This window comes from Acetobacter aceti NBRC 14818 (assembly GCF_000193495.2).
Taxonomy (GTDB): domain Bacteria; phylum Pseudomonadota; class Alphaproteobacteria; order Acetobacterales; family Acetobacteraceae; genus Acetobacter; species Acetobacter aceti.
Window position 1 is genome coordinate 574,217 of the sequence record NZ_AP023410.1, and the last position, 56,476, is coordinate 630,692.

Here is a 56,476-nt window from a genome sequence, read left to right on the forward strand (position 1 = left end):
CAGCAAAGCGCGCGAGCATGTCGAGTGTGTTGGGGGCAAGTGGCGCTTCCTTGAGAGCCGATGATTCCACCAGTTTCTCGTAAATCTTCGCTTCTTCCGTCACGCGCAGGCAGTAAGGCACCTTGATGACGCAGACACGGTCAAGGAAGGCTTCATTCGTGCGATTGTTGCGGAAACTCTGCCATTCAGCCTCGTTCGAGTGCGCCAGAATCACACCGGTGAACGGGATGGAACCAATATTCTCCGTGCCGACATAGTTGCCTTCCTGCGTCGCCGTCAGTAGCGGATGCAGCATTTTGATCGGCGCCTTGAACATCTCGACAAACTCGAGAATGCCCTGATTGGCGCGGTTCAGACCGCCCGAGAAGCTGTAGGCGTCCGGATCGTTCTGGCTGAAATGCTCAAGCTGTCGGATATCGACCTTTCCGACGAGAGCCGAGACATCCTGATTGTTGTCATCCCCCGGCTCTGTCTTGGCGATGGCGATCTGCCGCAGCTTGGACGGGTTTAGTTTGACAACGCTGAAGCGCGAAATATCCCCGTCGAACTCCTCCAGCCGCTTGAGCGCCCACGGGCTGGCGATTCCTGTCAGAACACGTCGCGGGATGCCGTAATCGCGTTCAAGCGCCTCACTCATCGTGAAGGGATCGAACAGACCCAGCGGGCTTTCAAAGACAGGGCTGAGATGTCTTCCCGCCTTGAGCACATAAATCGGCTCATGTTCCATCAAGGTCTTGAGGCGTTCACCAAGTGAGGATTTACCACCACCAACAGGGCCAAGCAGATAGAGAATCTGTTTCCGCTCTTCCAACCCCTGAGCGGCATGACGGAAGAAGCCGACGATCTGCTCGATCGTCTCTTCCATACCGTAAAAATCCTTGAAGGCCGGATAGACACGGAGTGTGCGGTTCATGAAGATGCGCGACTGGCGTGGATCACGGGAGGTATCGACCATCACCGGCTCACCGATCGCCTTCAGCATACGCTCCGCCGCGCTGGCGTAGCAGGATGGATCAGTCCGGCAGGCTTCGAGATATTCCGCAAGGCTCATTTCAGTCTCGCGGTGCCGGTCTCGCATCGCGGTTGCCAGGGAAAAAACGTCAGAGACAGAAGCCATCAGTACCGCTCTCCGGAAATTTCAGAAATCAGATGCAGAATTGTTACGCGATAGAAGAAAACCTTTCGGGCATCGGGCTATTTCCTCTGTGTAATCGCTTGTTCAACCTGCTTGTCCCATTACAGCATCGCAATGAAAAGAGAGTGAACAAACCTGTGAGACACCACAGAATCGGAAATCAGGACTTGTTATTTTGTCTAAAAAAAGGCAGAAGACGCGATCCTGACCGGTTCCCAAGCCCACGCTATCGAACCGACGACGATATTTTCAAGAGAAATCGCTATTCTTTCCATTGCTGATGGCGGCAAGTGCCTCGCTCGCAATGATTTTTTCATTCCAAATCAAGGAATTACAGAAGATCTGACGAATTCATGAGGAACGCGTCACATCCATCTGCAGCACTGATGACCAGTTCTTCCCACAAAGGCAAAAAGGCCATCTGTCGCGGTTTTCCCTGACAGATAGTGTAAATCTCGCGATTCGGATCAGGAGGCAACCAGGCCCGGCGCTGTGAAAGTAAGGCCGTCGAAGGCTGCCTCGATCCCCTCTGGAAGCATCTTCTCAAGAGTCGACCAGTCCATGAACGGCCCGAGATGCGTGAGAATTGTACGGCGCGGCTGAATACGCTCACGCCATTCCAGAACCCGGTCCAGCCACGCATGAGCCGAGTGAGGTTTCAGCTGGAGGCAATCCACCATCCAGGTGTCGACACCTTCCAGCAGAGAGAGGACATCATCGGTCAGGGACACGACGTCCGTGCAATAGGCAAAACCTCCGCAGCGAAAGCCGAGCGAGTTCAGCTTTCCATGATCCTGCTCGAAAACATCAAGAAGCAGCCCGACGATCTCCTGCCGCTCTCCCCCCTTGATGAAACGGGGCTCCACACCGGGACGAAATGCGTCCTTTGGAGTCCACGGACGGAATGCGTAGTCAAAGCGCCCGTGAATCTCTGAAAGAGTCGTCTCAGTGCCAAAAATCTCGATTGGCCGTTCAAGCGCCCAGTTGAAGGGACGCACATCATCCAGACCGGCGATATGATCGGCATGAGCATGCGTGTAGAAAATCGCATCGGCATAGGGAATGCCGTTCGCGATCAGCTGATTGCGCATGTCAGGCCCTGTGTCGACAAGCAGACGGCGCTTGTCCGGAGCCTGAACCACAATGGAAGCCCGTGTCCGACGATTGCGCGGCTCATTCGGATCACATTCGCCCCATGCACCACGCCCGTCCGCTCCACCAATGAGGGGCACGCCTGAGGAGCCTCCACAACCAAGAACGGTGATGGTGAGCGTGGTGTCAGTCACGATTGGTCTTTCCCGTATTGAATGGCTGTTTCAGTGAGCGCGTGTAAACAGGCGGTGGAAATTGGCGGTTGTCGCCTCAATGAAAGCCTGCTCCTCCATCCCTCGCGTCTGTGCGACGACAGCAGCGGTGTAAGCCGTATAGCCTGGCTCGTTCCGCTTGCCGCGACGTGGAACAGGCGCAAGAAAAGGGGAATCAGTTTCGACAAAAATGCGGTCCAGCGGCACACTGGCCGCAATATCACGCAATTCCTGACACTTCGGAAACGTCACGATTCCTGAGAAGCTGAGATAGCCGCCCAGTTCCAGAGCCGTCTTCGCCAGTTCCGGACCTGACGCGAAGCAATGCAGCAGGAACGGAAAGGCTCCACGCGTCTCGGTCTCTTCCCGCAGGATCGACGCCATGTCCTCATCAGCCTGACGGGTGTGGATGGCCAGAGGCAGACCGGTCAGACGCGCCGCATGAACATGTTCGCGAAAGCTCGCCTGCTGCGTGGGACGGACCTCTTCCGCACCGTGGAAATAATCCAGACCGCTCTCACCGATCGCCACCACTTCCGGATCTTCAGCCAGTTTCACGATGGCGTCGGCATCCATCGGAGGCTCTTCCATCACGTGATCCGGATGCGTGCCAATCGCGCACCAGATCGACAGGTCCGGACGGCTGTAACGGGTCAGAGCCTTCTGCTCGGACTGCCGCGACAGTCGCGTGCCGATGGTGACCATGCCTTCCAGACCGAACTCTTTGGCCCGGTCCAGTAGTCCCGGCATTTCCTCTTCCGAGAAATGATCGAGATGGCAGTGGGTGTCGATCAGTCCGGTCATTTTGCCTCACCAACCTCCGGTTCGACGTAACGGGGGAAAATCCCTTCCGGCTTCGGCAACTGACGACCGGCAGGAAGTGGCATTTCCAGCGCATCGAAGTCGCGCTCGCCCGGCTCGACACCAAGCTGCGTGAGCATCTTGTCCATACTCTCCGGAATATAAGGCTGGAGAACCGTGGCGATGGAGCGGAGCGCATCGGCCAGAACACGCAGCACGTCGGCCATCCGCTCGGGGTCGGTCTTTTTGAGCGCCCACGGAGCCTGATGGTCGATATAGGCGTTGCAGGCGCGGATCAGCTTCCACGCTTCTTCCAATGCGTCGGTCAGAGCAACACGAGCGATCTGGGCCTTCATCACGTCGGGCAGAACGGCAGCCTGCCCAAGCAAATGAGCGTCCGCCTCGGTGTGCTTGCCCTGCGCGGGCAGAATGCCGCCGCAGTTACGCGCGATCAGGGACAGCGTGCGCTGGCCGAGATTGCCGAGGTCATTGGCCAGTTCGACATTCAAACGATTGATGAGCGAACGGCGCGACAGATCGCTGTCACCGCCGAACGGCACTTCCCGCATCAGGAAGAAGCGAACCGGATCGACGCCAAATTCCTTCACCAGATCACGCGGATCAATGACGTTGCCGAGCGACTTGCTCATCTTCTCGCCTTCGACCGTCCACCAGCCGTTGGAGAAGACCATGTCAGGCAGTTCGATACCGGCGGCCATCAGGAAGGCTGGCCAGTAAACCGTGTGGAAACGAGCAATATCCTTGCCGACCAGATGCAGGTTGGCAGGCCAGAACTTCATGCGCGGCGCATCAGCGTCGGGATAACCGAGTGCGGTCAGGTAGTTGGTCAGCGCATCGAACCACACATACATGACGTGGTCGGCGTCACCCGGAACCGGCACGCCCCACTTGAAGCTGGTGCGGCTGACGGACAGGTCACGTAACCCCTGCTTTACGAAGCTGACGATCTCATTGCGGCGACTGGCAGGACCGATGAAGTCCGGGTGTTTCTCATAGAGTTCGAGCAGGCGATCTTCATAGGCAGACAGTTTGAAGAAGTAGGATGGCTCGCGCATCCATTCCACCGGCGCGCCAGTCGGCGCGACCTTGGTGCCGTCCGGACGTGTGGTGATCTCGTCCTCGTTGTAGAACGCCTCGTCACGCAGGGCGTACCAGCCTTCATACGCACCGAGATAGATATCGCCATTGGCCGCGACCTTTTCCCACACAGCCTGAGCGCCCACGATATGACGCGGCTCGGTCGTGCGGATGAAGTCGTCGTAAGAGACGTTCATCGCGTCGGCCATGTTGCGGAAATCGGCGGAAATCCGATCCGTGAACGTCTGCGGGGCTTCGCCTGCGGCCTGCGCGGCCTGCTCGACCTTCTGGCCGTGCTCATCGGTGCCGGTCAGGAAAAACACTTCATCACCGCAGAGACGGTGGAAGCGTGCGACAATGTCAGCAGCGATGGAAGTGTAGGCATGGCCAATATGGGGCGCGCCGTTTACATAATAAATCGGGGTCGTGACGTAAAAACGGCCGGTCATGTCCTGCTCTTCGTTAGATCTATCGGTCGGATCGGCGCGGGCGTGAACGCTCCTTCAGGGGCGTAAGGCACCGCGCAATCCTGACTGTGTAGCCCTATCCATATCGGATCGCTGTTCATGAAGCGACCCCCGGCAGAGGCAAATCCGTTCTGTTCAGCTGAGCTGCGTCTGTCCTGCGATCGTCAACGCCTCAATGATCGCTTCCTGCTTGTCCAGATTGAAATGCTCGGTTTTTGCCCGGATTTCCGCGACCTCGCGCCACGCATCCGCCAGCCGCACACCTGTCTGGATCTCATTTTGAGACACCGCACGGGCTTCTTCGGCAATGGCGCTGCCCAACAGGGTGAAGAACAGTCCGAAACCGGCGTCTCCAGATCGGGACAAGGATTCTGCTGCGTCCAGAATACGTCCAGTAGACATTCCTCTGACGGCTTCATGCACCAGAGTGTCGATAGCGCCGCCCTTGTCCGCCAGAAGTGCTATCGCCCGTCCGGGCGATCCTTCGGCCAGCGGTACGACACGCTCGATTTCACCGGGCTCGGTGTCAGGCACAGTCGTTCTCAGCACGGCGCGAACATCGCTTTCCCGGAGTGGCGCGACCGGGAGTTTCCGTACGCGACTACGGATGGTCGGCAACAACGCGCCGGGGGTGGCGCTGGTCAGGATCAGAATGGCGCGAACAGGCGGCTCTTCGAGGATCTTGAGCAGCGCGTTGGCCGCGTTTCGGTTCATGGCCTCGGCGGTATCGACGATGACAACCCGCCAGCCACCTTCCGCCGCTGTACGGTGCATGAAGGCGTTGATCGGCCGAATGTCATCGGCGACGATCTCGCCACGGAATTTCTGGCGCTTCTCGTCAAAGGCCCGGCCGACCGCCAGAAGATCCGGATGAGAGCCCGCACTCACCAGACGTCCAGCGGATGAATGGCCGTCCTCTGCCCCAAGCAGCCTACGGGCCATGCGAAACGCCAGCGGAAGTTTGCCGATTCCCTCTGGACCGGTCAGCAGCCACGCATGGTGCAGTCGTCCGGACGCAAAGGCCTCGTCGAACGCCCGGAAGGCGGCGTCATGCCCCACAACGTGCAGCGACGCTGCACGGGCGGCGTCCATTGGTGAAACAACCGCATCGGGATCAGATTCAGCGGCCGATGTGGCGCGTCGGGCCGCCATGTCTCAGCGCTTTTCGAGAAACGTCTTGAGCAGACCGACCACCTTGTCGGTAATCGCCGGCACATCCTCGCTTTCCGAGGAAACCCGCACGAAACGCTGTGGCTCTTCGTCGGCGATCTGACGGAACCCTGCTGCGAGACGGGCGTGAAAGGCACGATCCGCGCTTTCATACCGATCAAGCGGGGCTCCCTGTCCGGCAATGGCTGCCGCACGCGCCGTAATACGGCGATGACCTGTTTCCAGACCGACCTCAAACAGCACGGTCAGGTCCGGCGTCAGGCCGACAAGATCACGCAGGGAGCGGATCATTGCGATCAGGGCCGGATCGCCCTCTCCTCGCCCGTAGCCCTGATAGGCCATGGTGGAATCGAAGAAACGATCACACAACACGATCTTTCCTGCTTCCATGGCGGGCCGGATGACCTGATCGACATGATCGCAGCGGGCCGCGAAGTGGGTCATGATCTCGGCACGCGCCGAAAGATCGTGCTTTCCGAAGAGCAGCAGTTCCCGCAAGGCTTCCGCACCCGGAGAACCGCCCGGCTCGCGTGTCGCCACAACCTCGTAGCCGAGCGCTTCCAGTCGAGGCGCTACAGCCCGAAGCTGCGTTGACTTGCCGGCCCCCTCTCCGCCTTCAAAGGTGATGAAAGCGCCGGTTTTTTTACCTGCAACGCTCACCTTATCAGTGACGCTTCATGCCAAGACGGGCGGCAATGCGCCCACCGAAACCAAGTTTCGCCACGGCGGAACCCGCTTCAACCGGCACAGTGATGACGGTGCCCTGCGGAGCCGGTGCAGCAGCCGGCATCGGCGCTCCAGCAACGGGAGCCGGAGGCACCAATGCCGTCTGACTGGTCGGAAGTGTGATGGTCAACTGACCAAGAGACTGACCCACTGTGATCGGCGCCGACACCGGCGCGAGATAGTCCACCGAAATATGCACGCGGGACTGCCAGCCATGCGGCAGCAGGAACGTCACGTCACGGGACGCCACAACCGGCACGGTTGCATCCTGTCCCATCCAGACAGGTGCCTGATCAAGCACCTGCCCTTTGTGCGCAATGACGGCCAGCTCAAAATTGGCGAAAGCCCAGCCAAGCAGGCGTTCGCCTTCATGCGCACGAATGTTGGAGCTTGCCATGCCGTTGATGCCCATCACCACGCGGCGGCCTTCCCGCTTGGAGGAAGCACAAAGCCCGAAACCGCCGGCATCGGTGTGACCGGTCTTCAGGCCGTCCGCGAGTCCCTTGTCGACCAGAACGTTGCGATTGCCCTGATTGATCTTGTTGAAGGCGAACGAGGTCTCGGAGAAGAAGTGATAGTATTGCGGGAAGTCGCGGATGAGATGGGTCGCGATGGTGCAGACATCCCGCGCCGACATGTAATGGCCTTCCGCAGGCCAACCGGTCGTGTTCATGAAGTGGGAATTGGCCATGCCCAGCTTCGCGGCCGTGTCGTTCATCAGGGCGACAAACTGCTCTTCGGAGCCGGAAACGCCTTCCGCCAGCACAATACAGGCGTCGTTGCCGGACTGGATCAGCATGCCCTGGATCAGGTCCTGCACAGGTACGCTCTCGCCCAGCGGCACGAACATCTTCGAGCCCTGCATGCGCCATGCCTTTTCACTGACCGGCAACGTCTGGTCCAGCTTGAGGCGTCCGGCATTGAGCATGCCGAAAACGATATAGGCAGTCATCATCTTGGTGAGCGACGACGGCGGCATATGCTCGTCGGCAGCTTTTTCCAGCAGCACCTGTCCGCTGTCGAAATCGGTGATGCAGGCCCAGCGTGCGACCGTGTCCACAGGACCGATCGGCGTCATGGCAGGCGTCGAATCAACAGCTGGTGCCGGGGTCTGGGCAGAATCGGCTGCCTTTCCACCATGCCGGGGAGCATGACGGGGCTTTGCCGCGAGTGCCGTGCCTGACAGGCCGACACCATTCAAAAGGCCGGCGCCACCGGTGATGGCGGCCGCGCCGCTGGCGAGAAGTATCCGACGGGTCTGCACGTTCCCAATCCTATTCGACGACAATGTGGGCCCCCGTTAACCCGAGGGCCAAGGCGTGGTCCAGCGCTGCATCTGCGTCAGCAACGCCAGAAAAAGGTCCGACACGCACGACCCAGCCGGGACCGTTATTGTCAGAAGCGTAATTCACCGTTCCTCCGGCGCGAGACGCTTCTATCGCCGCATAGGACCGCTGTGTAAATCGTCCAACTTCAATCCAGAGGCTTCCCGGGGTCGCCCATCCTTGCGTGTAGACAACAGGAAGTGACGGCAGGGAAGCGGGCTGCACCTGCTGTGAACCGGCTTGCGGCTGGTCGACCGAGGCGGTTTGCGGCATGGCGGCCGTATCCAGCGCTTCGGTCTGGACGGTTCCGACAGGCGCGGCCTTCATATCCAGCAAAGGACCGCCCGGCAGCGTTTCAGCGAAGATTCGGCTTGGTAATTCGTTCTCGATCACCTCGACACGAGCCGGGTCACGTCCCATCCCGATCGCCGCCGCCGCCTGTGGCGTGAGAGAAATCAGCCTGCCGCGTTGTTTCGGTCCCCTGTCGTTCAGGCGGACTTCAATCTGTCGACCATTATCCAGATTGCGAACCGTCACCTGCACCGGCAACTGAAGGGTCGGATGGGACCCTGTCATCGCTTTCGGGTCATAGATCTCGCCATCCGCCGTGATGTGAGGAGATGTATCTCCATCTACCACAGCCAGACCACTCTCCCGCCACGCGAATTCCTGCCTCGGATATCGCCAGACACCGTCCTGATTATAGGCTGGCCCAACTTCGTAATGAATATGGGCGGACGGCAGAGGTGGAGCGGGCTTGTGGCACGCCGATAGAAGAATCGCTGTTCCGGGAATGAGCCACCGGGCGGCAGACCGACTTACCGACTGACTTCTGGCGCGGCAGACCGGAAGTTTCATGTTGTCAGATCACCCATCAGTCCAACGCCCAGAGCGTAATAATCTGATGGGTTATAACGGCGGATCACGTTGAAATTGTGATAGACCATGAAGGCCTCGCCACCCGGTCCGTCAGGACGGACGATGGCTCCCTCCACTTCCGGTCGTCCAAAGGCCGATCCGTCCTTGCGACGGACACCGGCCGCCATCCAGGCCTGAAGCGTACGCGTATGGTCACGCCCTACCGACGATTGCGGCAGAGACTCCGGGACGGTGATCTCCTGCCCCCACGGTTCGCCCGTCTTCCAGCCGGATTTGGACAGATAATTTCCGATGGACATCACCACATCGGGAACGCTTTTCCATATATCGGCGCGGGACGAACCGTCGAAGGCGCGGGCATATTTCAGATAGGCGCTCGGCATGAACTGGGGCTGTCCCATCGCTCCGGCATAGCTGCCCGTCATGGAGGCTGGTGGAATCCGCCCCTCGCCCAGAATCTGCAGGGCTTTCAGCAGCTCGGAGCGGAAAAAGGAGGCGCGACGACCATCGAAAGCCAGAGTCGCCAGCGCATCGATCACGTTGAAACCACCGGTGATGCGACCGTAATAGGACTCAAGTCCCCAGATTCCCATGACCGGCTGACGGTCCACCCCGGTTGCGGCTTCGACTCGTACGAGTGAACCGTGCTGCTTTGCATAGGCGGCACGGCCTGCGTCGATCTTGGCCTGTGTCAGCACCTTTTCCCGATACTGCGCCCAGGTCAGTGTGAATTCCGGCTGATGACGATCAAGCTGCAATACCCGTGCGTTGGGCTGGTGCGTAAGGGCGAGCGCCTCGCTGACCAGCGAACTCGACAGTCCCATCCCGGTCGCCTGACTGCGAACCCCCTCCAGAAACTGCGCATATGAACCGGTCGCGTGACCTGTTGCCGCCTGAAGCAGTGCGGGGCGCAGGGAAACGGCGGTTCCCAGTCCACCGAGAAGAAGGCCACGCACTGTGGAACGACGGTTGATCATACAAGTCATACCGGCACACTCTCCAAAATCTGCGCAGCCTGTCGGATGGCAGGAAGATTCCCCTCCCCATCCATTTCAAGCTTTCCCTTACTGCGATCGCAGGGGCTTCTCCAGAGGGGGGATGAACCTATTTTGTAGCAGGCGTCAGACGACGGCGCTCTGCGATGCCAAAAAAGATGAAATGTTCGAATGGGTTCATGGTCGGGTCCACATCCGGATTGGCCGCCAGATAAGCACGACCGTCGAAATGTGGATTAGGATTTCTCCCCTCCCGCCAGCCTTTCTCCATATAATGACGGCTGGGATCGATTCCGGCCTGACCGACATCCGGATGCTGCTTCAGATACCATTCCCGATCAAAAAAACGCACTCCGACAGGGAGCGCCTTCATTTCCTGTTCGGTCATCCGGGTGATTGGAGGCCGGGGGGCTGGCCTAGGCGATGACATGATAGGGAAAACAGGATTTCTGGACGACTTCGCAATGGAACGGCGCCTTACCCCAAGAGCGGCGGGGGCTGGCCGATCTCCTACCGCGGCTCGTAAGGCTGCCAGCCGCGCGGGTCCCGATAAAGGCAAATTCGGGATTTCACGGGCAAGATCAACGAGTGAGTACAGTTTTTCTGACAAAATAGTACCGTCCTGCTCCATGAAACGAAGTAAGACACACTAAACACAAACGCTCTGAAGTTAAGTCTTTTTTAACCAGATTTTACTGTTGAAATCAGATTGCCTGCCCGCTGTGCATTTTTGGAAACTGGAGTTCAGTTCCGGCTCGTGTAAAGAACGCGCGATGTCCTTCGATCTGTCCAGCATGCTGACAACCGGCCTTACAACGGCTGCGCACACCCCGTTATGGCAGGCCGTCACGATCATTATCGGCACATTCATTCTGGAAGACGGCGCGACCATTCTGACCGCGATTGCTGTCGGCGATGGGGCTGTCGCCCTGCCTCTCGCCCTCCTCTCTCTCTATGTCGGGATCGTCACGGGAGATGCCGGATTATATGGACTGGGACGTCTGGCCGCTTTCTGGCCGCCCGCTCGACGCTGGGCACCTTCCGCGATCGGAGAAGGGAATACACCCGGAGCAAAATGGTGGCATGGAGCGACTCTGTTTCGGGTCATTTTCATATCCCGCTTCATTCCGGGAACCCGTCTCCCCATCTATACGGCGACAGGGTTTTTTCATGCCGGTTTCAGGGTTTTCATTCTTGCGACGGCTCTGGCCACGCTTCTCTGGACAACCGCACTATTTGCACTGTCGCTGAAAATGGGTCAGATCCTGCTGGACGAGCTTGGTGCGTGGCGCTGGGTTGGGGTGGCAGGGTTTATTCTGGCTATCGTTCTTGTCGGACGTCATGTCGCCCGCATGCAATCGCCATCTGCACGAGGTTAGGGCGAAATGGATCACTTGGATGGAATGGGTCTTTCGGACCTTGTCATGGACGCATCGACGGACTCAGGCAGCGCGCCGGAACCGGCTTTACGCGCCACTCCTTCCCCTCTCCGTGGTCCTTCCGGTTCGGGCGTGAATCATCAAACTGCATCTTTCGTCTCGACCGGCACTGAAAAGAAGAAACGTTCCTTTGTCGGCACTGTGCTGGCGCATCTGCGTGGGCGGCATATCGAGAACGCAGAGCCGGTCAGTTTTTTCGAATTCTGGCCCGGCTGGCTGTTCTACACGCCGATCGTCGCCTACTGGCTCGCTCTGGGTGTGCGTTACCGTGACATGGGCATGCCCACGGCGGCCAATCCATTGATTTCAACCGGTGGCCTCTGTGGCGAGAGCAAAAGCTCGATCCTCGATATGGCCGGTCCCTTTGCAAAAGGGTTCATTGCCCCCTACGCGATTCTGGACACGGATCGAGATGATCTGAGACGCGCTGAAGCAGCCATGAAAGCCATCGGCATCGCCTGCCCTGTCGTCGTCAAGCCGGATGTCGGCTGTAACGGCACAGGCGTGAAACTCGCCCGCACACAGGCTGATCTGGAACAGATTCTTCAGGAATATCCTCGTGGCGTCAGACTGGTACTACAGCGTCTGATTCCCTGGGAACATGAAGCGGGACTTTTCTACATCCGCCACGCCGGTGAAAAGCAGGGACGAATTACATCCATCACCTACAAGGATGTGCCTGTTCTGCTGGGTGATGGAGAATCGACCGTTGCCGAATTGCTGGACCGTGATCCCCGGACGAAGCTGCTACCGCACATCTATCGCCCTCGCCTGGCAGACCGCCTGAACGATGTCCCGGCCCTGGGTGAAGGTCTGCCGCTGGTGTTTACGGGCAATCACTGCAAAGGCTCGGTTTTCCGCAATGGCGCGGCTGACATAACGCCTGAGCTGACTGCGGTTCTTGATCGGATCATGCAGGACATCCCGGAGTTCCATTTCGGCCGCGTGGACGTCAAGTTCCGTTCGCCGGATGCCTTCCGACGCGGTGAAGATTTCGAGATCATCGAAATCAACGGTGTGGGATCAGAAGCGACTCACATCTGGGATGCCCGCACAACCCTGCGGGAAGCCTATGCAGCGCAATTCCATCATTATGGTGAAGCGTTCCGAATCGGTGCTGAAAACCGCAAACGCGGATGGAAATCCACACCCCTGCCTGCCGGATTCCGCCTCTGGTTCGAACAGCGCCGTCTGCTCCGTTCCTATCCGCTGAATGACTGACGGTCGGATAATCTGCCCATATCAGTTTACGGGCAGACCGCCATTTCCGAAAATATAGTTACTCACCTGCTGCTCAAGGCTTAAAGGCTCACGGGTATTGGTGAGAACATCTCCAGCCTTTGTAAGTTGACTGGATTTTCCCGGCTCAATCATCAGGGCATTATCCCCTGACATGGTCGTCGAGCCGACGCTCAGCACGCTGTCTACGGGGAAATGCAGCGTATCGTTGACTTCAAATCTGACGACGGCCATCTGCGTCTGAAGATCAAGGCGCACGTCGGAAACGCGCCCGACAGACACCCCGCCAATATCGACAGCCGCGCCGGCATTCAGCCCGTTAGCGGAAACAAAGTTAGCCGATAGCGGGTAACGGGAGACACCAAAACTGGTCTGTGTTCCGTGCGCATACACAGCAAACCCTATTGCGGCAGCCAGAACGCCAAAGCTGAAAACGGTGGTTCCTGTCTGTCGGTTACGAGCCATTCCTGCGTCCTTTTATCGAGCATTTCTGAACGCTCATCATGCCCCAATAAGGCTTGGCACCCCCACACGGTCAAGCTGAAGCGAAAAAAGAATAACGCATTGATACCAAAACGATCATAAACGCAGTATCCCTGCCCGATAAGGCGCGGTAATTTTACCGTAAATACACAGACGATTCAGCCGCACTTCATATTGGGGTCGTCAGGTCTTACAGGAACGGGTTCGATCCATGTCATTGCTGCAGGCCCTTATTATTGCAATTCTTCAGGGCGCAACCGAGCTCTTTCCAGTCAGCAGTCTGGGGCACGCGGTGCTGCTCCCTGCCCTGCTGCACTGGCCCTTCGATGAAAGTGATCCGACCTTTCTTCCTTTTCTCGTGATGCTCCATCTCGGGACGTCCGTTGCTCTGTTCGTATTTTTCTGGCGTGACTGGGCGGCCATTATTGGTGGTGCGCTCGGGCTGCACGGCAGAAGGTATCGACTGGAAAGTTTCCGAATTCTCTTCCTGCTGGCTATTGCCACTATCCCTGCCGTGATCTGTGGCGGGCTGTTCGAACATCTTTTCCGTCACCTGTTCGGCTCTCCGCTGCCTGTCGCAGGACTGCTGGTTGCGAACGGTGTGATGCTTCTGATCGTGGAGAAATTACGCTCACGCGTCTCTTTCGGGCGCGGAGAAGAACCTGAGGTCGGGCGACCGATCGCCAGTCTGACAGCGCGGGACGCTCTGGTTATTGGCCTGTTCCAGTGTCTTGCCCTCTTTCCGGGTATGTCCCGTTCCGGCGCGACCATCGCTGGCGGTCTGATGCGCGGACTGCACCATGACGTCGCCGCCCGCTTTTCATTTCTGATGGCCGAACCGATCATTCTGGCGGCAACGGCTCATCAGATTATGAAAATGCGCCACGTCCCGGTCACACATGAGCAGATCCATCAGGGTGCGATTGCGGCCTGTGTCGCTGGTGTGACTGCCCTTATCTGCACCGGCATCCTGATGCGGTACTTCAGTCAGCATGAGAAATGGGCGCTGGCTCCTTTTGCCTATTACTGCATCCTGCTCGGCTTGGGATCGCTCGTCTATCTGGGCGGCATTCTGTAACCAACAGTTCGGATTTTACGGACTCTGCACTCCCATGACCGACTTTCTGTCGTGGGAGTTTGCAGACCCATAACGACTGCTGCCCATAAGCAGTCTTTTTCAGGTAGAGCAGCAGGTCGTCCGGAACATGACAGAAGCACGACGCAAGACGGTCGAACAGGCCGTGCAGGCCAGTGAAACATCTGGTCTGCGTCGCACTATGGGTCCTTTCCATCTGACCATGCTGGGCGTTGGCTCCACTGTTGGTGCGGGCATTTATGTAATGGCAGGCACGGCAGCCGCCAATTATGCTGGCCCCGCCGTCATTCTGTCTTTTGTTATCGCAGGCCTTGCCTGTCTTTTTACAGCCTTCTCCTACGCCGAACTGGCTTCATCCATTCCGGTTTCAGGCTCAGCCTATACCTACGCCTATGTGTCACTCGGAGAACGCGCTGCCTGGTGGGTTGGATGGTTGCTCCTTCTTGAATACGGAGTGTCCTGTGCAGGCGTTGCATCCGGTTTTTCAGGGTATGCCGTCAGTTTTTTGCACGATCTGGGTATTTTTGTTCCTAACCCCCTGCATGCGCCAGTGGTTACTGCTTCCATAGCACCCAACGGCACAGCGCTTTCGGCTGGATGGCGCATAGATCTGCCCGCCACAGCGTCTGTGCTGATCGTAACCGCCATGTTGATGCGTGGCGTGACAGAATCCATCACCATCAATACGGCCATCGTTCTGCTTAAAACGATGACCCTGCTGGTCTTTGTCTCGGTCGGACTGACTGCGATCCATCCAGACTACTGGCACCCTTTCTTCCCTCCTTCGGAAGGTGCCTTCCGCTACGGATTCACCGGCGTCTTCCGGGCTGCTTCTGTCGTATTTTTTGCCTATGTCGGCTTTGAAGCTGTTTCGACGGCTTCAACCGAAGCGCGCTCCCCCCGCCGCGATATCCCCATAGGCATCATTGGATCGCTTCTGATCTGCACCCTGATCTATTTGTGCGTGGCGTTGGTGCTGACAGGTGTCGTGCCTTGGCGTCAACTGGATGTGTCTGATCCGCTGGCGCTGGCGGCCGATGCAATCGGCTCCCCATCTTTGGCGGTGCTCGTGAAGCTGGCTGGCGTAATTGGGCTATGTTCAGTTCTCTTTGGTCTGCTTTACGGTCAGAGCCGGATCTTTTTCACCATGGCTCAGGACGGTCTTCTGCCGCCCATCTTCAACCGACTGCACCCTCGCTTTCATACACCAGTGGCAGGTTCTCTGCTCTTGGGACTGCTTGTCGCTCTGGCTGCCGCGACCCTCCCTATCGACATCATCAGTGATCTCGTGAGCATCGGAACGGCTGCTGCTTTTGGCGTGGTCAATCTGACCGTTATCAGGGACCGCTCAGCTCGCCCTGAAGCAGAACGACCCTATAGCGTTCCTCTTGGGGCTCTACGGATAGGCCGTCTCTGGCTGGGTCTTACTCCCCTACTGGGAATCTTGTTTGCTGGCGTGATGATGCTGCCTCTTCTGGTCGAATTGATCAGCGGCATTCTCTCTGGCAATTGGCTGCCTGCGATTCTTCTGGGCCTCTATTTCGCTTCCGGCGCAGTCATTTACCGTTTTTACGGTCTATCTCACTCAGAATTGGCCCGAAACAGGAAGATATGAGGTTATGTGCCGGATATGGGTTGACGCAGCCACCACATCTGGATATTTCAGCGCTCACCGGCGCGATGGCGGTGTAGCTCAGCGGTAGAGCAGGGGAATCATAATCCCTTGGTCGGCGGTTCAAATCCGTCCACCGCTACCATCGGCCGGTTTCTTTTCCTTTTAAATATTATTATGTTTTTGTGACCTGTCACGCTTAAAATCGATGACGGTTGATTTTCTATTGTGTGCGTCTGCCAGTTCTTCTTATAGCAGATGAAGTCATCAAATAAGATTTCATTGCTCTAGCAACGAATTTAAATTCGTGGTTCAAAACCTTCCTTATAGGGTAGCTTTCTTCTATGACGGTATGGTGATGAGCCTCATTCGTCGCACAAGACAGGCACAAATAAGCTCTCCCTGTAACACTACTTTTTGACTTCTGTTAGAAACGCGAACTTATAGAAATTCCATTTCCATAAGATCAGACAAACCGAGGGCATCTCAAGGTTATTGGTTCAAGAGCTTTTTTCTGAAGGTGACAGTCTAAAACTCGCTCCATAAAGAAACCACAAAAGTGCAGCCGTTTTGATAGTAAAGACAGAAGCTCCGACGCACAAAGACGTCGCAAAATATACAGCGACACACATCCTCATAATACCTGCGACACGATTTGGCATGGGCGTAAATGAAAAAGAAATCAAATATACCAATGCAAAAATTATCCCCAGATTATTAGAGATATAGGCATAACCCGTATCAGCCGTATAAACTGGGGAAGCAGCAAGCGCCATCCAATGCGAAACATCCCAGTAATCCAGAACCCGTCCGGAAAAAAGCAGCCTGCCTGAAAAATCGTCACTCGTGATACTGGGTAGCCAGCCGCTTATCTCATTCATAGAACCAACGACCGTCAATAAAACCATGACACAGACAGGAATTAGAAAAGCAATCAGAGCTGATCTGGCAAAAGGCGTAACCCGTAATATCAGCATCACCAGGCAGCAACCTGTTGCAAAACGGGAATCTGAAAGAACGATCAGTAAGGCGACAATCAGAAACAAACCAATTTTTCGATTACCCGGAGAATTTTTATAGGTCGCAAGGCACCAGCCAAAAAGAATTGCTGCAAGATTACCAACGGAATCAGGCTCAAGAAAAACTGAAGAAATTCTGTGCCCACCAAAAATTTGTGGGAAGTATAACCGGCTAGCGCTTCCCCTATTTCCAGAAAGATAAAGATTGGTCCCGCTGTAGTTTACAGTATCAGAAGAAAGAACGCCTTTTTGAACATAATACTGCCAAACATTAAAAACATCACCAAACTGAATAGGTGCCAAAAACTCAAAAATAGCAAACACGATTGTAATGGAAATTATAGCATGCAAACATTTATTAACTTGAAAAATATTTGTTTTATATCCAATTTGCCAGAATATACACGCAATAGCAAAATCGTGAATGATTTTTAGGCTCAACCCTGGGTTTATGAGCTTTGCCCCGATCATATAAGCAATTGAGAGAGCCCCTATTACAGCAACCTTACGACTGATATCGTGCCGAATAAGTATAAATCCAGCCAACATGATGGCCAGTTCTACTACTGCAATCAGAGAAGCGTTAACGTATATCCAGCCTCGTGTATTAATAAAACATAGAATGAAATTAAAGACTACCGACAAGACAACGAGCCAGGAGCCGAGATTCATTCGAGAAGAGCTTTTGGACCGCAAATCCGTCATAAAGGAATTTTCCTGCGGGGTTATTCCCTGCATTATGGCACCACTCACTGCGGCTTCCTTCTAATGAACGTATTCAACAAAAAACCTAACCACTGCTTCGCATCGTTCTGGCAATAGAGCGTCCCAAAGAGTGTAATGGGAGTTCTATAACCCGGTAGGTAAAACACGACAAAATCAGAGTAGCCAAAAAAGTACTAGATACGAGCAGAATTTGAGTTGATACAGGGTTATCAAGAAGTCCCTTTTCTCCCCAAATCTTCATAAAAATGGAAAACAAAACCAGCAGAATCTGAAGATGCAGAAGATAAATACTATAAGATAATTCTCCCAAATTTACCAAAAATCTTGAATTTAAAAATTTCATATCTTTTCCGAAGAAATAAATATTTCGTATAAGAAAAAATGAGAATAATGTTTCAAGGATATCAAATACATTCTCTCTAAAATGTAGATTACTAAAGACGAACCGGTCACACATTAACATTACAAAACACCCTGTCGTCATCCACGAATAGTGCTTCTTAGGGGCCGGAAAAATTATAATGAGCGTTCCCAGACAAAAAGCAAGCGCAAACTGCGGCCCCAAACCATCCGGAAACGGAATCAAAGAAATTAAAAAACTGACGCCTAACAAAACGAATCTATATTTTTGATTTCTTAGAACAATCAGCATAAATGGATAGATAACGGAAAATAATAATTCTACACGCAATGACCACATGGGGCCATTGTACCGTGTAAAAACTCCCATAAGGGCAAGAAAAACGTGATGAATATCGAGAGGCGTTGATAAATTTCTGGCAAGCCAGTCGACAATAGCCGCAGAAGAAATGGTCTGTCGAACAGACCACAGACATAGCAAAGACAATCCTACAGAAAACCAGAGCAATGGATATATACGAAATGCACGCTGAACGTAGAATGCTCCAATAAACCGCCAGGATGGCTTATCCATCTTGCGTAAGGCCAATGACAAAACGCAGCCACTCAGGACAAAGAACACAAGAACGGCAGCTTCAGCATTAAACAGGGAAGAAAACACTCGCCACACAGCGGGCATGTTTTCTTTATTATAATGAAAAACCTGAACAGCATGCCCTATCAAAACAAAAAGACAAGCAATTCCGCGCACAGAGGTTAACTGAACCAAATAGTTACTTGGCTCAGGAGGAATGATATCCAATTTTTCCATTGATCTTACCTCTGTAAAATCGTCTTCAAAATATTATTTTGTTAGATCTTGCAGACAGATCAAAACGCTTCTTAATCCGGCGCAGGATAACTGCGAGGATAAACAATCTCACTGGCAGGCCCCGGAGGGTGTGGCGTGCCTTTTTTACCGCAACCTGCGAGAGGCAGCGTGATGCAAGCCAGCGCTACCAGCGCAGTAAATCGCCAGATCATCAATTTTTCTGTCCTTTCCCAAGCCGTTCCAGCCAAGCCCCGGCTTCCCGATGCACGTTGGTTCCCGCCGTCCCTCCCTCGCTTACGCGCGAGGCAATCGATGCCTCCACGGTCAGCACGGAATAGATGTCCTGCGTTATACCTGGCTCAACAGACTTCATCTCGTCCAAACTCAGATCGGACAGATCAACGCCCTTCTTTTCCGCCATAGCCACCAGCTGACCAGTGACATGATGCGCGGTGCGAAACGGCACCTTGAGAACACGCACTAGCCAGTCGGCAAGGTCCGTGGCCGTCGAGAACCCGGAGCCCGCATATTTCCGCATCTGGTCCACATTCGCGGTCAAGTCACGCACCATGCCGTCACAAGCCGCCAGCGTAAGCGCCATTGCTTCGGTCGCCTCGAACACAGGCACCTTGTCCTCCTGCATGTCCTTGGCATAGGCCAGCGGCAGACCCTTCATCACAGTCAGAAGGCTCACCATCGAGCCCAGCACACGACCGATCTTGGCGCGCGCCAACTCGGCTGCGTCCGGGTTGCGCTTCTGGGGCATGATGGAGGATCCGGTGGTGAAGGCATCCGTCAGGCGAATGAAACTGAACGGCGACGAGCACCAGATGACAATCTCTTCCGCAAAACGGGACAGGTGCATCGCCATGATGGAGAGCGCCGAAAGATATTCGAGCGCAAAGTCACGATCCGAAACGGAATCGAGCGAATTGGCGGTTGGACGATCAAACCCGAGCGCCGCCGCCGTCATCTTGCGATCGATGGGGAAAGACGTTCCTGCGAGAGCGGCCGAGCCAAGCGGGCATTCGTTCAGACGCTTGCGGGCATCCTCCAGACGACTGCGATCACGTGACAGCATTTCGACATAAGCCAACAGGTGATGACCGAACGTGACCGGCTGGGCTGTCTGAAGATGTGTAAAGCCAGGCATCGCTGTGTCTGCATACTCAAGAGCCCGTGTGGCCAGTGAGCGCATCAGCGCCTCGACCTGCCCGCTGATCCCGTCGATGGCGTCGCGCACCCAGAGGCGAAAGTCCGTCGCCACCTGATCATTGCGGGAACGAGCGGTATGCAGACGCTTGCCAGCCTCGCCGATCCGGTCACTCAAACGGGCTTCGATGTTCATGTGGATGTCTTCAAGCGCCTCATCGAACGGGAATGATCCAGCTTCGATCTCGGCGCCGATTTCGGTCAGACCACGCTTGATAGCGGCTTCATCGTCGGCACTGATGATACCGACCTTTTGTAGCATGGCGGCATGAGCGAGCGATCCGGCGATATCCTGCCGCCACATAATCTTGTCGAAACCGATGGACGCGTTGATTTCACGCATAATGGCGGATGGACCACCTGCGAACCGGCCGCCCCACTGCACGTTCGCGCTGCTTTCTGTCGGCTTGCTCACAGCGTTCTGCTCGTCCACACTCATCAAATGCCTCAACATCACTTTCGCCCCCGCGTCTCGTCCGCGAAACTGAAACTGCAGCGGCGTTCCATTCTCATGCTGGCCGGCACCCTAGTCGCAGGCATGACGCCGCGCAAACCTCTTCATGCAGAAGATATCACAGATACCCCGCTTTCACTGTCAACGCTGACAAGAGAATCTCCTCAGCCTCTGTCCGGGCAGACCATCACCGATGGAGACGGCATTGAGCACTCTCTGGAAGATTTCCGCGGCAGGCCGACGATCGTGCATCTATGGGCGACATGGTGCGGGCCGTGCATCACTGAACTCCCTACCCTCGCCCGACTCATTCCCTCACTGACAGCAAGCGGTATCGCCGCGGTGCCGGTTTCGGTCGACCATCGAGGACCTGAAGTCGTCCTGCCTTTTCTCAAAAAACTGCATATGGAAGATTTTCCTTCCTTCTACGATACAAGACGCGCCATACCGGCCAGCCTTGAGGAAACCAGCCTGCCGCTGACCCTTTTTCTTAACGCACAGGCAGAGCTGGTCTGTCGTCACGCAGGCCCTCTCCTGTGGAACACTCCGGACGCAGCCGCTATTCTCCTGTGTCTGATGACATGAAGGATACCACCATGAAACTCAGCGCACGCAACCAGATCCGCGGCACGGTGACGGCCATCGCAAAAGGCGCGAACACGTCTCACGTCAGCATCGACATCGGAGGAACGACGGTCATGGCTGCCATCACCAATGAAGCCGTGGCCGATCTGGGGCTGACAGTCGGCAAACCTGCCTACGCCGTCATCAAGGCTTCGGACGTGCTGGTGGGCGTGGAAGACTGAACCGTCAGAATGTGGCGCTGACAGCGCCGCATTGATGCACAACCTTGACCGGGCCGGTTGGTCCTCTTCATAACGTCCTGCTTCCTTCTGGGAAGCAGGACGTAAGTCCATCATGAATTTTAGCGAATGACCAAGCGGGAACGATGACCGGATCGGACAAGACGAACACGAGCAACGCTGCGGCAGACGGTTTTCGCGACACCGTTTTCCTACCGAAGACCTCGTTCCCCATGCGCGGCAATCTGCCGACACGCGAGCCGGAACTCCTTGCCCGCTGGCAGGAACTGGATCTCGACGGCAAGATTCTCGCCCAAAGCGAAGGTCGACCGCTGTTCGTGCTGCACGATGGCCCTCCCTATGCCAACGGCAACCTGCATATCGGTCACGCCCTGAACAAGATCCTCAAGGACGTGATCAACCGCAGCCACCGGATGACGGGCTATGCGGTCCATTACGTCCCCGGCTGGGACTGCCACGGCCTTCCCATCGAGTGGAAGGTGGAAGAGGAATACCGCAAGGCCAAACGCGACAAGGATTCCATCCCCGTCCTCCAGTTCCGTGGCGAATGTCGCGCATGGGCCGCGAAGTGGCTCGACGTGCAGATGGGCGAATTCCAGCGCCTTGGCGTGCAGGGCGAATGGGCCCACCGCTATTCAACGATGGACTACAGCTCCGAGTCCGCCATTGTCGGCGAAATCGGCAAGTTCCTGCTCAATGGCGCGCTGTATCGCGGCCTGCGCCCCGTCATGTGGAGCCCGGTCGAAAAGACGGCGCTGGCAGAAGCCGAAATCGAGTATCACGACCACAAATCCACAACGATCTACGTCGCGTTCCCCATCATCACCGATCCGACTTCGGCTGGGGCGCTTCGGGATGTATCGGCCGTCATCTGGACGACGACTCCGTGGACGATTCCGGCCAACCGCGCCATCGCCTACAATCCTGAAATCACCTACGTGGTTCTGCGCGCCGACGAGACCGCTGCTGACGCGGCTATCGCACCCGGCATGAAGCTGCTGGTCGCCGAGCGTCTTGTCGAGCAGGTCTGCCGGGATTGCGGCATCCTTGAACACCATATTCTCTACACCATGCCGGGTTCTGCTCTGAACGGAGCCATTGCGGCCCATCCGCTGCGTGGTCAGGGATATGAGTTCAACGTTCCTCTGCTGGCGGCTGAATATGTCACTGACGATGCCGGCACGGGTCTCGTGCACATCGCCCCGTCTCATGGCGAGGATGACTTTGCGGTCGGCAAGGCCAATGGAATCGAAATCCCTGAACTGATCGCGGATGACGGTCGCTACGTGGAGCGTGTGCCGCTGTTTGCTGGCACACACGTGTTCAAGGCCGCAGATCCGGTTTGCGCGGCCCTGTCCGAGAGCATGACCAAGGCTGTCGAAAACGATGCTGCACCCAACGGTCTTCTTGCTCGCGGTGAGCTTGTCCATTCCTATCCGCATTCATGGCGGTCACGGAAACCGATCATCTATCGTGCCACACCGCAGTGGTTCATCCGCATGGATGGCGAAAACCGGATTCGCGAGAAGGCCCTTCAGGCACTGGGCGATGTGACTTTCGTTCCTGCCCAGGCCCGCAACCGCCTGACCTCCATGGTGGCGGATCGTCCGGACTGGTGCATTTCCCGTCAGCGTGCATGGGGCGTGCCCATTGCCGTGTTCGTGAACAAGCAGACTGGCGAAGTCCTGCGTGACGCTGCCGTCATGGGCCGGATCGTGGAAGCCTTCCGCGTAGATGGCGCTGATGCCTGGTATGACAGCGCCCCGTCACGCTTCCTTGGCAACGAGTATAACGCAGCTGATTTCGAGCAGGTTTTCGACGTTGTCGATGTCTGGTTCGAGAGTGGATCAACGCATTCTTTCGTGCTGAATCAGCCCGGCCTGCGCTTCCCTGCCGACCTGTATCTGGAAGGATCCGACCAGCATCGTGGCTGGTTCCAGTCCTCCCTGCTGGAAAGCGTCGGGACGCGCGGCGTCGCTCCTTACAAGACGCTTGTAACCAATGGTTTCGTGCTCGATGAGCAGGGTCGCAAGATGTCGAAATCGCTGGGCAACGTCATCGCCCCGCAGGACGTGAACGATTCGCTTGGTGCTGATATTTTGCGCCTGTGGGTGATGAACTCCGATACGAACGATGACCTGCGTATCGGCAAGGAAATCCTCAAGCAGCAGGGCGAGCTTTACCGTCGTCTCCGCAACACCCTGCGCTGGCTGCTCGGTGCGCTGGATGGTTACACGGATACCGAAGCTGTCCCCTACGAAGAACTGCCCGAGCTTGAGAAATGGGTGCTGCACCGTCTGACCGAATTCGACGGGATGATGCGTCAGGCCGTCGAGACGCATGAATGGGTCGGTGTTTACCCTGCCCTGCACGGTTTCTGCACAACTGACCTTTCGGCCTTCTATTTCGACGTCCGCAAGGATGCGCTCTACTGCGACGCCCCTGACAGTCTGCGCCGTCGTGCGGCGCGCACGGTGCTGGATGTGCTGCATCGTTGCCTTGCTACATGGCTTGCACCGGTTCTGGTCTTCACGGCTGACGATGCGTGGACGGCCCGTTTTGGGAAAGACTCCTCCGTTCATCTGGAAGCCTTCCCTGTCGTTCCGGAAGAATGGAATGATCCGGAACTTGGTGATCGCTGGACGACCCTGCGTGCTGTGCGTCGGATCATCACCACGGAAATCGAAACGGCTCGCCGGTCAGGGCAGATCGGCTCTTCGCTACAGGCGGCGATCGAACTGCCTGTGTATGAAGACAAGGTCTCATTGTTTGACGGTGTGGACTGGGCCGATCTGGCGATTGTCTCGCAAGCTGAGTTCTCCATCATTCCTGAGGAGGCACCTCAGCCTGAAAATGGCACGGGTGTTCCCTGTGGCGTGCCTGTCGTGAGTGTGGCTGATGGTGAGAAATGTGTTCGCTGCTGGAAAGTGCTGCCTGAAGTAGGACAGAACGCGGCCTATCCTACGCTGTGCGTGCGGTGTGCGGATGTTGTGGCTAGCGGGCTGGCCTGTTCTTCCGCGACTGGCCACTGAGCGTATGCGGCTTCATTACCGTTCGCTGGCGCTCGGCCTGTTCTGTGCCGCCATCGTCTTTCTGGTCGATCAGCTCTCCAAATACTGGATTCTGTTCGACTTCCAGCTGCCGGAAAAAGGCTCTGTCGCCATCTGCCCGGGCCTGAACTTCACGATGGTCTGGAATCACGCCATTACCTTCGGGATGTTCGGCGGAGCCGGTGCAGCGGGCCGAATCATTTTTTCCGTCATTTCACTGGCTATTGTCGCGGGCCTGCTGACATGGATCGCGCGGACCCCTCGCCTGTTGATCGCGGGACTGGCCGGGGCCATTACAGGTGGCGCGGTTGGTAATGTGCTGGATCGCCTACGTTATGGCGCGGTTGTCGACTTTATCCATGCTCATGCTTTTGGCTGGTCGTGGTATGTCTTCAATATCGCTGATGCAGCGATTGTGTGTAGTGTAGCAGGTCTGATACTGGACAGTCTGTATCGGGAGCGGCAGCATCCTCCCAGACAGGATGCCGGTCGGGTAGTCGAACGGAGCGCCGGGGACAAGTGAGGCAGAACAGAATGCGAGTAATCGTCGGATTTCGACATGTAGCTCTTGGACTTGGACTAAGCGCCCTGCTGACAGGGTGTGCAGGCAGTGATGTCACCCGTGCCTTTGGCCTCCAGCGGAATGTGCCGGATGAATATACGGTCACAACGCGGGCACCGTTGTCCATGCCGCCTTCAACCGAACTGGTGAAGCCCGGCACCGGCATTGATCATACCCGCGACGAAAGTCAGCGGATGGAAGCTCTGGAAACCCTGTCACCTGATGTTGCGTTGCATGGCACGTCCGGGCCAGACAGTTCAGGTCAGACGATGCTCATTAACGAAGCCGATGATGCCGCCGAGCAGGCGGATCAGGGTGAACTGGGCAAGGCTGGCGAAGGTTACGTCGATGCCCTGTTATTCTGGAAAGGTGGCGGTGCGGGATCTGTGGTGGATGGTGATGCGGAAAATCGTCGCCTGAAAGCCAACGCTGCCTTGGGAAATCCGCCAACCAAAGGCGCCACCCCGACCAAGAAAGCCAAGAAGTCCAAGGTGCTGGGAGTTCTGTGAAGTCGCTCTTCTGAATAATCAGAACTTTTATTGCTGATAGCATCTATGAAAAGCAGCTCCTACCGAGCTGCTTTTTTATTTTCATTTCAAACAGACAATAAGAAAGAAATATATTTCAAAAATAATTTTATAGCAAAAGCTTTTATAGTCATTTTGATTTTAGAATCGTTATCATCTACTTTATTTTTTTGCACAAACAGAACAAAACATAAGATAAATACATAATTACTTAAATTTATTTTATATTTATTTATAATATTTTTTAATTACTAAAAATAACAACACAAAATAGATATTTTCATAAAAAAATAAATTATTTATTTTCTTGTATTTATAAATTTCGGAAAAAGCTACGCGCTTGAATATAATATATCATTATGTAATAAATATAAAAAATGTCGTCAGCCTCATCAAGAGCCGACGAGTAAAATGAGAAAACTGATAGAGTCCAAATTGTTGCTTGAGAATAACGGCTCATTTACAGTGCTTACAAAGACAACAGTCCTCCAGCACAAAAGCAAGGTTGCCCTATTCACTTTCACTGCACTCTTTTCCCCTCTGTGTGGAAATGAAGCTCAGGCGGAAACAACACTTGCTTCCGCCAAAAATGTTACGATCATGGGTGCTCTTGATATCGGTGGCTCAGCTTTCTTCCTCCCGAACACGAACTTCGGTGCAGGCTCGTATGAACCTCAAAAGAACGGAAGTTATATAAAAAACAAGAACTCCTCCTACGGCGAGCTTTACGGGAAGCCCATGCTGAGCGGTCGGTGGGACACTTCCTGGGGATTCAATGTTTTCGGCATGATCTCCGCAGTCGGTTCCACCACTCTCGGTGATGGTGATGCTGAAAGCATTTCACAGACATCCGGCACTCCCCGCGCTGTCACATTGGAAGATGCCAATCTTGGCGTTGAGATCCCGCTCCACCTTTTGAAAGGCAGGCAGAAACTGATTATTGAAGGTGGGCGCCAGCGTTTTCAGATTGACGATGGTTTCATGATCGGCAAAGGCGCGTATAGCTCCGGCAGTCGCGGTGCCTGGTGGTATGCTCCACGCTTTGCTTTCTCGGGTCCCGGCATTGTCAAATTCGAAGCGGATTCAGTGCGAGCAGACGTTTTCATGCTCGAGAACAACAGCGACAATGATCAGGACCAAGGATACGACCGCCCCAAAACGAAGTTTGAAGGTTTTGACGTTACCTGGTTCAGGAACAAGCCAGGCGGACATGGTGCATCTTTGTATGAAGATCGGGCTGCTTATGTAACGTTGACCTATCTCCATGTTCGCGATTCCGACAGCTCCTCTCACTACAATTACAATTATCGAGGCAGCCGTGATGGAATGAATGTCGCCTCACTGAGCTGGGGAGGAACACCCATTCCCATAAAATCTTTGGGAATATCGAAAAACTTTACATTTTATGGAGATTTTGTCGCAGAAGAAAACAGTCATGCCCGCAACGGTTATCAGTCGACAGAAGCTTATGGAATGTATTTCGAACCGGGCTACGTTTTTTCAATGTTGCCGTGGAAGCCCTACGTTTTCTATCGTTACACCCGGTTCGGGGGTGCCAAGAACTCGCATGGTTCTGTCAAGAGAAATTACGATCCGCTGTTTCTCTATGATGGACGCCGCTATACATATGGCGGCTACTGGCCGGGTGAAATTGTCGGCATGTATCTGTCGCCACTTTCCGACGTGGAGATTCATCAGTTCAATATAACAGCAGTACCGCCGGTACATATTCTACGAAAAGATGACGAACTGACAATCGGTGCGCATTTCTACGACCTTGGACTGCTCTATCCGGGAGGAATGGGACTGCCGCAGAACACGAAACGGCATATCTCGGATGAAATCGATTTTTCAGCCGAATACAAATATGACGAGACACTTTCAGGAGCCGTCGCGGGTGGCGTTGCCTTTTCCGGTCCAACTGCCAAGGCCTTTGCCCGATCTGGCGTTCCGGAAGGGTTCAAGACCCCCACCATCGGTCAGCATGCCGGCATCATTGAGGCCTATTTCTACAAACACTTCTAAAATGGTATGGCGTTCCTTGACCTGAGCCAGCACCTAAACTGTAATGACTCCGGAACAAAAAGGCGCCATGCTTTCTCATTCAGCAACATTGCTGATCTATCATCAGGGTTTTTCTTTCTTCTGCCAGGCAGAGGTGACGGAAACAGACATCTACAGAGGATCTATCTCTCATGGCGGAGCAGAATAACGCAGTGAGCACGCTACAGGAAAACGGCCTGAAAAACCGACACATTATGATGATTGCGCTTGGCGGCGTCATTGGGGCTGGTCTGTTTGTCGGAAGCAGCGCTGCGATTGCGGCAACCGGTCCCGCCATCCTTCTGGGTTTCCTTATGGTCGGCATCCTGATCTTCATGATCATGCGCATGCTCGGGGAAATGGTGATCGCCGATCCGGGACGTGGATCCTTTGTGGAATATATCCGCAAGGCTCACGGCGACCACGTTGGGTTTACATCTGGCTGGCTCTACTGGTTCTTCTGGGTTGTCGTTCTGGGTAGTGAAGCCATTGCCGGCGCCATGCTGCTACAGGACTGGATCAATCTGCCTGTCTGGGTTCTGTCTCTCGGTCTGATCATCCTGCTTCAGCTGATCAATTTCGCCGCTCCCCGCATCTTTGGTGAATGCGAATTCTGGCTGTCCGGCATCAAGGTTCTCAGCATTCTGCTTTTTGTCGGCATTTCCCTGCTGTACGTTTTCCACATCTTCGGTCCGGGCGTGCCTGCTGCTGAAAATTTTCTTGGCCATGGGGGCTTTTTCCCACATGGCTTCATTTCTGTTCTTTCCCTGATCCCGACCATTCTGTTCACCATGATGGGTTCGGAAATCGCGACTGTCGCTGCAGCTGAATCGTCTGAGCCCGGCAAGAATGTCGCCCGGGTGACGCGCAGCGTCGGCATCCGCGTCACGCTGTTCTATCTTGCTTCCGTCACCATGATCCTGCTCGTTATTCCGTGGACCAGTGTTGTCGCAGGAAAGTCTCCTTTCGTGACCGCGATGGATGCAATGGGTATTCCCGGCGCTGGTCTTATTACCCGCATTGTCATCCTGAGTGCGGTTCTATCGTGCCTTAACTCAAGCATGTACATCACCTCCCGCATTCTGACGGAACTAGCCGACAAGGGTGACGCACCCGCTATCCTCACCCGCAATTCGACAGCTGAAGCCCCTCGCCTCGCCATTCTGGTGAGCAGCATCGCAGGAGCGGTCGTCGCCTTCTCATCCATCCTCGCACCAAAAACGGTTTTCGCTTTTCTGCTGAACTGTAGTGGTGGCCTGATCCTGCTGATCTACTGCCTGATCGCCTCTTCCTATATCGTTGCGCGTCATCTGGCTCGTAAGGATGGAACGGAAAAAGAGAACTTCGCGCTGCCGCTGTTTCCTGTGATCAACTACATCACGATCGGCGCTGTGGTTCTGGTGTTCATCGCCATGCTGATCGATCCTGAAGAGCGTATGACGGCGCTCAGTTCTCTGCTGACTGCTGTAGGATGCTACATTCTGGCGAGAATTTTCGCCAGCAAGGCAACATGATTGGAAAACTGCCACTATCATTCGTTTCTTGAAAAAAGGAGAAGACGGAAATTCCGTCTTCTCCTTTTTCATGGTGTGTCCGGTTCTTCTTTCACGGTCCTTCAAACGGTATGGGTCTTAGGACACGTTCATTGATGTCCGGGATCAGACGATGCTTCAGCGGTGGGAAAGCCCGGGACCGGCAATCCTCCCAATCACACAGATGGCAGGAAATACCGATCGAGGTCGGTCGTGCATCCAGATTGAGATGGTCGGAATACACCACCTCCCGTGCCCGGGAGAGATCACACCCAATGGTGATAGTCCGTATGGGACGCGCATCGCCCCAGCGTTGAGCCATACCCATCGAACTTCTGGCGATTGACAGAAAAGACTGCCCCGTCGTGAAGGCGACAATCTGCGTCTTGATCTGTCCCAGCGTTGTAAAGGCTGTGCAGGCGTTCCATTGCGGACAGGGATTGCCCTGACGCGGAATGGGAAAACCGCAGGCTGAAAAACTTTTACTGATGTTTCCTGCCGGGTCCGTCCTGACAAAAAAGAACGGCACGCCACGAGCGCCCGGACGTTGTAGGCTGGCGAGGCGCTGGGCCGCCTGCTGATAGGACACACCAAAACGAAAGCTCAACACTTCCATATCATAGCGGTTGGCGACAGCCATTTTCAGAAAAGCCATATAAGGCATCAGCACCGCCGCAGCAGCGTAATTGGTCAGACCAATCTGCAGAAATGTCCGCGCCTCTTTGGTGCTCGGTTCCATTTCTGTCAGCAGCGCCTCCACCACATCCCGCGCTTCCAGCAGCATGAGCTGAAACGCCAGCTGGAATCCGCGGCTTTCACGCGGCAGAAGATCGGAAAGAACAAGCTGGCGCGTGACAGGATCATAACGTCTCAGGGCGTCATCGAGCGGCAGAACCTGCACAACCACACCATGTTTCTGACGCAGTCGCGTCGCCACGGCGTGATTCACTTCCGCCTGCGGTAGTCCCTCTCCACGGACAAATCCCATATCCCGCGCCATTTCTTCGCGCACGGCCTCCGCAATTTCCTCCAAGGCGGGAAAATAACTGCGATGTTCGTCATAGATCTTCCGCACTTCCTCCTGCGGCAGAACAAGACGACGCCCTCCCGGTAACGCCATCCCCTCAGCATCGTGACGCGCGGCCCGATAGGCCTGATGCAGCGCCAGAATCGCCTTGGCGACATGAGCCTGCGAGGCGACCGCCGCGACCTCATGGGCCGTCCCTTCCATGTCGTTCCCCAGTTCCGGGTCCGATAGCGCCTCCCTAAGCTGGGCCTCAAGCTTCTGCTCCTCCGAGCCTGAAAGCGCCTCGATGCTGACATCGAGCGCGCGGGTGAACTTGATCAGGAGAGTGGCCGTAACACTCCGCTGATCATGTTCGATCAGGTTCAGATAACTCGCTGAAATTCCCAGTCTGGCGGCCAGAGCCTGCTGTGAAAGCTCCCTTTCCTGCCTGAGACGACGAACAATACGGCCAATGCGTGTTGAAGATGATCCTGTCATGACATAATTTACAAATATAGAGTTATTTTTGTAAACGAATTTACAGCATTCATTGGAAACTGTTCCTTTTCTGTAGAAGTAATCAACGAAACCATATTAACTGAAAACATCACAAACAAGAAGGAACAACGCCATGTCCGTTGAAGCCATCGAAAAGTTCATCAGCGACAAGACCCGTTTTGCCGGTATCGAGCGGGATTACACCGCGCAGGATGTGGCGAAGCTCTCCGGGTCGTTCACCGTGGAACACACGATCGCACGGATGGGTGCCGAGCGCCTGTGGAAACTGCTGCATGAAGAGCCCTACATCAACTCGCTGGGCGCTTTGACTGGCAATCAGGCCATGCAGCAGGTCAAGGCTGGTCTCAAGGCCATCTACCTGTCTGGCTGGCAGGTTGCGGCGGATGCGAACCTCGCAGGGCAGATGTATCCGGACCAGTCACTCTATCCGGCCAACTCCGTGCCGAATGTGGTGTCACGCATCAACAACGCGCTGCGTCGTTGTGACGAAATCGCGACTCTGGAAGGCAAGGGCGACAAGACCTACTGGATGGCTCCAATCGTGGCCGACGCAGAGGCTGGTTTCGGTGGCGCGCTGAACGTGTTCGAACTGATGCGCTCCATGATCGCAGCGGGTGCGGCAGGTGTTCACTTCGAGGATCAGCTTGCGTCCGAGAAGAAGTGCGGTCATCTCGGCGGCAAGGTGCTGATCCCCATTTCACAGCACCTGCGTTCGCTGAACTCCGCCCGTCTGGCCGCCGATGTTGAGCGCACGCCGACCCTGCTGGTCTGCCGTACGGACGCGCATTCCGCACAGCTTCTCACGTCGGACGTGGACGAGCGTGATCGCCCGTTCCTCACCGGTGAGCGCACAGCGGAAGGCTTCTTCCGGATCAAGGAAGGTCTCGGCGTCGAATACGCGATAGCTCGTTGCGAAGCCTACGCCCCGTATGCCGACCTGCTGTGGTGGGAGACGTCCGAGCCGAACCTGAAGGAAGCCGAGCAGTTCGCCGAGGCGATCCACAAGAAATTCCCCGGCAAACTGCTGGCCTACAACTGTTCGCCTTCTTTCAACTGGAAGAAGAAACTTTCGGAAAAGGAGATTGCCGAATACCAGAAGACCATCGGCAAGATGGGCTACAAATATCAGTTCGTCACGCTTGCGGGCTTCCACGCGCTGAACTTCTCCATGTTCCAGCTTGCGAAAGGCTACGCCGAGCGCGGCATGGCGGCCTACTCCGAGTTGCAGCAGGCCGAGTTCGCGGCGGAGCCGGAAGGCTACACCGCAACCCGCCATCAGCGCGAGGTTGGCACGGGCTGGTTCGACGCGGTCGCCACGACGGCCAGTGGTGGACAGTCCTCCACAACGGCCATGCACGGCTCCACCGAGCATGACCAGTTCAACCATCACTAGGCACTGACCTCCCGCGCCGGGAGCCGATCCGGCGCACATCGTTCCGTCCAGCTGCGAAGACGGGCGGGACGATGGTCCTCATTTTATCGAAGCATCCGTGACGGTTTTCCGGCCCCTGTACATCCAGAAAGGCGCAGCCGGCAGACCGTCACGGACCCGGAGACACGACCATGACCACGCATATCCAGATTGAAGGCATCAGCATCGATCGCGGTCTTCATACGTTCGTCAACACCGAAGTTTTGCCGGAAACCGGCGTTTCACCGGAGACGTTCTGGGCGGGCGTTTCCGGTCTTGTCGCCGAATACTCCCCTAAAGTCCGTCATGCGCTCGCGCAGCGCGACCGGCTCCAGAAGGCGATCGACAACTTCCTGATCGGCAGCAGCGGCACGGACATGCACCTCCGCACCCGCTTCATGCGAGAGATCGGATATGTCGAGGAGCTGCCACCAAAATTCACGGTTTCCACTCAGAATGTGGATGCGGAGATCGGTCGGATCGCCGGACCGCAGCTCGTGGTGCCCGTCAACAACGCCCGCTATGCCCTGAATGCCGCCAATGCGCGCTGGGGCAGCCTATATGACGCGCTGTACGGCACGGACGCCCTGCCCCAGACACCGCCTTTCCAGTCCGGTACGGAATACAATCCTCTCCGGGGCCGCATCGTGGTCCGACGCGCCAAGCTGTTCCTTGACGAGACAGTGCCGCTGCTCATCGGCAGCCACGCAGATGCAGTGTCCTATTATGTGCATCATGGCGAACTGCACGCGAAGCTCGAATGCGGCCGCACGACAGGGCTGAAGCACCCGACGCAGTTCGCCGGTTTCGCAGGTGCACCGGGAGAGCCTCGGGCTGTGCTGTTCAACAATCGTGGCCTGCATATCGAACTGAAGATCGACCGTTCCTCTCCGATTGGCAGTGTGGACAAGGCTGGCATCGCCGATGTGATTGTCGAAGCCGCCATGAGCACCATCATGGACTGCGAGGATAGCGTGGCCGCCGTAGACGCGCAGGACAAGGTTCTGGTCTATCGCAACTGGCTCGGCCTGATGCGCGGCACGCTGACAGCGGCAGTTCCTCGCAACGGTCAGGTCACGAACCGCACGCTGGCTCAGGACCGCACCTACACCGCACCGGACGGCGCGCCGCTCACGTTGCACGGTCGCAGCCTGATGCTGGTCCGCACGGTCGGCCATCACATGTTCACCGACATGATACTGGACGCTGAAGGCAACGAAACACCGGAAGGCGTGATCGACGCCGCGATCCTGTCTGCTATTGCGCTGCATGATCTGCGCGGCAACAGCCCGGTCCGCAACAGCCGCATGGGCTCGATCTATCTCGTTCGCCCGAAGATGCACGGCTCGCAGGAAGTCGCGCTGTCCGACGCCATCTTCACCTCGGTCGAGGAAATCCTGTCCCTGCCACGCAACACGCTCAAAATGGGCATCATGGACGAGGAGCGGCGCACAAGCTGCAATCTTGCCGCCTGTATCAATGCGGCCCGCGAGCGCGTGTTCTTCATCAACACCGGCTTCCTCGACCGCACGGGCGACGAGATCCACACCTGCATGAAGGCCGGAGCCGTCGTGCGAAAAGGCGACATGAAGAAGGAGCCGTGGATCAAAGCCTACGAGCAACGCAATGTCGCCATCGGGTTGGAATGTGGTCTCGGAATCGGGCCGCGCGGTCACGGACAGATCGGCAAGGGCATGTGGGCGATCCCGGACCGGATGGCCGACATGCTGGAACAGAAGGGTGCGCAGATGCGGGCGGGCGCCAGTACGGCGTGGATTCCGTCTCCCACAGCCGCCACTCTTCACGCGCTGCATTATCATCAGGTGGACGTAATGGAGGTCCAGAAGGAGCTCAAATACCACGCGCCGCTGCCGATGGAGGACCTGCTCTCCCTGCCCCTCGCTCAGGGCGCGCACTGGTCGGAAGAGGAAATCGCCGCCGAACTCGACACCAATCTTCAGAGCATCCTCGGCTATGTGGTGCGCTGGGTGGATATGGGCGTCGGCTGTTCCAGAGTGCCTGACCTGAACAATGTCGGACTGATGGAAGACCGCGCCACGCTGCGGATTTCCTCGCAGCATGTCGCCAACTGGCTGATGCACGGGGTCGTGTCTGAAGCGCAGGTCGAAGCCGCGCTCATCCGCATGGCGCGGATGGTGGACGAGCAGAATCAGGATGAGGCCGGTTATATTCCGCTCTCCACCCATCAGGATGGTCCCGCCTTCATGGCGGCCCGTGAACTGGTGTTCGATGGCGCACGTCAGCCGAATGGCTACACGGAGAGCATCCTGCACAGACGACGCAGGGAGGCCAAAAGCCGCCACAGCATCGAAGGTGTCTCACAGGAAGACATGGAATTCGCCGCTGATTGAAAGCGGTCCGTTTCTTCCCTGTGATGACCAGCGCGAGGCGTTCCGACCGGTTCCCGGGGGTCGGAACGCCTTCCCGTTAGCTGGGAACGCATAAATGTGGTTTGCCAGTGATCGGGTTGCGGGCAACATTCAGGTTCGCAACCCTTTACAAATCGGGGAGCACGACGCCCGGCCCTCTCTTTTTCGGTTCGGGCGTTTGCTGCGCCTCCAAAAAGAAGAAAAGCCATGCCGGAAGCTTTCCTTATTCTGATTCTGTTCCAGCTTGTTGGGTCCGCTTTACAGACGGTTCTGCATCTCCCGGTGCCCGGTCCGGTGATCGGCATGTTCCTGCTGGCCGCTGCCCTGCTCTGGAAACGCAGCCGGACACGAACGGACAAGGCAGCCTCTTCCTTTGACAGCCCTGCCCTGTCCTCCCTGTCCCGCAGTCTGATCGCCTGCCTCGGACTGCTGTTCGTCCCTGCCGGAGTGGGGCTGGTCACGCAGATGCCGGTGCTGCTCGCCAATGGGTTACCGATTGCAGTGGCGCTTTTCGGATCGACACTTCTCGGACTGATGGTGACAGCGTTCGTGATGCACAAGGCGACCCGTGACCGTCCCTCACCCGAGCGTATCCCCGACACTGGCGGACAGGTGCTCTGACAATGCAGTCACTCTCTCACACGCTTCATCAGATTTATGCGCGTTTTCTGCCCGAGCCGAACATGGAAACCCTGTTCTGGCTGAGCGTAACACTTGCGGTCTTCGCGCTGGGCGTAAGGCTACAGATCCGGCTTGGTCGTGCGCCTTGGGCCAATCCCGTGCTGTTTGCGATCGCTTTCGTCGCACTGGGACTTCTGGTTACGGAAACGCCCTATGCCACGTATTTTCAGTCAGTGAAGATCATCAACTTTCTGCTTGGACCTGCCACCGTGGCGCTGGCCATTCCGCTGGCTGATTCCATTCGTCTCGTCACCCGTAGTCTGCCCGCCATGACATTGGCGCTGCTGGCTGGATCGATAACATCCGTGGTCAGCGGTGTGTTGCTTGTTCTGCTGCTGGGTGGCTCACACGATGTCGCCCTGTCCATGGCTCCGAAGGCCGTGACGACGCCGATCGCCATCGCCATCACCACGCAGATTGGCGGTATTCCGGCTCTAACGGCGGCCTTCGCCATTCTGGGCGGGATCATCGCGGCCATGATTGGCGAGACGACCCTGCGACGGTTGGGGATTACGGACTGGCGCGCGCATGGACTGGCGGCTGGTATCGCGGGTAGCGGGATCGCGGCGGCTCAGGTGGCGCAACGTGACCCTGTGGGGGCTGCGTTCGCGGCGCTGGGGATTGGTCTGAACGGACTGGTAACGGCGATTATTGTGCCGCTGATCCTGTATTTTCTACCCGGATAAACGGCTGTTTCAGAGAAGGATTTCTAAAAACAAAATCACAAAAAAACCGCTTGTAATGTCCTTACTTATTGCTTCGATATCATGGAGGCATAGGAGAGCCGTCCATTTATCTTTTCAGAAACAGCTAGTGTTCGTTTTTTTCCTTGTCGCCATCCATGTGTGTTTCCACAGTCGATTTCCCTTCTCTTGCAAGCTTTTCTGCTCGCAGGACAGAAATTTTCTGAATGATCTGTTTCTTTATCTTGGAGAGTGCCGCGACAAGAAGCCGGTCCATTCCTGTTTTTCGCAGAATAAGCCGCATATGCAGGGGTAGATGATCGATAACAATATTGGCTACCCTGACAATGATCAGTTCATCTGCGATGATTTCAAAGGCAGCGGAACCGGCAATCTTTGATATGGCTCCTTCAATGTAGGGCCAATATTTTCTGATGATCGCAGCTTCTTTCAGGGACAGGGTTTTATTCCTGAACCAGACAGCATTTCCTCTGACATCCGCGATTTTCTTTAAAGAGACTGAAATCTTTGAGCGAACCCGTTTGCTCCCATCTTTTTCTTCGGGATGCTGTGATGCATCACACTCCGGGTCTGTCTGTTCGGCAGGACGAACTTCCCGTTCTTCGGAGATCATAAAATTTTCCATTTTCAAAGCATTTTCATGAAACGCTGTCCTGCATAACAGCCCGATCCTGTTGGGAGCAAAACAACTTCATCCGACATCAGCAGCCGCAGACAAAAAAAGAGGAGCCTAGGCCCCTCTTTATCTGCAGTCTCACACAGAGGAACTGTATCAGCTGTGTGGCTGCTGATGAACAAGCGCGTCACGAATTTCCTGGAGCAGCACTTCACTCTTCGTCGGCGGCGGAGGAGCGGCTGGCTCTTCAGCCTGTTTAGTATGCAGCTTGGACAGCAGACGCACCATCCAGAAGATGACAATGGCGACAATCAGGAACTGAATGACGGCATTAATGAAGACACCGTAGTTGAGGGTAACGGCGCCCGCCTTCTGGGCTGCGTCAAGTGTCGGCTCGACAGGACCTTTAAGCGTCACAAACAGATTGCTGAAATCAATACCGCCTGTAGCCAGTCCAAGCACCGGATTGAACACATCCTTGACCAGGCTGTTCACAATTGCCGTAAAAGCCGCACCGATGATGACACCGACGGCCATATCAACGACATTGCCCCGCATGATGAAGGCTTTGAAGTCATTGACCCAACCCGGGGTATGCACAGCAAGTTTCTTGTCTGCCATAAGATCCTCTAAGAAATAACGTAGCCCTGTCTTACCGACTACTCACTTGGATTTACAACAATAGATTAACCTTATGGCAGCAAATGGGCGAACAAGCTGGTTTTTCGGTCACAGCAAGTGAAAAATCCATCAAAGGATTTTCTGCAGAGCCGTCATATTCCTGGTGCGGGAAATTGCCGTTTTCTCCGCTTTCTTCGTTGCCATACCTGTCCGATCCGCCTATACGTGCGCGATCCATTCCCGGTCGGCATCGGGAATTTTTTCTTAGAGAGCGTTGAAATGAAACAGAATATTCACCCTGACTATCACGAGATCAACATCATCATGACCGATGGCACCGAATACAAGACGTATTCGTGCATGGGCTCGGCTGGCGACACCCTGCGTCTTGATATCGACCCGAAGTCTCATCCGGCCTGGACTGGCGTGCAGCGCATGATCGACAGCGGAGGCCAGGTGGCCAAGTTCAACAAGCGTTTTGCTGGCATCGGCAAGCGCAGCTCCTGAGAAAAGGATCTTCCTGAAAAGAACAATTTCTTTCAGGGATGAGCCGGAAAAACCCTGCACCGCAACCCGGTCGCAGGGTTTTTCTTTTTCGCCCGCCTGTCCTGCAATATCTTTCCGTTTGTCCAGACTTACGATTTTCGCTTGACCCCATCGCAAGCGGCGGCCATTACCGTACATAACCGCGCGCCGGCAGGCACGCTGGGACGGGCCCGACGAAGGCCTTGCCCGTAAAAACCGATCCCGGTGCCTGCGTGAGCGCCAAGAGACCACGCAGCAACAGGATCGACGATGAGCACGCTTCCTCTTATGCCCAAAGCGACAGCCGTCTGGCTGATCGAAAAGACTGCCCTGACCTTCACGCAGGTCGCTGAATTCTGCGGTATGCACCCGCTGGAGGTACAGGCGATCGCTGACGGCGAAGTTGCTCAGGGAATTGTGGGATATGATCCTGTTGCCAACCGTCAGGTCACGGCGGAAGAAATCAGCCGGTGCGAAGCTGACCCCAATGCAAAACTGAAAATTCTTTCGACAGTCAATCCTGTTAAGCGCCGCGCGAAAGGGGCCCGCTATACCCCGGTTGCGCGTCGTAATGACCGTCCGGACGGTATTGCTTTCGTGCTGCGCAATTTCCCGCAGATTCAGGATCAGCAGATCGCCAAGCTGCTCGGCACAACCAAGGATACGATTGCCAAGGTTCGTGATCGCCAGCATTGGAACAGCCAGAATATCAAGCCACGCGATCCGGTGACACTGGGCCTGTGCAGTCAGATGGATCTCAACGCCGCCGTCGCCGCTGCCAATGAGCGTCTGACGCGCGAAGGGCAGGAAGTGCCGCAGCCCATGCCGATCGAAAGCGAAGACTGAGAATACTCATGGCTGCGCCTGTCCTTACAGACGCAGCCAGTCAGGAGGCGCTCCCTCAGGACGTGGCCCTGACCCGGTCCATCTCTTCCTTGACCGTGAGTTTCTGCAGTTTGAGACGCATCAGAACATGCTGATCAGGCATGGGACGATGTCCTTCATCATGGATTTTCGCATCAAGGACGGAATGGCGGCGGCTGAGGCTTTCGAGGCGTGACTGCTTGCTCATTGTTTCACTCTCCGACTGGATAGTTGCAACAGCATGATGCTAGCGCTGTCTGCCGCCAATCCGACATGAAAAATTGCTCATGTTTCACGGTTTATTTTCGACCCCGCCACCCTTTCTTCCCTCCCAAGAAGATTCTGGGCACTGGTGCAAGACAATCCGTTGGCTTAACGTGACAAAGATCAGGGCTGATGGTCTCACGGATGTGTAAAGCAGCTGTTCGTGGTGAATATCACTGGACGAGAATGCCGGAGGTGCGATGCTGAGTGATCGGGAAAGTATGCTGCGCAGGCTTCATGAACTGCGAAGCGAACATCGTGATCTGGATACGGTCATTGACCGTCTGGTTCATGAACCGATGGATCATCTCCAGCTTCAGAGGCTGAAGAAACGCAAACTCCTCCTCAAGGATGAAATTGCGTGGATCGAGAGTCATCTTATTCCGGACAATATTGCATAACCGCAATGGTCTGGTCAGGTTCCGAGATTTGAGAGATCATGGATAATATTGAAAACCAGCCTGAAGCGGCAGCGGATGATGCTGTGAAACAGGAATCCGGGGCGCCACGTGTCGGAATCATCATGGGAAGCCAGTCGGACTGGGAGACCATGCAGCACGCCACGCTGACTCTGGACGCGCTGGAAGTCCCTTACGAGACAAAGATTGTCTCGGCGCACCGCACTCCTGACCGGCTGGCGGAGTATGCCCGCACGGCCACTGACCGGGGCCTGTCAGTCATCATCGCCGGAGCGGGCGGCGCGGCCCATCTGCCCGGCATGTGCGCGGCATGGACAAGACTACCCGTTCTGGGCGTGCCTGTTGAATCCAAGGCGCTAAAGGGCATGGACAGCCTGCTCTCCATCGTCCAGATGCCCGGTGGTATACCGGTCGGCACGCTGGCGATCGGCAAGGCGGGCGCTATCAACGCCGCCCTGCTCGCCTCCTCCATTCTCGCCATCTCGGATGCGGACCTTGCGGCCCGGCTCGATACATGGCGCGCACTCCAGACTGCCTCGGTACGCGATGAACCCGAACAGTAAGAACGATTTTCTGCCACCCAATTCGGTTCTTGGTATTGTCGGAGGAGGCCAACTCGGACGCATGTCCGCCATGGCTGCCGCCCGTCTCGGCTTCCGCTCACATATTCTCGCGCAGCACGAAGATGAGCCGGGACTACAGGTTTCACATGGAGCCACGATCGGTTCCTTCAACGATCCCGCCGTCCTGAAGCGTTTTGCCGAAGCCGTTGATGTCATCACATTCGAGTTTGAGAATGTGTCTGCAAACGGCCTTGATCTGATGTCAGATCTGCGCCCGGTCCGCCCTTCCGGCAATATCCTGCGAATCAGTCAGGACCGTGAGCAGGAAAAGACATTTCTTGGTTCCATCGGCATTCCAGTCGCGCCCTGGAAAATCGTCACGGATGAGCAAAGTCTCGCGGAAGCCGCCGAAACGGTGGGGTATCCCTTCATCCTGAAAACGACCCGCATGGGTTACGACGGCAAAGGTCAGTTTCGCGTCCATAACGCCGAACAGTTAAACGAGGCACTGACAACTCTTTCTCCCAAACCGCTGGTGGCGGAAGGGATGGTCGATTTCGCCATGGAAATCAGCGTCATGGTGGTCCGTGGTGTTGATGGAACCATCCGCACGTTCCCAGCGACTGAAAACCGGCATGTGTCAGGCATTCTGGATATCAGCCTCGCGCCTGCCCGTATCAGCGAGGAAATGGCAGCCGAAGCCGGCAGGATCGCCTGCCGTATTGCGGAAGGCCTGGATCTGATCGGCATTCTGGGCGTCGAGATGTTTGTCGGCCGCAAGGGTGAACTGCTCGTCAATGAGATTGCTCCTCGCCCCCACAATTCCGGCCACTGGACGATGGATGCCTGTCCCTGTGACCAGTTCGAGATGCATGTTCGTGCTGTGACCGGGCTGCCTTTGCCGGAGCCTGTACGTCACTCAGATGCGGTCATGAAAAACCTTGTGGGACCGGACGACATGGCCTTGTGGCCTGAAATCGTTGGGACGCAGAGACTGATCCCACATCTTTATGGCAAACGGGAAGCCCGGCCCGGTCGCAAGATGGGCCACGTCAATGTGCTTTTCCCTTACGGCTCGATGCCGGGAGAATTTGGCGTGCAGGCTGCGCTGGGACCATTGGCCGGTTCGACAGAATAGTTTTTCTACTTCGGGCGACCTGTGCTTCCAGCAAATGGTTGCCCGAATGCCGTCACACGTCAAAGTCAGACGGGCATAAGGGTAGCGCCTCTGAACGGGAGCGCCGATTTTAACTTCCAGCATCCAGATAGACTGGCAGCACATCCGCAGGGCTACCATCCATCACGATTTTGCCCTGCTCCATCCAGAGCACGCGCGTGCACCATTTCTCGACAATGGATGGCATATGGCTGGAAATCACCAGAATCTCCGCCCCTTCAACCAATCCTGCGATCCGGCCTTCCGCACGCTGTATGAACGTAGCGTCTCCGGCCATGAACCACTCATCCATGATCAGGATTTCGGGCATGATCGCTGTCGCCAATCCGAACGCCAAACGCAGACTCATGCCTGAACTGTAGGTCTTCAGCGGAAGGTCCATGAAAGCCCCCAGATCGGCGAAGGATTCCACATCCTGCTCGACCTCCCGGATGGCCTCGTTGGACAATCCGAAAAACAGCCCCCTCAGACGAATATTCTCCCGTCCTGACAGTTCGAGGTCCATGCCAAGAGATGTATCCAGCAGTGTCCCTACCCGCCCCCGGACAAGCACACGTCCTTCGACCGGCTCATAGATACCGCTGAGCGCTCGCAGGAGCGTTGTCTTGCCCGCCCCATTCCGTCCAATCAGCCCAAGGCGCTCTCCGGGTTTCAGGGAGAAATTGATGTGGCTCAGGGCCTGCACCATGATCCGGTTGCGGTCATCACGGGCGAAGCGGCTGGAAGTCGTTTTCCCATTCATGGCGCCCTTCATGGTCTTTTTCAGACTGCGTGCATCGCCGTGATAGAGCGGAAAGGAGATGGACAGGTTTGTGACGTCGATTCCGGCCATATCGCTTACACCCAGTAAGCCAGACGACCGCGCAGGCGGGCGAACAGCAGAAAGGAAACGCACCACAGGACCACGCTGTAGACCACAGCCGCCAGCCAAATGGATGGCCTGACTGGCAACCCCATAAATGGCCCACGCACGATCTCGATCAGCGGATAACAGGGGTCGAGCAGCATATATTGCCGCCCCATATAAATAAGATCGGGTTTCCAGAGGATCGGCGTCACAAAAAACAGAATCTGCATGATGTTGGCGGCGATCGGCGGCATGTCCCGGAAGCGCGCGCCCAACACGCCCAGCAGCAGAGTCAGGGCGTAAAGATCAGCAAACCACAGGAAGATACCTGCAGGCAGTGACCAGTTAAGCGTCGGCATGATGCCAAAGAAAACAAAGAGCACCACAATGACGCCAACACTATGCAGAAAAGTCAGAAGATTCCTGACCATCACCCGCATGACATGCACTGTGAAAGGCATCCTGATCGAATGGATCAGATTGACCGTGCTGGTGAACACGCTGCATCCGTCCGTCACAATGCCACTCAGATAGGCCCACAGCACGAGGGAAAAGCACAGGAATGGCAGGTAGGCCTTGAGGTCCGTGTGCAGCAGCGTGGCATAAAGCACCCCCATCGCCGCAACAAGGATGATGGTGGAAAAAGTAACCCAGAACGGCCCAAGCAGGGAGCCGCGGTAACGCATTTTTATGTCGAGCCAGCCAAGCGTCCATCCGAGGCGGAACAAACGGAAGCTGCCGAACAGATCATTCAGCGCGTGACCGATGTGAGCCGTCCCACGCTCGGGCTGCAGATCCATGACCGGCACGTCGCCACGCGCCGCAAGCTCTGCCGCAACATGGGGCTCGTCCGTAATGGGCTCTGCTACCCCTGTCGGTTCTGACGTCACGGGAGGCTCTCTCTCGTCGTCCGGCCGTTTTGTGCTGTTCATGCCTGCGCGATAGACAACCCCGCAGAGAAGCGCAAGGTCACGAATTCCCAGCAGCCTCCTCGGCTCGCTGCGCCAATGCGAGGACACCGGTGCTGGCCTGAGCACCCAACTCGCGGATTGCTTCCAGACTGAACCACCCCGCATCAAGCGCATCGTCCGCAGCGATAGGTTCCCGCGTGTCCCGTGGATGTCTCAGATCGCACCGAACCGCGACAATGACGTAGTGGAACAGCAGAAAGCCGTTCTCGTCCCGGTGGATCGAATCAAAAGCTGTCAGCACACTGGTGCCTTGGGCGTCGATACCGGTTTCTTCTGCAAGCTCACGCCCGGCTGCCGTCAGAAGATCCTCTCCGGGTTCGATACGGCCGCCCGGGAACCCCCACAGCCCCGCGTCGGGAGGATTGGCGCGTCGGACCAGAAGAAAGCGCCCGTCGATGGGATTACGGCAAACGGCAATGACCGCGCCTCGCGGTTCAGGCTGCTGGCTTGATGTCATCGAGCCGATCCAGTTCACGCAATCCCGGAAAAAGACGTATCCAGAGCCCCGTCACAATCAACGTGCCGACGCCGCCAATCACCACGGCCGGCACTGCACCGACACAGGCCGCCAGCATGCCACTCTCGAACTCCCCAAGCTGGTTGGAAGAACCGATGAACAGCATGTTCACAGCAGAGACACGCCCGCGCATTTCATCGGGTGTCCCAAGCTGAATCAGCGCGCCCCGAACCATCACGCTGATCACATCCGCAGCACCCAGAACCATCAGCGCCAGAATGGAGAGCGGAATGGAGCGGGACACGCCGAAAACGATTGTCGCCAGCCCGAATATGGCCACCGACAGAAACATGATCTTTCCCGCGCTTCCTCGGATGGGCCAGCGCGTCATGATGACCGCCATCAGAACGGCTCCCATGGCGGGACCAGCCCTGAGCAGACCAAGTGCGATGGGACCAGCGTGCAGAATGTCTTCGGCATAAACCGGCAGAAGCGCCGTCGCGCCGCCAAGCAGCACAGCGAACAGATCGAGCGAGATCGCGCCCAGCATGGGACGCTGTCTGCGCAGGAAGGCGATGCCGCCCATCACGGATTCCAGCGTAATGGGCTGACGTCGCCTTTCCGGAAAACTCATTCTGATCGACGCTGTCGCCAGAGCCGATGCAGCAAAGCCAAGGCAACACAGTGCGTAACAGGTACCTGCGCCAAAACCATACAGCACACCGCCGAGAGACGGTCCGGCAATACAGGCCACCTGAAACAGGGAGGATGACAGGGCTGCCGCCCGTGGAAACAGCGATGCCGGAACTATGGCGGGAAGAAACGTCTGCTGCGCGGGCATTTCGAAGGCGCGACAGGCTCCGAAGAGCGCGACCAACAGGTAGAGTGCCCACGGTCCGATAAGATGTTGCCATGAAGCAATCGCCATCCCGAATGCAGCGAGCGCCTCTACCACCTGACAGGTCATCACGATACGGTGGCGGTTGAACTGATCCGCCACATGCCCGGCAGGTAGTGTCAGCAGCATCATGGGAAGAAACTGGGCCAGCCCGACAAATCCCAGAGAGGCAGAACTATGTGTCAGGGAGTAGGTCTGCCACGCCACCGCGATCGCCTGCACCTGTGAGGAGAATGCAGAGAGGTTACGACCAACCAGACAGCTGATCAGTCCCGGTTGCCGCAGCAGAGCAGGATCGGGAGAAGGAGGAACGGATGTTTCGGACGCTGACATGCAGATGTCTCTAGCAGGTGATTATTCTACTGACATCACCCCGTTCGTCACGTTGCCAAGACAGTTTGCGGGAGGCAATACACTCGTTACGCCGCCATAAGCCTTTATCGAGCTAGCGGTGCAGAGACCGAGATAAATGGAGACGCGGTGCGATGGCGACGACTTATGCAACAGTGACCTGGGACCAGCTTCACCGCGACGCCCGCACTCTGGCGGAAACCCTCATGTCCAAGGGACCGTTCAAGGGCATTGTCGCCATTACCCGAGGCGGTCTGATCCCGGCCGCCATCCTCGCCCGTGAGCTCGACTGCCGTCTGATCGAGTCAATTTCTGTTGTGACCTATGATGAAGAATCAAAAGGCGCTCCAAAAATAATCAAGGATCCGCAGGCTGCCGGAGATGGAGAAGGCTTCCTTGTGGTGGATGATCTTGTCGATTCCGGTATTACCGCGCGCGTCGTGCGTGAGCGTCTGCCGAAAGCGCTGTTTGCCTGTCTTTACGCCAAGCCGACAGGCAAGCCTCTGACCGATCTGTTCGTCATGGAAGTGCCGCAGGACACATGGGTGCTCTTTCCGTGGGATACGGCTCCGCTGTTCATCGCGCCTCTCGCCAAAAAAGCGACGAACGGAAACTGAGTTCTCATGACCTCTTCCCTGCCCGCGACTGAAAGCGCCGACCCGGCTTTTCTTGATTACGACACATGGCCTGTCGCCATACAATTAACGGCCTTGTGGCAATCCCAGCTTGCGGCCGCAGCGGTTGTGTCATCCGCCCTGCCCGCTTTGACAGAAGCGGTTGAAGACGCCCTGCCTCGCCTGAAAGCTGGAGGCCGTCTGGTATATGCTGGCGCGGGCAGCTCAGGTCGGCTGGCCGCGCAGGATGGTGCGGAACTCGAACCGACTTACAACTGGCCTCCTGAGCGGATGTGTCTTCTGATTGCAGGAGGCAGCAAGGCTCTGCTCAATGCCGTCGAGAATGCAGAAGATGATGCTGTGGCGGGAAATGCTGAAGTTGAAGCGCTCGCACTGACTCCCAACGATGTCGTGGTCGGGATCGCAGCCAGTGGAAGAACGCCTTACACCATCGCCTGCATCAAGGCGGCCCGGAGAGCAGGCGCACTGACTGTGGGGATCGCTAACGTGCCTGAAACGGCTCTCCTGCTTGCTGCGGAGCATGCCGTTTTCGTTGGCACCGGAGCCGAGCCGATTGCAGGCTCGACACGTATGAAGGCAGGCACAGCCCAGAAGATCGTTCTCAATCTGCTGTCCACTTCCCTCATGACCGGACTGGGACGCGTTTATAAGGCGCGGATGGTCGATATGCGCAGCCGCAACGTCAAGCTGCGTGAGCGGGCTGTCCGCATGGTTATCAATCTCACGAATTGCACCGAGGAAAGCGCCCGAATCGCGCTTGAGCAGACAGAAGGTCATGTAAAATCAGCCGTTCTGATAGCGCTCGGTGCTGAGAAAAAAGCTGCTGAGACTGCCCTTTCCCAGTCTGACGATAATTTGCGTAATGCTTTGAGCCGATTAGGGCTTGCCAGAACCTCTCTGTGCACCTAGGTTCCGCCGCAGGTTCGGGGCGTGGCGCAGCCTGGTAGCGCGCCTGTTTTGGGTACAGGAGGCCCCCGGTTCGAGTCCGGGCGCCCCGACCACTTTTTCGACACGGTCTCGTTGAAAGCAACGGAGTGGCGAGTGATGACAGCAAGAATTTACAAACAGCCCAAGAGTGCAGGACAGTCGGGTCTCTATGGTGCCCGGAACTGGATTTTCGAATACGGTCAGTCCGCACCGCATCGTCCTACTCCCCTTATGGGATGGACCGGAAGCAGCGATACAAAATCTCAGGTCCGACTGAAGTTTGAGAGCCGTGAGCAGGCCGAGGCTTATGCCCGCCACCATGCCATTCCTTACGAGGTTGAGCCGACGGTAGAGCGCATTCGTGTCCCGAAGGTTTATGCTGATAACTTCGCGATGAACCGTATTCAGAACTGGACGCACTGAAGTTTTTCAACGGCTCTTGTTTTTTCTGCTGGAACAACGGATAAAACGCCTGCCGCTCTTCAAGAGCGGTTCTGCGCGCCCTTAGCTCAGTTGGATAGAGCAACAGCCTTCTAAGCTGTGGGTCAATGGTTCGAATCCATTAGGGCGCGCCAGTTTTTCCTTAAAAATCAATAATTTAAGTGGATAATCCCCTATTCATTTTAGGAATATATCCTCTTTTAATGCCTAGGAGGGATCGACATTCAGGATTCCCAAATGGGGTGAAGGCTGATTCATAGGCATCCGTGTTGAGGCGCGGAGCGAATGATGGGGATCAAACGGTATGAGTTGAGCGAGACGCAGTGGTCGCGGATTGCCTCGCTGGTTCCGGGCAAGGCGTCTGATCCCGGCCGAACGAGTGGGGATAACCGTTTGTTCGTAAACGGATGCTTGTGGGTGCTGCGCTCTGGCGCCCATTGGTGCGATCTGCCGGAACGCTATGGCAAGTGGAAGACGGTGCATCGGCGTTTCAGCCGCTGGTGCCATGCCGGCGTGTGGGAGCGGGTATTCGAGGCGCTGACGGCAGACCGCGATAACACGTATCTGATGATCGACAGCACCATCGTTCGCGCCCACCAGCAGGCCGCGACCGGAAAAGGGGGGCCAAGGATCAGGCGCTGGGGCGTTCCCGAGGTGGACTGACGACCAAGATCCACATGCTCGCCGACACGTTCGGCCGGCCTTTGCGTTTCCGTATCACGCCTGGGCAGGCCAGCGACATCGCTTCCGCGTCCGATCTGCTCGAAGGTCGGCGAGGTGGAGCGGTTCTTGCCGACAAAGCGTATGACGGCAACGACTTACGCAAACGGATCGCAGACATGAACGCCGAGGCGGTGATCCCATCCAAGCGCAATCGCAAGGTCACCATCTCGCACGACGCAGGCATCTACAAGCATCGCAACCAGATCGAACGCTGCTTTGGACGCCTTAAGCATTTCCGTCGCTTCGCTACCCGCTACGACCGACGCACCATCCACTTCACAGGCTTCGTCCATCTCGCCGCTGCCATGATATGGCTACGCTGAATGTCGATCCCGCCTAGCATAGTCCTCGGGTCAGGCCTCATGCCTTGAGGTAGAAAATGACACTTGCGGCGATATGGATTGCGGACATGAATGTATGAGCATATCTGTCATATCGTGTTGCCACGCGCCGCCAGTCCTTGGGCTTTGCGACCATGTTTTCGATCAGATGGCGCTTTTTATACAGATGCCAGTTGTAAGACGACTTTGATTTCCGGTTCTTTTTCGGTGGAATACAGGCCGTGATGTTCTGTCCTGCGAGAGACCGCCTGATTTTATTGCTGTCATAACCGCGATCCCCAATGACCTCTTCTGTCTCATCGGGGAGATCTGCCAGCAGCACATCCGTACCTTTAAAGTCGCTGACCTGCCCGGCAGTCAGATGAAGACAGACGGGTCGTCCCTGACCATCGCACACAGCATGGAGTTTTGATTCCAGGCCGCCTTTTGTCCGTCCGATATGACGGGGAAAAGCCCCCGTTTGAGTAGCGACGCTGACGTTCTGTGTGCCTTGAGATGTGTCGCATCAATCATCAGGCGCTTTGAACGGCCAGCCTGTTTCGTCAGCGCGACGAAGATCCGGTCAAAGACACCGAGACGGCACCAGCGAATGAAACGATTGCATAAAGTCTTGTGCAGGTCATAGGCTTTCGGTCAGTCTTTCCACTGAAGACCGTGACAGATGACGTAGACGATCCCGCTCGGAACACGGCGGTCACCCACGCACGGAACTCCATGCGCCAGTGGGAAAAATGCCTGATCTGTTCCATCTGGCGCCCAGACAGTAAAAACAACTCACTGAAGCGGGCCGGATGGTTTTGCACAAAGCGACAAAAGGTTTTGCACCCCAAAAGCGGCATACAAGCGATCGATTAGACCCCTTTTATGCTGCGTTTAGTGGTCGGGTAGGGTGTGCAAATCACATCGCAATGATTTCGTGCGCTAAGCCACTTCTGACGCCTCTGATATCTGAGCCACCCGCCAATTCGGGCACATGATGGCGATACCTAACCCCACCGCCAGCGGCTCCGATCCGAACTTTCTCCTGAGAGCAGAGGCCGCCTGCGCCTCACGTTCGCGCTGAACCCGTATAATCAGCCGACTGATCATCGACCGGGAAACCCCGATTTCTTTTTCAATAGATCGAATACTCAGCCATCCCGGAGAATACGGACCCCGCTTTTGATACGCCTGCGCCAGATACTGCTCCACCCTGGATTGAGCAACCGCGAGAAGTTCTGGAGAAAGTGGCTTCATGCGCGTGCTCCTGCATCCTCATGTGGCGTTTTCTCGCTCTCATCGTCGTCAGCTGCATCCGGAACGCCATCCGGAAACGACGGCAATGGTTCAAACTGGCGACGAGGCAAGCCAAGTCGTGCATCCAGCTCACGCACAATCAGGCGCGCCGCCAGTGCATGCACCTGAACGGCCGACAGATCGCCCATCAGAACCGATGACAGAGCGCCAGCGACGCCAATCGCCAACCCTGCCAGACCCGCCACGATTGAATAAAACAACGGATCACCAATCATCTCGGCACTCCTCGATATGCTGCGCGTCGCAGAGACGCCGCCATTTTTGAAAGTTCCCGCTGTTTCATCTGGGTTTCAGCCAGAGTGATCATCGGCAACAACCGCCGGTCCACCACAGCCAGGCCGTGCGGCTCAGCGATAAACTCCAGAAGTCTCTGATCGCCTGTCGCACCCAGCAGCGCATCGAAACGCGGCACCGAGATCACATGCATGTCGCGCGTCGGTGACGCATAAGCATTCAGCATGTTCACGCTGATATGCCGCTCCATCTGACGGCTCATGCTGTCTGCGATCTGCTCCCGCGACCGACCGCACTCCGCCAGTGCAATCGAAACCGCACGGGCCAGACGGACATCGAACGAGTTTGATCTCATCAGGGATGGATCGAACGCCGCGACAGGAGAGGGCGGAACCCAGTCCAGCAGTGACAGCTGCGCCACTGCATCAATCCGAGCCCCTTTCATTGTGCATCTCCGCGCCACAGCCGGATGGCGTGTGCCATCAGAAAATCGGTGCAGCCAATCGCCTCTCCGACTCTCAAGATGTTTTCCAGCGTTATGCCCCGGCCGTTCGCCTCCATCCGGCTTATCGCCTGCGTAGAGATCCCTGTGGCACGAGAGATGTGGGTGATGCGTAGGCCTTTCTGCTTCCGGAAACTGCGGAGAGCCGAACCCATGCCTGATCGAAACGCGGCGCGTTGACCGCAGCGCGCATCTCGAATCTGCGTCGCTAAAATCCCGTTCATGTCGCGGAGACAGCGCGCAGCCGCATGTGCTCCATAACAATCGACAGCAGAAAATCGGTTAGCTCCGAGGCGGATGCGTCATACGCATAGAGAATGTCGAGCAGGGTCATGAGATGAGGAGAGCGCGTCCCCGCCTCGATCGTATGGATCGTTGAGGGATGAAACCCTGTTTTTTCCGCAGCCTCGGCGCGACTGATCCCTATTCTGGTTCTGAGTATTTTCATCTGGCGCCCGATCGCCCGAGCGAGTTCCGGTGTTATCTGCCGCCGGATCGGATCGACTTTTTTCGTCATCACGCGGCCTCCCGAGACAGGCCACCCGGCAGTTCGGGAGCAATCACCTGAATGACGAGATCGCGATCCTCCTCACTCATACTGAGCCAGATCTGATCCCATGACTGAGCGATGTCGCAACTGATGTTCCGCATCACACCCAGACGCCCACGGGTGTCCATCTTCCGCCAACCGGTGAGGAATTTCTCCAGAGGCGTAGCCGGGACAGGCTTCGGCGCTTTCGTGACCTCGCTCACAGCATCCGCGATCTTCGTAATCTCTGGATACCGGATCACCATCTCGATAATCTTGCGCTGCATTTCTGGCGGATGCTTCGCCAGCGCATCAAGCTGCGATCCACTGCGCGAAACCCATGTTCCGGCAATTTTTTCGCGCACATCCGGCGCAATCTCGGCCTCAACAGGACGAGAGTATCCCGGCGTGTTGATCGCCCGGCTGACCGCACCCTCATTCCGCCCGAGCTTCACGGCAAAAGCCGCCAGCGAACCAAAGCGCATTTTCAGCGCCGCCTTGATCTCTTCGGCATGCATGCCTTTGCGATGTGTTTGTGTCATACTGACGCTCCTCAAACCGGGGCGGTGCCAGCCGCCCTTTTCTCAACCTCCACGCCCGTCATTTCTGGCGGTCGTTCGTGTCTGGAAGTTATGCCGGTGAGAATACACCTCAAAAGAGGAGTGATAACCGAAAAGAACAGCGTATCACTTCTTTTCTGTGGACTGTTTGTGGAAAACGATATGTTTTTAAGTCGTTTCAAAGGCTTAAACGGACGAGATGCTGCTCGTGTCTAATGTCTCAGTTTCAGAAGATAACTGGGACGTCATTTCCATTCCTGAAAGACTGCGTGAGGCTGTCGATAAAGGGGGTGGATACAACGCAATTGTGCGGCGCTCAGGTGTCTCTCAAAGCTCGCTGAATGAATATCTAAAAGGCCGCGTCCTACGGATAGACACAGCCAGCCGTTTGGCAGATGCCTGCGGTGTATCTCTGCAATGGCTGCTCTTCGGGGATGGTCCGAGCGGCAGACAGCCGATCCCGGCACAATCCGGTTGCGATCAGGTCTCCATCCCGCTGTTTGAAGGCGAGGTCAGCGCCGGACCAGGCGCGCTGGCTCCAAACGTGGAGAATTTCGCGGCAATAGAAATAGGACGCACAAGCCTGCCGTCACAGGTATTGTCGCGTCTCTCACATCTGGTTGCAGTTACAGTTCGCGGAGACAGCATGTATCCGACCCTGTCGGATGGGGACGTTGTATTTGTCGATACAGGCGACCATGCAGTCATAACCGGTTCAGTCTATGTAATGCGCCGCGACACAGACCTGCTTATCAAGCGCTTATCTTGGAACATGTCCGGTGATCTGGTCGTTTCGAGTGACAATTCTCAATACAAGGACGAGCAGATCAGCGCCGATCGCGCCCGTCAGCTCTTTGAGCAAGGCGCAAGCCCCATCGTAGTCGTAGGCCGCGTCGTCTGGCGCATGGGAACCATTGGAGCCAGATAATGCGCCCGCTGACAAAAAAAGAAATCGTTCAGGGATCACTGGTCTGGGTATTCGCAGGCTTCCTTGTTTACGGATACATGACGTCAGGGAACCCATCAAAGCAGGAACAACCCTCTGGGCCACCGAGAACAGACCTGATTGATACTGCAAAATTTTCAGGAATACCGCCGCGAAAGCTATCGATTATAAAGAAGTCACTTTCCAGTTTTCTTGATAGTTGCCCTAATATAGCAAAATACTCTCAACACGGAGAGACGCTCGGCGTTTATTACTATCCTGAAGGTTGGGAACAGACCCCGGCTCATGTGGATGTTGAGATAAATCTTACGGATGAAAGCCTACAGGCCATGCCGCAGGGCCTGCGCGATCCTCAGTGGGGGGGACATGCTGAATTTGGCCTGTCAGGCGGCGCAGAGCCCGGTATCATCATGGAAACACCGATCCCAGAATGGCTGTGCGACTATCCGGTTGATTACGTTATCCTGAGCAGTCAAGAACGCCACTGGGATATGGTAAAAGTTTTGATGCGAATACCGTCCATTCAACCGAACGCGTTCTAAGCGGCCTGTGAGCGCCGTCTAAATATACCTGCGCGCTCCGCATTAAATGTCCAAAACCAAAAGTCTAAAATCGCCGGTTGCAGTTTTTGTCCAAAACCTACCCGATCGCACCTTTCGTCTTGTGGATAACTTTTCCTCGGCTATATTAGCCCAGCTTTCCGCCAGATTTCATCCCACGACATCCCCGATCGTCCCATGAAATCCCGGACATCTATTACTCCAATACTTACTGTCCCCTTACACTCACTCACACGCTCACCCTCCACCGGCAAGCCTGTGAATCACAACAGACCATTCAGTTCAATAAGTTAAGCAGGTCCTGAGCCTAATTCTGATTATTCCCAATCAGTCGCAATGAGACATCACTCATGATAGAACTGAATATAGACGTAATAGCACTTTGGATGGCTGGACCGTCATCAGCCTCGAAAAAATCAACCGTGTCAGAGGCACAGGCTTGCATAGCTCCCTGCATGGAGCCTGATCCTGTCCCCAAAAGTGGGTTTATCATATAATCATTAATTGAATAGTATGTTGCCCAGACAGAAAATAATTTTATTCCACTTTGCTTTATATTTTGGCATGCAGCAGTGTAATCGACGTTTACAACGCGATATCGCGAATTCGGATCATCATATACGTTGGTATAACCATCCCATACATCTTGAGCACCATCCGACAGAAAAATGACGTAGGTTTTTTTCGTGGTTGCTGACGTTCCATCTCCCACATCTTGAATAAGAGAAAGGGCTTTGTTCAGATATTCAGATGTATTTGTATATCCATAATTATAGTCCTTGAAATCATACGGAGCTGAACCACTATTTTTCGCATTCGACCATTGCGTAGCATTTTCCACATCAATGGAGGAGGCAGTATTGATTGCAGCGGTCATATCTGAAGTTGGACTAAGAATTTGATTGAAATTTGTGCCAATTGTATCAATTGAAACTGTAATTTTATCAGGATATTTCGCAGAATATTGAGACAAGCTCTCCATAAATTCTTCAATTGCCTGATTAACGTAATCTATTTTAAGATTTATTCCCTGCTGCTTGGCGTATGCACGCATATCACAGGGCCATCTTCTTGAAGATGATTGGCGTGTACTAGAAGTATAACAAGCCTCCGTCGATATTCCGTAACCATTGGGATCGTGGCAGGCGAATACGCACTGACTACTTCCATCCTCCAGAGTGGAAATAGCCGTAGGGTCGCCTCCGATTGCCATGGAATTGGAAATATCCACTATGAAAATGATCTGAAAATAAGCCTCTCCTTCATCCATGGCAGCCGTAGATTGTACTGTTATTGGATTTCCTGAATAATTCAGAAAGTTTGAAATAAACATATCGGATGCATAGGAAAGGGAAACTGAGACCGCACCCGAAACAGAGGATGTAGGATTATACTGAACCGTTATGGAGGGAACCGGCGAAATACCGGCGATCTGAGCGTTTTGAATAACAGATTGCATGGCTGTTGTTTCGGCAATCTGCTGGGCAGTCGCCTGTGCGTTACTGTCACCCATGTGACTGAACATATAATTACTGGCGCTTTTGGTCGCAGACAAAGCCGCAGAATCGGAAAAAGTCTGTAGCTTTATTTTTGTGGCCACCATTTGGGAATAGTCGACCGCGGCAGCTATTGCGGTCATGATAACCAGAGAACCGAATACAGCAAAAATAATAACGCCGCCGGTCTGGTTTGAAAGAAACTGTCGAAAAAGAATTTTTCTTGACAAGACTGAATTCCGTACAACAAACACCTGATAAAATATAAATTTAATTATAAACAACACATTAATTTGAGGCGTGTTTTTCAAATATTATTCAAAGAAATCCAGCGTGATCATATGTTGCCGGTCATCCACAATAACCAGACCTGACAAGGCAAGTTTTACACCTTCATCCCTGAAACGTAATGTCAGCAGACCATCTGACAGCCGCCCCGTTCTGGCGATGGACACCTGAAGCGTTGCTGGTCCACGCTTCACAGCAGTCACCGTGACCGCCCCCTGCATATGGATCGGACGCGCAAGCAGCAGTCCAAGCGGTGTATGAGAAAGCCCCATGCGCGTCACGGCACCTGTCTGGGGGTTATACAGCACCAGATGTCCGTCGCCCGCCGTAAGCGTCATGCCCTTTGGATTGCTGTAATCCAGCCTCAGCTGTCCAGGCGTATAATTCAGTGCGCCGGAACCTCGGCTTCCGTCTGGCCAGGTTTGCACGAACCAGCTTTGCAAACTGGTCAGACCATTCAGATAGTCCTCCACACGGGCAACATCCTGCTGGTCCTGCGCTGTCAGAGGAAAGGTTCTGGTCTGGGAGCAGGCCGCCAGCGCCAATCCGGACAGCAGGGCGCTTCTGCGGGAGAGTAGCCGCATCATGCCGCCGCCTCGGCTGGCGTGTTCAGCGTCAAAGCCAGCGCATGCAGACCGTCGGCAAACTCCGGGTCGAGATATTTGTGAACCAGACGCGACCGGGCAACGCGCGAAAGCCCCGAAAAGGCATCACTCACCACCGTCAGACGAAAATGTGTCTCCGATGCGCCCTCCTGCGGCCCACGCGGACGGGCGATGTGATGCGCATGCCGATCACTCTCGTCGATAATCTCCATACGAACCGGATGCAGCTTCTCCTGCAGAAGCGCCTCCACGCGCTGAGCCCGTGGACCTGTTGCAATACCTGCCATCGATCTTATCTCCGCCTTCTGCATGTCACTCTCCGTCAACAAGCCTCTTGCATCCGGACCGTCGTGGCACACATAACAGGCTGCATGAGCAGACGAAACACACGTCATCGGGCATTTGATCCCGATCCGGATGCCCCGAGGCAATGTTGCGACGCCCCCGGCTGCGAGCGGGAGGCCGGCTATCGTGCGCCTCGGTCCCGCGATAGTCTGAACGAATATTTCTGGTTCTGCCTTGAGCACGTTCGCGAGTACAATGCGCGGTGGGACTATTACAAAGGCATGAGTTCGGCGCAGATTGAGGCCCATCTGCGCGCTGACATGTCATGGGATCGTCCCTCGTGGAAAATCGGGCGTATCGGCCAGAAAGGCTTCAACGAGGAGGATGTGCTCGACCCCCTCGATATCCTCAACGCCTCCCGCGCCGATCGCGCCCGTCGCCACCGCCAGTCCCGCGAGCCGAAAACACCGGAGCCCCTGCGCGAACCACTCGCCACAATGGGACTGCGCTGGCCCGTCTCTCTCGACGAGGTCAAGTCGCGCTACAAGGCTCTTGCTAAAAAGCACCATCCGGACACCAATCATGGTGATCCACATGCTGAAGAGCGTCTGAAAGTCATCAACGTGGCCTATTCAACCCTTCGCACGCATTTCACCTCCAACATTGAGAGTGACCTCGAAAAATCTGCCTGATCGTGGCAGGGTCACTCTGAACATTAACGAACGGATGCATCATGAACGCTGAGTCTGCTGACCTGATACCAACATCTGCGATCTCGGTTCCCGACCTTGAGGTCTCGGTGCGTGAGGTTTTCGGAATTGACAGCGACATCAAGGTTCCCGCCTTCTCGATCCGCACCGAGCATGTGCCCGAAATCGACACCAGCTACCGGTTCGATCACGACACGACGCTCGCGATTCTGGCGGGATTCGCGTTCAACCGCCGCGTGATGGTGCAGGGCTTCCACGGCACCGGTAAATCCTCACACGTCGAACAGATCGCTGCCCGTCTGAACTGGCCGTGCGTCCGCATCAATCTCGACAGTCATGTTTCGCGCATCGACCTGATCGGCAAGGATGCGATCGTCCTGAAAGACGGTCAGCAGGTGACCGAATTCCGTGAAGGCCTGCTGCCGTGGTGTCTCCAGCACCCCTGCGCCCTCGTGTTCGACGAATATGATGCAGGCCGTCCGGATGTGATGTTCGTTATCCAGCGCGTGCTGGAAGTGGACGGCAACCTGACACTGCTCGACCAGAACCGCGTCATCCGTCCCAACCCGTTCTTCCGTCTGTTCGCTACCGCCAACACGGTCGGCCTTGGCGATACGACCGGCCTGTATCACGGCACGCAGCAGATCAATCAGGGACAGATGGACCGCTGGAACATCGTCACCTCCCTGAACTATCTGCCGCACGAGCAGGAAGTGGCTATTGTCACGTCCAAACTTGGCATCGCCGCCGATGACAAGAAGATGCGCCAGACCATCGACAACATGGTCGCCCTCGCCGGTCTGACACGGTCCGGCTTCATGGCAGGCGATATCTCCACTGTCATGTCACCCCGCACAGTCATCGCCTGGGCTGAAAATCTGCGGATTTTCGGTGATCTGGCCTTCGCCTTCCGGGTGACATTCCTGAACAAGTGTGACGAAGCCGAACGCAGCATGGTGGCTGAATACTACCAGCGCTGCTTCAACGCCGACCCCATGGGCAAGCGCAAGAACTGACTGACAGGAAAGACTGAACATGGCGGAAAGCCCCCGTTCTTCGCAAAAACCTTCCACCGCGACTGAAGCGGCCGACAAGGCCGAAGCGTTCCGGCGTGCGACGATCGGGGCTATCCGCGCCATGGGTGGACGGCCTGACACCAATGTCACCTTCCATTCCGGTAATATGCCGCCGGGGCCTCTGGATCAGGACGGACCGATCCGCCTGC

The 56,476-nt window shown here is 55.8% G+C and carries 59 protein-coding genes, 3 tRNA genes and 2 pseudogenes (2 of these 64 cut by a window edge); 32 read left to right on the forward strand and 32 right to left on the reverse strand.

All coding sequences use genetic code 11. From position 1 onward, the window contains the following. The 10 genes from EMQ_RS02605 to EMQ_RS02650 form a co-directional block, all read right to left on the reverse strand. Positions 1-1,117 carry the 5' portion of a PrkA family serine protein kinase gene (locus EMQ_RS02605; protein WP_018308509.1) on the reverse strand. The gene continues 830 nt to the left of window position 1, outside the view, so 1,117 of the gene's 1,947 nt are visible here — the first part of the coding sequence; it begins with the start codon at positions 1,115-1,117; its stop codon lies beyond the left edge, outside the window. A gap of 485 nt (positions 1,118-1,602) precedes the next feature. Beyond that, positions 1,603-2,421 carry an MBL fold metallo-hydrolase gene (locus EMQ_RS02610; RefSeq protein ID WP_010666989.1) on the reverse strand — a complete coding sequence of 273 codons (819 nt, stop codon included), beginning with the start codon at positions 2,419-2,421 and terminating at the stop codon, positions 1,603-1,605. 30 nt (positions 2,422-2,451) lie between these two features. Next, a complete protein-coding gene (locus EMQ_RS02615) occupies positions 2,452-3,243 on the reverse strand; it encodes a TatD family hydrolase (protein ID WP_010666988.1) in 792 nt (263 codons plus the stop codon). Next, the gene (gene metG / locus EMQ_RS02620) at positions 3,240-4,787 is read right to left on the reverse strand and encodes a methionine--tRNA ligase (protein WP_010666987.1); all 1,548 of its coding nucleotides are present in this window, start codon (positions 4,785-4,787) and stop codon (positions 3,240-3,242) included. Before metG ends, EMQ_RS02615 begins: the two co-directional genes overlap by 4 nt. Positions 4,788-4,940: 153 nt before the next feature. Beyond that, a complete protein-coding gene (locus EMQ_RS02625) occupies positions 4,941-5,897 on the reverse strand; it encodes a DNA polymerase III subunit delta' (protein WP_026200269.1) in 957 nt (318 codons plus the stop codon). A 63-nt stretch (positions 5,898-5,960) separates the two neighbouring features. Further along, entirely contained in the window at positions 5,961-6,635 is a 675-nt protein-coding gene (tmk, locus tag EMQ_RS02630; protein WP_010666985.1) for a dTMP kinase, read from the reverse strand. A gap of 4 nt (positions 6,636-6,639) precedes the next feature. Continuing rightward, the gene (locus EMQ_RS02635) at positions 6,640-7,965 is read right to left on the reverse strand and encodes a D-alanyl-D-alanine carboxypeptidase family protein (protein ID WP_010666984.1); all 1,326 of its coding nucleotides are present in this window, start codon (positions 7,963-7,965) and stop codon (positions 6,640-6,642) included. Positions 7,966-7,975: 10 nt separating this feature from the next. After that, positions 7,976-8,884, reverse strand: coding sequence for a septal ring lytic transglycosylase RlpA family protein (locus EMQ_RS02640; protein WP_010666983.1), 909 nt, complete (start codon positions 8,882-8,884; stop codon positions 7,976-7,978). Then, positions 8,881-9,882: a lytic murein transglycosylase gene (locus tag EMQ_RS02645; RefSeq protein ID WP_010666982.1), complete on the reverse strand. Its 1,002-nt coding sequence runs from the start codon at positions 9,880-9,882 to the stop codon at positions 8,881-8,883. Before EMQ_RS02645 ends, EMQ_RS02640 begins: the two co-directional genes overlap by 4 nt. A gap of 127 nt (positions 9,883-10,009) precedes the next feature. Further along, positions 10,010-10,288, reverse strand: a complete 279-nt coding sequence (locus tag EMQ_RS02650) for a hypothetical protein (protein WP_048874207.1) — start codon at positions 10,286-10,288, stop codon at positions 10,010-10,012. Between the two features lie 406 nt (positions 10,289-10,694). Here EMQ_RS02650 and EMQ_RS02655 point away from each other — a divergent pair, with 406 nt between their 5' ends. Both EMQ_RS02655 and EMQ_RS02660 read left to right on the forward strand, forming a co-directional pair. Then, positions 10,695-11,279, forward strand: coding sequence for a DedA family protein (locus EMQ_RS02655; protein ID WP_026200266.1), 585 nt, complete (start codon positions 10,695-10,697; stop codon positions 11,277-11,279). 24 nt (positions 11,280-11,303) lie between these two features. Further along, the gene (locus EMQ_RS02660; RefSeq protein ID WP_010667627.1) at positions 11,304-12,560 is read left to right on the forward strand and encodes an ATP-grasp domain-containing protein; all 1,257 of its coding nucleotides are present in this window, start codon (positions 11,304-11,306) and stop codon (positions 12,558-12,560) included. A 21-nt stretch (positions 12,561-12,581) separates the two neighbouring features. On the opposite strand, the gene EMQ_RS02665 is transcribed toward EMQ_RS02660, so the two are convergent. Beyond that, a complete protein-coding gene (locus tag EMQ_RS02665; RefSeq protein WP_010667628.1) occupies positions 12,582-13,043 on the reverse strand; it encodes an MlaD family protein in 462 nt (153 codons plus the stop codon). Between the two features lie 229 nt (positions 13,044-13,272). Between EMQ_RS02665 and EMQ_RS02670 the strand changes: the two genes are divergently transcribed. The 3 genes from EMQ_RS02670 to EMQ_RS02680 all read left to right on the forward strand — a co-directional run bounded on the left by EMQ_RS02670 (position 13,273) and on the right by EMQ_RS02680 (position 15,914). Then, complete coding sequence (locus EMQ_RS02670) at positions 13,273-14,139, forward strand: undecaprenyl-diphosphate phosphatase (protein ID WP_010667629.1); 867 nt, start codon at positions 13,273-13,275, stop codon at positions 14,137-14,139. 127 nt (positions 14,140-14,266) lie between these two features. Then, positions 14,267-15,772, forward strand: a complete 1,506-nt coding sequence (locus EMQ_RS02675) for an amino acid permease (protein ID WP_010667630.1) — start codon at positions 14,267-14,269, stop codon at positions 15,770-15,772. 67 nt (positions 15,773-15,839) lie between these two features. Next, positions 15,840-15,914 (forward strand) — tRNA-Met (locus EMQ_RS02680). 355 nt (positions 15,915-16,269) lie between these two features. Here EMQ_RS02680 and EMQ_RS02685 read toward each other — a convergent pair. The 3 genes from EMQ_RS02685 to argH all read right to left on the reverse strand — a co-directional run bounded on the left by EMQ_RS02685 (position 16,270) and on the right by argH (position 20,336). Further along, positions 16,270-17,541, reverse strand: a complete 1,272-nt coding sequence (locus tag EMQ_RS02685) for a polysaccharide polymerase (RefSeq protein WP_132012042.1) — start codon at positions 17,539-17,541, stop codon at positions 16,270-16,272. A gap of 37 nt (positions 17,542-17,578) precedes the next feature. Then, positions 17,579-18,685, reverse strand: a complete 1,107-nt coding sequence (locus tag EMQ_RS02690) for an acyltransferase family protein (RefSeq protein ID WP_018308504.1) — start codon at positions 18,683-18,685, stop codon at positions 17,579-17,581. Between the two features lie 211 nt (positions 18,686-18,896). After that, the gene (argH, locus tag EMQ_RS02695; RefSeq protein WP_018308503.1) at positions 18,897-20,336 is read right to left on the reverse strand and encodes an argininosuccinate lyase; all 1,440 of its coding nucleotides are present in this window, start codon (positions 20,334-20,336) and stop codon (positions 18,897-18,899) included. A gap of 72 nt (positions 20,337-20,408) precedes the next feature. On the opposite strand from argH, the gene EMQ_RS02700 reads away from it, so the two are divergent. The 7 genes from EMQ_RS02700 to EMQ_RS02730 all read left to right on the forward strand — a co-directional run bounded on the left by EMQ_RS02700 (position 20,409) and on the right by EMQ_RS02730 (position 28,871). Next, the gene (locus tag EMQ_RS02700; protein WP_018308502.1) at positions 20,409-20,936 is read left to right on the forward strand and encodes a TlpA disulfide reductase family protein; all 528 of its coding nucleotides are present in this window, start codon (positions 20,409-20,411) and stop codon (positions 20,934-20,936) included. 11 nt (positions 20,937-20,947) lie between these two features. After that, complete coding sequence (locus EMQ_RS02705; RefSeq protein ID WP_010666076.1) at positions 20,948-21,157, forward strand: TOBE domain-containing protein; 210 nt, start codon at positions 20,948-20,950, stop codon at positions 21,155-21,157. A gap of 143 nt (positions 21,158-21,300) precedes the next feature. Next, complete coding sequence (ileS, locus tag EMQ_RS02710) at positions 21,301-24,207, forward strand: isoleucine--tRNA ligase (protein ID WP_010666077.1); 2,907 nt, start codon at positions 21,301-21,303, stop codon at positions 24,205-24,207. A 4-nt stretch (positions 24,208-24,211) separates the two neighbouring features. After that, the gene (gene lspA, locus EMQ_RS02715; protein WP_010666078.1) at positions 24,212-24,748 is read left to right on the forward strand and encodes a signal peptidase II; all 537 of its coding nucleotides are present in this window, start codon (positions 24,212-24,214) and stop codon (positions 24,746-24,748) included. An 11-nt stretch (positions 24,749-24,759) separates the two neighbouring features. Next, positions 24,760-25,296 (forward strand): DUF3035 domain-containing protein, encoded by a 537-nt coding sequence (locus EMQ_RS02720; RefSeq protein ID WP_010666079.1) that lies wholly within the window; start codon positions 24,760-24,762, stop codon positions 25,294-25,296. A 429-nt stretch (positions 25,297-25,725) separates the two neighbouring features. Next, a complete protein-coding gene (locus EMQ_RS02725; RefSeq protein WP_231368015.1) occupies positions 25,726-27,339 on the forward strand; it encodes a hypothetical protein in 1,614 nt (537 codons plus the stop codon). A 170-nt stretch (positions 27,340-27,509) separates the two neighbouring features. Next, entirely contained in the window at positions 27,510-28,871 is a 1,362-nt protein-coding gene (locus tag EMQ_RS02730; protein ID WP_010666770.1) for an amino acid permease, read from the forward strand. Positions 28,872-28,962: 91 nt separating this feature from the next. Here EMQ_RS02730 and EMQ_RS02735 read toward each other — a convergent pair whose 3' ends face one another. Further along, positions 28,963-30,393, reverse strand: coding sequence for a helix-turn-helix domain-containing protein (locus EMQ_RS02735; protein ID WP_018308498.1), 1,431 nt, complete (start codon positions 30,391-30,393; stop codon positions 28,963-28,965). 133 nt (positions 30,394-30,526) lie between these two features. Between EMQ_RS02735 and aceA the strand changes: the two genes are divergently transcribed. From aceA to EMQ_RS02755, 4 genes are all read left to right on the forward strand, one after another. Beyond that, the gene (gene aceA, locus EMQ_RS02740; protein WP_010665993.1) at positions 30,527-31,807 is read left to right on the forward strand and encodes an isocitrate lyase; all 1,281 of its coding nucleotides are present in this window, start codon (positions 30,527-30,529) and stop codon (positions 31,805-31,807) included. Positions 31,808-31,977: 170 nt separating this feature from the next. After that, positions 31,978-34,197 carry a malate synthase G gene (locus EMQ_RS02745; RefSeq protein WP_010665992.1) on the forward strand — a complete coding sequence of 740 codons (2,220 nt, stop codon included), beginning with the start codon at positions 31,978-31,980 and terminating at the stop codon, positions 34,195-34,197. Between the two features lie 225 nt (positions 34,198-34,422). Further along, a complete protein-coding gene (locus EMQ_RS02750) occupies positions 34,423-34,836 on the forward strand; it encodes a CidA/LrgA family protein (protein WP_010668607.1) in 414 nt (137 codons plus the stop codon). A gap of 2 nt (positions 34,837-34,838) precedes the next feature. After that, positions 34,839-35,582, forward strand: coding sequence for an LrgB family protein (locus EMQ_RS02755; protein ID WP_010668608.1), 744 nt, complete (start codon positions 34,839-34,841; stop codon positions 35,580-35,582). Between the two features lie 124 nt (positions 35,583-35,706). Here the strand turns inward: EMQ_RS02755 and EMQ_RS02760 are convergent, their stop codons facing one another. Next, positions 35,707-36,213, reverse strand: coding sequence for a hypothetical protein (locus EMQ_RS02760; protein ID WP_231368014.1), 507 nt, complete (start codon positions 36,211-36,213; stop codon positions 35,707-35,709). Between the two features lie 159 nt (positions 36,214-36,372). After that, complete coding sequence (gene mscL, locus EMQ_RS02765; RefSeq protein WP_010668966.1) at positions 36,373-36,837, reverse strand: large conductance mechanosensitive channel protein MscL; 465 nt, start codon at positions 36,835-36,837, stop codon at positions 36,373-36,375. A 279-nt stretch (positions 36,838-37,116) separates the two neighbouring features. Here mscL and rpmE point away from each other — a divergent pair, with 279 nt between their 5' ends. Next, entirely contained in the window at positions 37,117-37,344 is a 228-nt protein-coding gene (rpmE, locus tag EMQ_RS02770) for a 50S ribosomal protein L31 (RefSeq protein ID WP_010668965.1), read from the forward strand. A gap of 288 nt (positions 37,345-37,632) precedes the next feature. Continuing rightward, the gene (locus EMQ_RS02775) at positions 37,633-38,208 is read left to right on the forward strand and encodes a DUF1013 domain-containing protein (protein WP_010669154.1); all 576 of its coding nucleotides are present in this window, start codon (positions 37,633-37,635) and stop codon (positions 38,206-38,208) included. 55 nt (positions 38,209-38,263) lie between these two features. Here the strand turns inward: EMQ_RS02775 and EMQ_RS02780 are convergent, their stop codons facing one another. Next, entirely contained in the window at positions 38,264-38,434 is a 171-nt protein-coding gene (locus EMQ_RS02780; RefSeq protein ID WP_010669153.1) for a YdcH family protein, read from the reverse strand. A 256-nt stretch (positions 38,435-38,690) separates the two neighbouring features. Between EMQ_RS02780 and EMQ_RS02785 the strand changes: the two genes are divergently transcribed. The 3 genes from EMQ_RS02785 to EMQ_RS02795 are packed head-to-tail and all read left to right on the forward strand — an operon-like array spanning position 38,691 to position 40,610. After that, positions 38,691-38,891, forward strand: coding sequence for a YdcH family protein (locus EMQ_RS02785; RefSeq protein WP_077812842.1), 201 nt, complete (start codon positions 38,691-38,693; stop codon positions 38,889-38,891). 38 nt (positions 38,892-38,929) lie between these two features. After that, complete coding sequence (purE, locus tag EMQ_RS02790) at positions 38,930-39,472, forward strand: 5-(carboxyamino)imidazole ribonucleotide mutase (protein WP_010667454.1); 543 nt, start codon at positions 38,930-38,932, stop codon at positions 39,470-39,472. Next, positions 39,456-40,610 carry a 5-(carboxyamino)imidazole ribonucleotide synthase gene (locus EMQ_RS02795; protein ID WP_026200262.1) on the forward strand — a complete coding sequence of 385 codons (1,155 nt, stop codon included), beginning with the start codon at positions 39,456-39,458 and terminating at the stop codon, positions 40,608-40,610. Before purE ends, EMQ_RS02795 begins: the two co-directional genes overlap by 17 nt. 109 nt (positions 40,611-40,719) lie before the next feature. Here EMQ_RS02795 and EMQ_RS02800 read toward each other — a convergent pair whose 3' ends face one another. From EMQ_RS02800 to EMQ_RS02815, 4 genes are all read right to left on the reverse strand, one after another. Further along, positions 40,720-41,481: an ABC transporter ATP-binding protein gene (locus tag EMQ_RS02800; RefSeq protein WP_010667456.1), complete on the reverse strand. Its 762-nt coding sequence runs from the start codon at positions 41,479-41,481 to the stop codon at positions 40,720-40,722. 5 nt (positions 41,482-41,486) lie between these two features. After that, positions 41,487-42,386: an ABC transporter permease gene (locus EMQ_RS02805; RefSeq protein ID WP_010667457.1), complete on the reverse strand. Its 900-nt coding sequence runs from the start codon at positions 42,384-42,386 to the stop codon at positions 41,487-41,489. Between the two features lie 79 nt (positions 42,387-42,465). Next, a complete protein-coding gene (locus EMQ_RS02810) occupies positions 42,466-42,924 on the reverse strand; it encodes an NUDIX hydrolase (protein WP_010667458.1) in 459 nt (152 codons plus the stop codon). Continuing rightward, positions 42,902-44,155 carry an MFS transporter gene (locus EMQ_RS02815; RefSeq protein WP_010667459.1) on the reverse strand — a complete coding sequence of 418 codons (1,254 nt, stop codon included), beginning with the start codon at positions 44,153-44,155 and terminating at the stop codon, positions 42,902-42,904. Before EMQ_RS02815 ends, EMQ_RS02810 begins: the two co-directional genes overlap by 23 nt. A 152-nt stretch (positions 44,156-44,307) precedes the next feature. Here EMQ_RS02815 and gpt point away from each other — a divergent pair, with 152 nt between their 5' ends. From gpt to EMQ_RS02845, 6 genes and pseudogenes are all read left to right on the forward strand, one after another. Next, positions 44,308-44,790, forward strand: coding sequence for a xanthine phosphoribosyltransferase (gene gpt / locus EMQ_RS02820; RefSeq protein WP_010667460.1), 483 nt, complete (start codon positions 44,308-44,310; stop codon positions 44,788-44,790). Between the two features lie 6 nt (positions 44,791-44,796). Beyond that, positions 44,797-45,717 carry an N-acetylmuramic acid 6-phosphate etherase gene (locus EMQ_RS02825; protein ID WP_010667461.1) on the forward strand — a complete coding sequence of 307 codons (921 nt, stop codon included), beginning with the start codon at positions 44,797-44,799 and terminating at the stop codon, positions 45,715-45,717. Positions 45,718-45,732: 15 nt separating this feature from the next. Continuing rightward, a tRNA-Pro gene (locus EMQ_RS02830) sits at positions 45,733-45,809 on the forward strand. 43 nt (positions 45,810-45,852) lie between these two features. Continuing rightward, a complete protein-coding gene (locus tag EMQ_RS02835) occupies positions 45,853-46,158 on the forward strand; it encodes an ETC complex I subunit (protein ID WP_010667462.1) in 306 nt (101 codons plus the stop codon). Between the two features lie 75 nt (positions 46,159-46,233). Further along, positions 46,234-46,310, forward strand: a tRNA-Arg gene (locus tag EMQ_RS02840). A 154-nt stretch (positions 46,311-46,464) separates the two neighbouring features. Then, positions 46,465-47,222 (forward strand): annotated as a pseudogene (locus tag EMQ_RS02845) (IS5 family transposase). Positions 47,223-47,259: 37 nt separating this feature from the next. Here the strand turns inward: EMQ_RS02845 and EMQ_RS02850 are convergent. The 7 genes and pseudogenes from EMQ_RS02850 to EMQ_RS02880 form a co-directional block, all read right to left on the reverse strand. Then, a pseudogene (locus EMQ_RS02850) lies at positions 47,260-48,079 on the reverse strand (IS5 family transposase). 82 nt (positions 48,080-48,161) lie between these two features. After that, entirely contained in the window at positions 48,162-48,476 is a 315-nt protein-coding gene (locus EMQ_RS02855) for a hypothetical protein (protein WP_010666594.1), read from the reverse strand. Continuing rightward, entirely contained in the window at positions 48,473-48,751 is a 279-nt protein-coding gene (locus EMQ_RS02860) for a hypothetical protein (RefSeq protein WP_018308494.1), read from the reverse strand. Before EMQ_RS02860 ends, EMQ_RS02855 begins: the two co-directional genes overlap by 4 nt. Continuing rightward, a complete protein-coding gene (locus EMQ_RS02865) occupies positions 48,748-49,215 on the reverse strand; it encodes a hypothetical protein (RefSeq protein WP_018308493.1) in 468 nt (155 codons plus the stop codon). Before EMQ_RS02865 ends, EMQ_RS02860 begins: the two co-directional genes overlap by 4 nt. Further along, positions 49,212-49,496 carry a helix-turn-helix domain-containing protein gene (locus EMQ_RS02870; protein ID WP_018308492.1) on the reverse strand — a complete coding sequence of 95 codons (285 nt, stop codon included), beginning with the start codon at positions 49,494-49,496 and terminating at the stop codon, positions 49,212-49,214. The genes EMQ_RS02865 and EMQ_RS02870 overlap by 4 nt, the downstream gene beginning before the upstream one ends. After that, positions 49,493-49,789 carry a helix-turn-helix domain-containing protein gene (locus EMQ_RS02875; protein WP_010668798.1) on the reverse strand — a complete coding sequence of 99 codons (297 nt, stop codon included), beginning with the start codon at positions 49,787-49,789 and terminating at the stop codon, positions 49,493-49,495. The genes EMQ_RS02870 and EMQ_RS02875 overlap by 4 nt, the downstream gene beginning before the upstream one ends. Then, entirely contained in the window at positions 49,789-50,343 is a 555-nt protein-coding gene (locus tag EMQ_RS02880; RefSeq protein ID WP_010668799.1) for a helix-turn-helix domain-containing protein, read from the reverse strand. Before EMQ_RS02880 ends, EMQ_RS02875 begins: the two co-directional genes overlap by 1 nt. Before the next feature lie 217 nt (positions 50,344-50,560). Between EMQ_RS02880 and EMQ_RS02885 the strand changes: the two genes are divergently transcribed. Then, positions 50,561-51,289, forward strand: a complete 729-nt coding sequence (locus EMQ_RS02885) for a LexA family transcriptional regulator (protein WP_010668800.1) — start codon at positions 50,561-50,563, stop codon at positions 51,287-51,289. After that, the gene (locus tag EMQ_RS02890; protein WP_018308491.1) at positions 51,289-51,849 is read left to right on the forward strand and encodes a hypothetical protein; all 561 of its coding nucleotides are present in this window, start codon (positions 51,289-51,291) and stop codon (positions 51,847-51,849) included. The genes EMQ_RS02885 and EMQ_RS02890 overlap by 1 nt, the downstream gene beginning before the upstream one ends. A gap of 325 nt (positions 51,850-52,174) precedes the next feature. Here the strand turns inward: EMQ_RS02890 and EMQ_RS02895 are convergent, their stop codons facing one another. From EMQ_RS02895 to EMQ_RS02905, 3 genes are all read right to left on the reverse strand, one after another. Further along, positions 52,175-53,593, reverse strand: coding sequence for a Tad domain-containing protein (locus EMQ_RS02895; protein ID WP_132012075.1), 1,419 nt, complete (start codon positions 53,591-53,593; stop codon positions 52,175-52,177). Positions 53,594-53,677: 84 nt separating this feature from the next. Next, positions 53,678-54,238, reverse strand: a complete 561-nt coding sequence (locus EMQ_RS02900; RefSeq protein WP_010666591.1) for a LolA family protein — start codon at positions 54,236-54,238, stop codon at positions 53,678-53,680. Then, a complete protein-coding gene (locus tag EMQ_RS02905; RefSeq protein ID WP_026200257.1) occupies positions 54,235-54,543 on the reverse strand; it encodes a BolA family protein in 309 nt (102 codons plus the stop codon). The genes EMQ_RS02900 and EMQ_RS02905 overlap by 4 nt, the downstream gene beginning before the upstream one ends. A gap of 84 nt (positions 54,544-54,627) precedes the next feature. Here EMQ_RS02905 and EMQ_RS02910 point away from each other — a divergent pair, with 84 nt between their 5' ends. The 3 genes in view from EMQ_RS02910 to EMQ_RS02920 are tightly spaced (at most 41 nt apart) and all read left to right on the forward strand, a layout consistent with a single transcriptional unit that may run on beyond the window. Then, a complete protein-coding gene (locus EMQ_RS02910) occupies positions 54,628-55,233 on the forward strand; it encodes a J domain-containing protein (RefSeq protein WP_010666589.1) in 606 nt (201 codons plus the stop codon). A 41-nt stretch (positions 55,234-55,274) separates the two neighbouring features. Then, the gene (cobS, locus tag EMQ_RS02915; RefSeq protein ID WP_010666588.1) at positions 55,275-56,267 is read left to right on the forward strand and encodes a cobaltochelatase subunit CobS; all 993 of its coding nucleotides are present in this window, start codon (positions 55,275-55,277) and stop codon (positions 56,265-56,267) included. 19 nt (positions 56,268-56,286) lie between these two features. After that, a protein-coding gene (locus EMQ_RS02920; protein WP_010666587.1) for a cobaltochelatase CobT-related protein crosses the window boundary here: on the forward strand, positions 56,287-56,476 show its 5' portion. Its footprint extends 1,715 nt past the window's final position; only the first 190 of its 1,905 coding nucleotides appear in the window; its start codon is at positions 56,287-56,289; its stop codon lies beyond the right edge, outside the window.

Coding starts and splice junctions, on each gene's coding strand:
- EMQ_RS02615 (WP_010666988.1), bottom strand. CDS start 3,243: ATGACCGGACTGATCGACACCCACTGCCATCTCGATCATTTCTCGGAA.
- metG (WP_010666987.1), bottom strand. CDS start 4,787: ATGACCGGCCGTTTTTACGTCACGACCCCGATTTATTATGTAAACGGC.
- EMQ_RS02625 (WP_026200269.1), bottom strand. CDS start 5,897: ATGGACGCCGCCCGTGCAGCGTCGCTGCACGTTGTGGGGCATGACGCC.
- EMQ_RS02640 (WP_010666983.1), bottom strand. CDS start 8,884: ATGAAACTTCCGGTCTGCCGCGCCAGAAGTCAGTCGGTAAGTCGGTCT.
- EMQ_RS02645 (WP_010666982.1), bottom strand. CDS start 9,882: ATGATCAACCGTCGTTCCACAGTGCGTGGCCTTCTTCTCGGTGGACTG.
- EMQ_RS02650 (WP_048874207.1), bottom strand. CDS start 10,288: ATGACCGAACAGGAAATGAAGGCGCTCCCTGTCGGAGTGCGTTTTTTT.
- EMQ_RS02655 (WP_026200266.1), top strand. CDS start 10,695: ATGCTGACAACCGGCCTTACAACGGCTGCGCACACCCCGTTATGGCAG.
- EMQ_RS02660 (WP_010667627.1), top strand. CDS start 11,304: ATGGGTCTTTCGGACCTTGTCATGGACGCATCGACGGACTCAGGCAGC.
- EMQ_RS02665 (WP_010667628.1), bottom strand. CDS start 13,043: ATGGCTCGTAACCGACAGACAGGAACCACCGTTTTCAGCTTTGGCGTT.
- EMQ_RS02670 (WP_010667629.1), top strand. CDS start 13,273: ATGTCATTGCTGCAGGCCCTTATTATTGCAATTCTTCAGGGCGCAACC.
- EMQ_RS02675 (WP_010667630.1), top strand. CDS start 14,267: ATGACAGAAGCACGACGCAAGACGGTCGAACAGGCCGTGCAGGCCAGT.
- EMQ_RS02690 (WP_018308504.1), bottom strand. CDS start 18,685: ATGGAAAAATTGGATATCATTCCTCCTGAGCCAAGTAACTATTTGGTT.
- argH (WP_018308503.1), bottom strand. CDS start 20,336: ATGAGTGTGGACGAGCAGAACGCTGTGAGCAAGCCGACAGAAAGCAGC.
- EMQ_RS02700 (WP_018308502.1), top strand. CDS start 20,409: ATGCTGGCCGGCACCCTAGTCGCAGGCATGACGCCGCGCAAACCTCTT.
- EMQ_RS02705 (WP_010666076.1), top strand. CDS start 20,948: ATGAAACTCAGCGCACGCAACCAGATCCGCGGCACGGTGACGGCCATC.
- ileS (WP_010666077.1), top strand. CDS start 21,301: ATGACCGGATCGGACAAGACGAACACGAGCAACGCTGCGGCAGACGGT.
- lspA (WP_010666078.1), top strand. CDS start 24,212: ATGCGGCTTCATTACCGTTCGCTGGCGCTCGGCCTGTTCTGTGCCGCC.
- EMQ_RS02720 (WP_010666079.1), top strand. CDS start 24,760: ATGCGAGTAATCGTCGGATTTCGACATGTAGCTCTTGGACTTGGACTA.
- EMQ_RS02725 (WP_231368015.1), top strand. CDS start 25,726: ATGAGAAAACTGATAGAGTCCAAATTGTTGCTTGAGAATAACGGCTCA.
- EMQ_RS02730 (WP_010666770.1), top strand. CDS start 27,510: ATGGCGGAGCAGAATAACGCAGTGAGCACGCTACAGGAAAACGGCCTG.
- EMQ_RS02735 (WP_018308498.1), bottom strand. CDS start 30,393: ATGACAGGATCATCTTCAACACGCATTGGCCGTATTGTTCGTCGTCTC.
- aceA (WP_010665993.1), top strand. CDS start 30,527: ATGTCCGTTGAAGCCATCGAAAAGTTCATCAGCGACAAGACCCGTTTT.
- EMQ_RS02745 (WP_010665992.1), top strand. CDS start 31,978: ATGACCACGCATATCCAGATTGAAGGCATCAGCATCGATCGCGGTCTT.
- EMQ_RS02750 (WP_010668607.1), top strand. CDS start 34,423: ATGCCGGAAGCTTTCCTTATTCTGATTCTGTTCCAGCTTGTTGGGTCC.
- EMQ_RS02755 (WP_010668608.1), top strand. CDS start 34,839: ATGCAGTCACTCTCTCACACGCTTCATCAGATTTATGCGCGTTTTCTG.
- EMQ_RS02760 (WP_231368014.1), bottom strand. CDS start 36,213: ATGATCTCCGAAGAACGGGAAGTTCGTCCTGCCGAACAGACAGACCCG.
- mscL (WP_010668966.1), bottom strand. CDS start 36,837: ATGGCAGACAAGAAACTTGCTGTGCATACCCCGGGTTGGGTCAATGAC.
- rpmE (WP_010668965.1), top strand. CDS start 37,117: ATGAAACAGAATATTCACCCTGACTATCACGAGATCAACATCATCATG.
- EMQ_RS02775 (WP_010669154.1), top strand. CDS start 37,633: ATGAGCACGCTTCCTCTTATGCCCAAAGCGACAGCCGTCTGGCTGATC.
- EMQ_RS02780 (WP_010669153.1), bottom strand. CDS start 38,434: ATGAGCAAGCAGTCACGCCTCGAAAGCCTCAGCCGCCGCCATTCCGTC.
- EMQ_RS02785 (WP_077812842.1), top strand. CDS start 38,691: ATGCTGAGTGATCGGGAAAGTATGCTGCGCAGGCTTCATGAACTGCGA.
- purE (WP_010667454.1), top strand. CDS start 38,930: ATGGATAATATTGAAAACCAGCCTGAAGCGGCAGCGGATGATGCTGTG.
- EMQ_RS02795 (WP_026200262.1), top strand. CDS start 39,456: ATGAACCCGAACAGTAAGAACGATTTTCTGCCACCCAATTCGGTTCTT.
- EMQ_RS02800 (WP_010667456.1), bottom strand. CDS start 41,481: ATGGCCGGAATCGACGTCACAAACCTGTCCATCTCCTTTCCGCTCTAT.
- EMQ_RS02810 (WP_010667458.1), bottom strand. CDS start 42,924: ATGACATCAAGCCAGCAGCCTGAACCGCGAGGCGCGGTCATTGCCGTT.
- EMQ_RS02815 (WP_010667459.1), bottom strand. CDS start 44,155: ATGTCAGCGTCCGAAACATCCGTTCCTCCTTCTCCCGATCCTGCTCTG.
- gpt (WP_010667460.1), top strand. CDS start 44,308: ATGGCGACGACTTATGCAACAGTGACCTGGGACCAGCTTCACCGCGAC.
- EMQ_RS02825 (WP_010667461.1), top strand. CDS start 44,797: ATGACCTCTTCCCTGCCCGCGACTGAAAGCGCCGACCCGGCTTTTCTT.
- EMQ_RS02835 (WP_010667462.1), top strand. CDS start 45,853: ATGACAGCAAGAATTTACAAACAGCCCAAGAGTGCAGGACAGTCGGGT.
- EMQ_RS02855 (WP_010666594.1), bottom strand. CDS start 48,476: ATGAAGCCACTTTCTCCAGAACTTCTCGCGGTTGCTCAATCCAGGGTG.
- EMQ_RS02860 (WP_018308494.1), bottom strand. CDS start 48,751: ATGATTGGTGATCCGTTGTTTTATTCAATCGTGGCGGGTCTGGCAGGG.
- EMQ_RS02865 (WP_018308493.1), bottom strand. CDS start 49,215: ATGAAAGGGGCTCGGATTGATGCAGTGGCGCAGCTGTCACTGCTGGAC.
- EMQ_RS02870 (WP_018308492.1), bottom strand. CDS start 49,496: ATGAACGGGATTTTAGCGACGCAGATTCGAGATGCGCGCTGCGGTCAA.
- EMQ_RS02875 (WP_010668798.1), bottom strand. CDS start 49,789: ATGACGAAAAAAGTCGATCCGATCCGGCGGCAGATAACACCGGAACTC.
- EMQ_RS02880 (WP_010668799.1), bottom strand. CDS start 50,343: ATGACACAAACACATCGCAAAGGCATGCATGCCGAAGAGATCAAGGCG.
- EMQ_RS02885 (WP_010668800.1), top strand. CDS start 50,561: ATGCTGCTCGTGTCTAATGTCTCAGTTTCAGAAGATAACTGGGACGTC.
- EMQ_RS02890 (WP_018308491.1), top strand. CDS start 51,289: ATGCGCCCGCTGACAAAAAAAGAAATCGTTCAGGGATCACTGGTCTGG.
- EMQ_RS02900 (WP_010666591.1), bottom strand. CDS start 54,238: ATGATGCGGCTACTCTCCCGCAGAAGCGCCCTGCTGTCCGGATTGGCG.
- EMQ_RS02905 (WP_026200257.1), bottom strand. CDS start 54,543: ATGGCAGGTATTGCAACAGGTCCACGGGCTCAGCGCGTGGAGGCGCTT.
- EMQ_RS02910 (WP_010666589.1), top strand. CDS start 54,628: ATGAGCAGACGAAACACACGTCATCGGGCATTTGATCCCGATCCGGAT.
- cobS (WP_010666588.1), top strand. CDS start 55,275: ATGAACGCTGAGTCTGCTGACCTGATACCAACATCTGCGATCTCGGTT.